This window comes from Duganella violaceipulchra (genome assembly GCF_019166075.1).
In the GTDB taxonomy this organism is placed as follows: Bacteria; Pseudomonadota; Gammaproteobacteria; order Burkholderiales; family Burkholderiaceae_D; genus Rugamonas; species Rugamonas violaceipulchra.
In genome coordinates, this window is the sequence record NZ_JAHTGR010000007.1 from 55658 (window position 1) to 112966 (window position 57309).

Sequence of the window (57309 nt, forward strand, 5' to 3'; positions counted from 1 at the left end):
CCGTGCGCCTAGGGTCTATTTTTTCTGCGGGGGCAAACCGAGGGTGTTTTTCGTGCTGTATGCAATGCCATGCTGTTCAAGATACTCACGCATCAGTCGACGCAGCACTTGGGAGGGCGTCAGATCTTGAGCCGCACATAACTCTTCAAATGCTTTTTTCTTGGCGGGATCAAGCAAAATAGTCATGCGGGCGGACTTGGTTTCCATGGTCTATGCGGAGATCGGCTAGTTGATTATAATTTTATTATAATTCAATTCCATGAAGACATGACTTGCGGGAGTCGCAACTAGGAGGCTTCCTCTTCCACTTGCTTCTTGCCAATTCGACTTTTGGTACTGTAGTCGACACCGAAGCTCTCCATATAGTCACGCATGAGCTGACGCAACACTTGTGACGGCGTCAAATCCTGGCTCGCGCACAGTTGTTCGAATGCCTGCTTCTTTATCGGGTCGACCAGCACGGTCATCCGCGCCGTTTTGCTTTCCATGATCATGTCCTAAGCCGCTGAGAATGGCGATATTATAATTGAATGAGCATCCCATTCCAAAGCCGCCGGCGCGGCGTCATGCCCGAAAACGGTGCGGGCGCCCGCCTCCGCCACGCCCGGGCGATCAATATGGCATGAAGGTGGCGCCGGCATCATAGCCGGCGATCGCATCAAATTCCGCATCACTCTTGTTGTGTGCGGTTTTCAGCCTGTCGACAAATTCGCCCAGCGCCAGGCCATGCTGCAGGTCAAGTTGCTCAGCCCGCTTTACCAGCGCCGAACGCTGTGCCATGAGGCCCACGTCTTTCGTCGCAAGGATGATGCGATTGATGCAACCGGATGGGTCGCCCCACCACAACTTCGGCCCAAACGCCTTCCACATGCGCGTCATCACGGGCATCAAATCATCCGTAGTCCCAAAGACATTCGACACCAGCACGCCGTCATCATCCAGCACCTCGCTGCAGCGCCGATAAAACTTTTCGGTGCTGAGTTCAGGCGCCAGGCCGTCCGCCACAAAACCATCATGCAAAATGACGTCGACCGTGTGCTGCATGCTGGACAGATAGTGCTCCGCATCGACATGAATGATTTGGAAGCGTTCATCGTCCTCAGGCAAAACGAATTGCCGCCTCAGCGCAATGACATCGCTGTCCAATTCCAGCACCGTGATGCGCGTTGCCGGCAAGTGGCGATAGCAAAACTTGGCCAACGAGCCACCGCCCAAGCCTATCATCAAGATATGACGTGGCGACTGCTTGGCCAGCAAAAAAGCCATCATGGCCCGCGTATAACTCAACAGCAACTCATCAGGCGCAACGATGCGCATGGCGCTTTGAATATAGCGCCCGTCGAAATGCAAGGTCCGCATGCCGCCATGATCGAACGCGAAGGGTTTGCCCTGGCTGCACGCCAGCACCTCCGCAAAACGATTCGAGTGCATCGCGTAGTCATCATTCAAGTTCAACATTTGATCCCAGCCAAGACTATAAATTCCTCAATGCCGAACAGGGAAGCGGCAGTGAGTGTGCACATAAAACAAGCATTCTACATGAATTCTATGATATGCACATTATCATACTATGGTAATGTATACCGACGAGCAGCCCCATCTTCCCAGCTTGCATGGGGGCATCAATACAGCATCAAAACGTCTGGACGAACATGAAGAAAATTGAAAATCACTCGACGATGGCTTCCACTGTGACGCAATGTCCCAGGCAGGCGGATACGGACCATGTTTGGCAGGTCCGGCCCCTTACCATCAAGGAATATAGCAAGCGCATGCTGAAGACCAGTTGTGAATATTTCTGCGCAGAGCGCAGGTGCGAAGTCATCAGTTCAATCAATTGATTGCGTCGATGGCGCCCACAACAAACCAGCCGAGCAAAATGTTATACCGAATAATGCGAAAACCCTGCCCATCGCCTTTTTTTGAGTTGCAGGTAAAAACCATACTCGCCAGGATTTCGCTGCGATATTTTCAGGTGATTCCCCCGCCGCATCTGATGCGGGGCCTGGAATTTTATATTTCCGCCACATTAATCGCCGAGAAACTTCCCCCCCGCAATAATTGCGTTGTTTTACTTCTGGAAAAACTCACAGATTTACTTGCCCTCGCCAGCGACGACCAGCCCATGCTTTACAAAAAGCGGAAATCTTTGGCGCTGATGTTCGACGGCATCTCAATCCAGAGTGAAATGAACCTGGACGACCCCGACGATCTGGTTTTGGCCTACACCCAATCCATGATGGGTTTTCTGTTATTTAAACCAAATCCGCAGAGCATCGGCATGATAGGACTGGGGGGCGGTTCCCTGGCTAAATTTTGCTATCGCCACCTCCCCCAATCCGTCATCTCGGTCGCGGAAATTGATCGGAAAGTGATCGATTTGCGCGACCAATTCTTCGTCCCCAGGGACGACGAGCGATTTAACGTGGCATGCGTGGATGGCGCGGAATTCGTGCGCGGCGCGCACGGCGAGTTTGATGTATTGCTGGTCGATGGATTTGACAACGACGGACAGCCGGCTCAATTATGCAGCCATCGATTCTACCAGGACTGCCACCAGGCTTTGGCGCCCGATGGCCTGATGGTAGTGAATCTTCTCGGCGGCGATTTGTGGCAGACAGAAATTTATGTAGACCGCATGCGCAGTAGTTTTGGCGATTCAGTCATTACGATCAACGCGCTTGATTCCCTGAATATGATCGCCTTCGCCGCCAAAGGCGACGCGATGAAACTAGACCGGGACATACTGCAAAAACGGATGCTGCAACTGACCACATTGCACCCGCTGATACTGCGGGCAACCGCGCAGCGCATCCTGGCTGAACAACGGGCTATCAATCTACGCCAATGAGACGCGATTGCCCCCAAGTTCTGTCGCGGGAAACCGATCTGTCCTCATCCAAAGCGAACAGAAGGCACGAGATGCCCATTGTTTACACCGATGGCGACATACGCCAGCTGATGTTCGCCGACGGGATAGTCCAGAGCGAAATGATGTTGTCCAAACCGGACTATCTGCTGCTGGAATACACTCGGGCGATGATGGCGTTTGTTCTCTTTCAACCGAATCCACGCGACATATTGATGCTGGGGCTGGGCGGCGGATCGCTGGCGAAGTTCTGCCGCCGCTGCTTCCCCGCTAGCCGCGTTACCGTCGTCGAGTTAAATGCCGACGTCATTGGCCTACGCGAACAGTTCGCGATTCCCGCCGACGATCCACATTTTCGTATCATTCATGGCGATGCCGTCGACCATGTTAGAACGCTAAGCGCCGCGGCAGATGTTATTTTGGTCGACGGCTATACCCGGGATGGCATGCCATCGGCACTGGGCTCGGCGGAATTCTATGCTGACTGTCGCCGCGCGTTGCGCGAGAACGGGGTGCTGGCCGCCAATCTGCACCGCAATGACGGCGCCTACTGGAACACCATACGGCACCTGGCGTCGGCGTTCGACCAGCAGACGTGCCGCCTCAAATCCGTTGCAGGAAGCAACCATATTTACTTCGCACTCAATTCGCCGACCGCCGCGCGGCGACTGCTCCAATGGCTGATCTCGCGCCGCGATGGTTTCGGCAGCCGCTTGAACCAGCTCCTGGTGCGCTCGATCGTCGCATCCCTTGGCTAGAACAAGGTGATGCTGCCGGATTCGACCTCCTCCAGCACGCCCTGGGCGCGTAGCGTGTCGTAGTGGCGGATGCGATTGCGGCCGGCCTTCTTGGCTTCGTACATGGCGCGGTCGGCGCGCTCCAGCACCGATTTCGGCAACACCGTGGTCGACACCATGCTGAAGCCGCCGCTCAGCGTCACCTGCCCCACCTGCGGATAGTTGTAGGCGCCAACCGCCGTGCGCAGCCGCTCGAACAACAGGCCGGCCGCCTCCCGGTCGCCCGCTTCGACGATGGCGATGAATTCCTCGCCGCCGTAGCGGAACAGCAGGTCGGTGCGGCGCAGCGTCTTGCCCAGCACGCGCGACACCAGCAGCAGGATCTCGTCGCCGATCACATGGCCGAAGCGGTCATTGATGCTCTTGAAATGGTCGATATCGAGCACGCCCAGCCAGTAGCAATCGCGCCGCGCCTGCGCCGGCGGCGCGGCCGACAATTCCTCCCACAGGCGCTCCAGGCTGATTTCCATCGCATAACGGTTGTGCAGGCCGGTCAGCCGGTCGCGCTGGCTGGAGTCGAGCAGGGCGTAGTAGTTGGAATAGACCCGCAGCACGCCGGTGATCACCGCTTCCTCCATCGGCGTCAGGACGTGGCCGCGCTCGAAGATCAGGTAACCGCTCTGCTGCTCGCCGCTGCGCAGCGGGTAGCAAAAGAGCAAACCTTCGCCGCGCCGGCGGTGGCAGGCCTGGCCCAGCAGGCGCACATTGTCGATCACCTCCCTGATGTGCTCGTCGATATTGGTCTCGTTGCGGATCGCGTCGATGCGCTCCGAGATGCGCTCGGCGCCGTCGCTGTCGCGCGAACCGGTGCGCGAATGGTGCAGGATATGGGTGATCTGGTACTGGCTGCTGATACGGTACAGCGAGGTTTCCAGCACGCCAACGATGGGCGCCAGCGTGCGCAGCAGGCTCTGCTCCACCAGTTGCGTGTCGCGGATGGCGGTAATGGCGCCCAGCTTTTTCAGCATGCTCGGTAGCGGCGAGGCCGCGCGCTCGGTTGACATTGCATCATCTCCAAAATCGCCCAGCCGGGGCTCAGTCCAATCGGCCATCTTGCCCGCCGTGCCGCCCGCTGTCGCCATGCGAAAGCATGGGGTGGGTGGCCGGCCGGTCGCCGGCCAGCTTGAATACCCCGACCTCGCGCAGCATGCCGGCCGCCTGTTCCTGCATGCTGGCCGCCGCAGCGGCCGCCTGTTCGACCAGTGCGGCGTTTTGCTGGGTGGCCTCGTCCATCGCGCAGACCGACTGGTTGACCTGCTCGATGCCCACGCTTTGCTCGCTGCTGGCACTGGCGATCTGGCCCATGATATCGGTCACCTGCCGCACCGAGGCGACGATCTTGTGCATGGTGGCGCCGGCCTCGTCGGCCAGCGCGCCGCCGCCATCGATGCGGGTAACCGCCTCGGCGATCAGGCTCTTGATTTCGCGCGCGGCGCCGGACGAGCGCTGCGCCAGGTTGCGCACTTCGGTCGCCACCACCGCGAAACCGCGTCCCTGGTCGCCGGCGCGGGCCGCCTCCACCGCCGCGTTCAGCGCCAGGATATTGGTCTGGAAAGCGATGCCGTCGATGACGCCGACGATGTCGGCCATCTGATGCGAGCTGTGCTTGATGGCCGTCATGGTGGCCACCACCCGCTCGACCGCCTGGCCGCCCTGCTGCGCCACGGCGGCGGCCGACCGCGCCAGCTGGTTGGCATGCTGTGCGTGGTCGGCGTTTTGCCGCACCGTGGCGGTCAGCTGCTCCATGACGGCGGCGGTCTGCTCCAGCGAGCTGGCCTGGGCCTCGGTGCGCGCCGACAGGTCCAGATTGCCGGCGGCGATTTCACGCGCGGCCACGGAGATGGTTTCGGTGCCGCTGCGCACCCGTCCCACCGTCGCCCGCAGGCTGTCGTTCATGCGCTCCAGCGCCAGCAGCAGCTGGCCCGGTTCGTCGTCGTGGCCGGTGGCGATATGGCTGGCCAGGTCGCCCGAGGCGACCACCTGCGCCACCCGCACCGCGTCGCGCAGCGGTCCGGTAATGCTGCGCACGATCAGCACGGCGGCGACGGTGCCAGCCACGATGGACAAGGCCAGGATCGCCAGCATCAGCAGTGTGGCCGAGGCGATCCGGGTGGCCGATTCGGCCTCGCTGGCGGCGGCGCGCTCGCTGCTGAGCCGCACCACGCGCGTGATCGCCGCCAGATGCTGGCCATAGGCCTGCTTCATGCGCTGCATGGCCGCCGTTGCGGCGGCATGGTCCTGCGCCTGCACGGCCGGCGCCAGTTGCGTGAAGGCGATGGTGTACAAGCGTTGCGCCGGGGCGTCGGCCTGCTTGAGCAGGGCCTCGGCCACCTCGCCGTCGAGCTGCTGCGCCTGCCAGTAGCCGCGGCGGCTGTCGTAGCCGCGCTTGAGCGCCTCGAGGCGGGCCAGCAGCGCGTCCCGCTCGGCGCCGTCGACCGCGGCCATCAGTTGAAAGCTGACCAGATACGATTCCAGGATGTACACGGGCGGCGGCAGCACGTCGGCGATCAAGTCCTTATCCTGCATGATGCGCTGGTACAGGGGACCGCTGACTTTGAGTTCGTCCAGGGTCTTGAACGACCACAGGCCGTAGACCGCCATGCCGGTCAGGAAAATGGCGACCAGGATCGCCAGACGGCGCGACAGTTTGAGCTTACGCAATAAATCCATTGTTCTCTTCTGGTGGGTGGTGGCAAGTGCGGAGCGCTTTGCTGCGCCGAGACATTACGGCGCCGCCCGCAAGCGGTCACCATGCTAAAGAGTGGGCCGCGTCAGAATTGCGCGACACCATCCTTTGGCATGGTGCGCGGCGACGCCGCCCCCGCTACGATGCGGGCGCACAACCTCATCGCCGCCATCATGACGCTCCTCGCCTTCCTTCTCCGCCTGCCGCTGCTTGCCTGCCTGCCCGCCCTGGCTGGCGCCACAGCGCCGCTGGAGCTGCAAATCGTGCAGCGCCCGCCCTACCTGGAGGTGCTGCCGGGTGGCGCCATGGACGGCATCGCCGTCCGGCCCGCGCTGGCGGCCTTCAGGAAGGCAGGGATCGAGGTGACGTTGAGGGAAGTGCCGGCACTGCGCCAGTTGCAGCGCCTGAAGTCCAACCAGGAACGGGTCTGCTCGGTCGGCTGGTACAAGACCCGCGAGCGCCTGCAGTTCGCCAAGTACAGCGCGGCGCTGTCGCAGGACACGCCGTGGGCAGCCTTCACCAACCTGCCGGCCGCGCCGGTCGGCGAGACCACCGTGCGCGCCATGCTGGCCAACGAACAGCTGACCGTGCTGCTCAAGGTCGGCTTCGTCTATGGCGACTATCTGGACCAGGAACTGAGCACCATGCGTGCGCAGGGCAAGCTAACCCATGCGGACATGCCGCAGGTATTCAGAATGATCGAGGTCGGGCGCGCCCAGCTGACCTTCGCGCCGATCGAGGAAATCCAGCACTATCTGAAGCACTACTCGACCAGCACCGGCGCGTCGCAAATCATCACCTTCGCCGAAATGCCCGCCGGCTACAAGCGCTACCTGATGTGCAGCAAACTGGTCGAGGACAGCCTGCTTGCCCGCTTCAATGCGGCGCTGGCGCGCCTGCCCGCTAAGGCGGAACGGACTCGCTGAGCAGGCCGGCCTGGCGCGCCAGGTTGGCCGCCTGCAGCCGGTTGGCGACGCCCAGCTTGGCGAAGATCTGGGCCAGGTGCCATTTCACGGTATTGATCGACAAGCCCAGGTTGAGCGCGACCTGACGGTTGCTCTGTCCTTGCGCCACCAGCTTGAGCAGGCCGCGCTCGGCCGCGGTCAGCGCCGCCGCCGGCGGCCGGCCGGTCTGCGGCGCGGCGGCGGCCAGCACGGCGGACAGGTGCGCCCTGGCGGCGGCGCTGAGCAGTTGCGGCGCCTGGCCCTGCAATTTCCTCAGCAGGTCCAGCAGCGCATCGCCCTCGTCCAGGAAAGTGCGAAACAGGCCGGACTGCGCGCCCTGTTCCAGCGCCCGCACCAGCTGCGCCAGCGCCGCGCCCGACTGGCCGCTGCGCTCCAGCGCCAGCGCCAGCAGCGTCCGCAGTTTGGCCGCGCGCCAATAGCGCCCCATCGCCAGCGCCTGGTCCAGCAAGCGCGGCAACAGCAGCAAGGCTTGCTCCTGCTGTCCGCTGGCGATCGCCAGCCGCGCCTGCGCAATGCCGGCGCCATCGACTTCCTGGCTGCTGAAGATCCAGGGCGAAGGCGCCACGGCGTCGGCATGCATCTGCGCGGCATAGCCGGCAATGGCCGGCCGCTGGTCCAGCACCACCACCAGCCGCGACAACTCGTTTTCCAGCGCGCTGCGCACCTGCGGCGGCGCATGCCGGCGGGCCTTCATGATTTCGCTCTCCAGCCAGCGCTTGGCGCTCGGCAGGCCGCCCTGCAAGGCCGTCAGGCGCGCCTGCGCCACCAGCAGCGAACTGCTGGTATCCCAGGGCAGGACGATGCCGGCCATGCCACGCGCCAATTTCACCTGGCCGGCAAGGTCGTCGATGCGATTGCGTTCATACAACAGCAACACCAGCAAGCCGCCGCCGAAGGTATACATCAAGGCCGGCGGGATGGTGGCGCCGTGCTGTTGGTGCAGCTGCTCGAGCATGCCCAGGTGTTCCAGCGCCGTATCGAGCCGTCCCTGCATGGCATCCAGATAGGCTTGCAGGAAAATCACCACCGACATGGTGGTCGCGCTGCCCGAGTCGCTGCAAATGCGACGGGCCTCGATCAGCATTTGCACCGCCTGCGACAGCGCGCCCTGCACCAGATAGGAATACGCCATGCTGGTGGCCAGCACGCCGCGCTCGTACGGATGGGCCTGCTGCTGCGCAGGCCAATAGCGCTCGGCCAGGCCGACGCTGCTGGCCACGTCGCCCGCCAGGAAGGCTTGCACCGGTTCGAAGGCGCGCAGGCCGTCGCCGTAGGCCGGATCGCTGCCCGGCGTGGCGGCTTGCTGGCGAAAATAGTCCATCCAGCGCTGCGCCTCGCCGCGCTGCGGCGAATACGTCAGCCCGACCAGCAGGCAGCGGCTGATGCGCGGCCGCTGGCGCAGCAAGGCCTCCGGCAACTGCGCGCAATAGCGCAGCAGGCTGGGGAACTGGCCGCGCGCGCGCAGCAATTCGGCCAGCGATTCCAGCACGTCGGCCGCGCGCTCCAGTTCGCCGGCCTTGATGTAACAATCGTAGGCCTCCAGGCTGCGCTCATGGCCGGCCAGCCAGACCGCCGCGCGCGTATAGATGCTTGCGGCGCCGCCGCGGGGCGGCTGGTGGTGGCGCACGATGTGGCCGGAAAACAAAGGGTGATAACGGAACCAGTGTGCGCCGATCGGCTGGATCGGCAAGCCGGACAAGCGGATGCGCGCGATCAGCCGGGCGCTGTCGTCGCTGCCGCGCACGGCGTCGGCCAGTTCCACGCAGAAAGACTGCAGCGGCGCGGTGGAAATCAGGAAAGCCTGCACGTCGTCGGGCTGGGCCCGCAGCACTTCCTCCGCCAGGTATTCGCTGAGGTCGTTCAAGCCATGCAGGTCGGGCAAGCCCTGGGCGATGCTGCCCTGTATCCGTTTCCAGGCCAGCACCAGCAGCTCGATCGCCGCCGGCCAGCCCTCGGTGACCTGGTGCAGCCAGCGCACTTCCTCGTCGGCCAGGAACAGGTCGGCCTGGCGCAGATAGGCCTCGGTCTCGGTCTCGTCGAAGCGCAGGTTCTCCAAGTTCATTTCCAGCAGAAGGTGCTTGGCCTTCAGGTTGGCGACGCTGACCTGATGCAGGCTGCGGCTGCCGAGATAGACTTGCAGGGGTGCCGGCAATACTTCGCCTATCACGGACAGCAACAGCCGGATCGCCGTTTCGTCCAGCCGTTCGACGTCATCCAGGAACAAATGGGTGATGTGGGTCGTCCGCAGCACGCTCTGCTCGTCGCCGTCCAGCAAGGCCGCGCGCAGGCTCAAGAGCAGGCGCGCGGGATCGCGGTCGGCGCTGTCGAACGTCAGCCAGGCGACCCGGGCGCCCTGCTCCGCCAGCCTCGAATGAAACAGCCGCAGCATCGAGGTCTTGCCATAGCCGGCCGGCGCGCGCAGCAGCAGGATGCGGTGCCGCCGCGCCGCCTCCAGCCCGGCCATGACCTCCGCGCGCGGCATCAGGCGACAGGCAGTCGCCGGCGGCATTAATTTCTGTTCAACAAAATCAAGCACCTGCGGCTCTCGTGCTCAAAGTGCGCGCAGCGCAAGCGTACTGGTCATGCATTCCCAACCCTCCCCGATCGTTAAGCAGCATGGCGCGGGCAATGCCGGCTGACTGAAGACTAACACCGTGACGGTCGGGAGTCACCATGCCAAAGGATGGCTATTAAATAATAAACAGTTCCAAAAAGAAATTATTCCAGCGGCGCTTATATGAAGTGGCCGGCGCCGGGCAATCGCCGTGTGTATTCCACAACTGTTGTATTTAAGCCATTTTTTTCGAAACCTGGGCGCGGAACTGCGTTTCAACAATGATTTCAATATAGTATCTTGCATCACTGAACAAAATTACAAGTTCCCAGTCCTCCGGGGCGCCAGAAATCTATCGTTGCAGCCATATCCGATGACAAAACTTTACAGCCACTACGAGAGTCTCAACGTCACCCGCGACGCCCCCCCGGAAGTCATCCGCGCGGCCTACCGTTCGCTATCCCAGAAGCATCACCCGGATAAAAATAGCGGGAACCAGCATGCCGAGCAAATGATGGCGCGCTTGAACGCCGCCTACAGCGTGTTGTCGGACGCGGATCAACGGGAACTGTACGATCTGCACATCCTGAGCGAGCAGCGTGCCCGTGAGATGCATTACGGCTTTCAAAGCACCGTCGATCTGGGCGATCCCACCGTTGTCTATACGCCGTTTGACATGGACGAGTCGGACCGGGCCCGCCGCCCGGCGGCGGCCCCGTCGGATCGCAAGCCGGGGAAAAGCCCGTCGGCCTGGTTTGCCTTCATCCGCAGGCACGCGCAAGGGCGCAGCGTACGCAATACCGGTCTGCTGCTCGGTTTCCTGTGCCTGGCCGTCGTCGTCATCTTATGGTTCGTCTGGAAAGAAAATCGATCGATGATGCGCCTTGAACAGGCCGCCATGTTTGCCCCCCCTCCTGAATCATCGGCTCCGGCCATGGATAACGGCGCCAAGACCAAGCCTGCCGGTGTTGGCGCCATGCAGGTGTCGGGTCCGTCCGGCCCGGGCGCGAACGCAGTCGAGACGTCGAAGCCAGCCGCAGCGCCGAAAGCGCCGCCGGCGCCTGGCCCCGCCGCTAGCAAGGCGTCCGAATATGAGCGCCTGACCGCCATGTTAAAGAGCATGGGTCTGGGCCTGCACAAGCTGGACCTGCCTAACCAGGCGTCCAACGCCAAGCAAGCGCCGGCGCCGTCGAAAGCAGCCGAACCGGTCAAGACGGCCGAGGCGCCCAAGGCAAGTTCCGCACCGCCACCGCCGCCGGTACTGGCGGCCAAACCCGCCGCAGCGCCTGAGGCAGTGCGGGAGGCCGAGCCTGCGCGCAGCGATGCCAGGGCGGTGGCCGACGCCAGCCGGACCAGCGCGCCGCCAGCGGCCAGCACCAATGCGGCCAGCGCCAGCCGCGCCGCGCCGCGCACCGCCGTCATCGTCGATGCACGAGCTTGCGTCCCGCCCAAATATCCGACCAATTCCTACCTGAGCGGCGAAAGCGGCTCCGTCCTACTGGCGCTGCTGGTGGGCAATGACGGCCGGGTGATCGAATCGAAGGTGCAGAAGTCCAGCGGCTTCCCCGACCTCGACAAGGCGGCGCGCAAGGCGCTCTCGCAGTGCAAGTTCAAACCGGCCGGCAGCGACGGCCAGGGCGAACCGGTCTGGGCCACGATGACCTATGTGTGGACGCTGGACTGACCGCCAGGCGCTGATGCCGCATCACGGCATCAGCCGCTCGTCCGTTTGCCGCGCGCGAGCCAGCGTATCCGGATAGCTACTGTCATAATGCTACAAATAACTATTGTTGGCATCTGGACGATACATGAAATTCGGCATTTTCGCGGTGACTTTCGCCCTCAGCGCCGGTGGCGCGGCGGCCTGCGACCAGGTGCGTATCGGCTATCTTGACCAGGAAAGGCCGCCATACTGGCTGGGAAGCGGAACCGCCGTGCCGGCCAAGCCCGGCGCGTCGGCGGAACTGGTGCAGCGCTTCGCCGCCAGCGCCGGCTGTCAGGCGGACTTGAAACGCTTGCCGGTGATGCGCATCAAGCCGGCCCTGATCGCCGGCGAAATAGAGTTCGCCCCGATGGACTCCAGCGCCGCGGACACCGCCGGCATCGTCTTCCCGCTCGACCAAAACCACCAGCCGGACATTGCGCGCGCGCTCACACTGAACATCGTCGTGTTCGTCCGCAGCGCCGACCGCATACCGCCGGCCACCGAGCCGGCCAGGTATTTCCAGAACCGCCCGCTGGGCATTACGCTGGGATCGAGCTACCAGGCGCGCATGCAGGGCCTGGGCCTGAAGGTCGACAGCGGCGCGGTCGATATCGCGCGCAATTTCGAGAAGCTCAAGCTCAAAAGAATCGACGGCTTCGCGGTCTCCGTCACCTCGCCGAACGACATGGACGCCTACATCGCCCAAAAATACCAGGGCGCCATCGTCCGGCTGTCGCAGCCGATTTTTTCCGACCACGTCTGGCTGGCCACCAGCAGCGGCTACTACGCCGCCCATGCCGCCCAGGTGGAGAAAATGTGGACCTGGCTGGGCTCCACCGGCGTGCGGGAATTTTCCGCCTTGCTCAAGGAGTATTCGGAACCGCCGCCGTCCAAATAAGTCCGTCACACATCAATCGGAGGGCGGGGCCCCACTCTCCGACAGTTATGCGGCAGGCTTACGCCACCGAGCGCGCTTTGCGGCGCGCCATCCAGCCGACCAGTCCCATGCCGCCGAGCAGCATGCCGTAAGTCGACGGCTCCGGCACGGCGGCGATCGTCACGTTGTCGATCGCGATGTCAAAGTTGGTGTAGCCGTACATATAGCCGGGCTGCAAGGTCGTGAACACCACCTCGTCGACACTGGCCAGCACGCTGGCGAAGGTGCGGCCGGCCGGCAGCGTCGGCCCGTGCGCGTCGGGGCCGCCGTAGCCGCCCCATCCGGCAGGCAGCGCCATCGCGTTCGTGTCACCGATAGTCACCGACAGATGCTGCCAGCCCTTGGTCGAGTCGATACTGCCGAGGTTGTAGAACACGCTGGTGTAGGGCAAGCCGGCAGGCGGGTTGTCGTAGTCGCGCAGCTCGACGATCACGTTGCGCGACACCTCGCGGTTGAAGAAGTAAATCTGCTGCGCCGAGATGTCCAGGCCCAAGGTCACGCCCGACAGCTTGGTGTAGTCGCCGAGGAAGGCCTGGTTGCTGCTGGTGCGCCAGTCCACGCCAAAGTTCTCCATCACGGTGCGCAGCGCAGGCGCGCCGTGGCCCATGCCGGTGTCGATGCCGGAACCGCCGTTGCCGTCGAGGGGCTGCATGCCCGACCAGCCTTCCAGTCCCTTGGAGAAGTCGACCGTCGCGGAATGCGGCACGGCCAGCGCGGAACCGCCGGCCAGCGACAGCAGCAAGGCCATCATTGCTTTATTCAAAGTCATGGTTTTTCCTTTACACACAGGTTAGAGGGATACCGCTAACACCACACCGCCCTTTCGACCACGCGCGGTAGCACGTTGCCAAGGTTGAAAACGCCTAAAAATTGGCGTTTTTGTAAGCCGGTGTGAGGCCGATTCTGTGATCGGCGAACCCGTCTGTCAAAGACAACACGACACTAAATTGTAAGGAAAATGTAACCAAGTTTCTCAATGGGCAAGCGCTATTCCTGCCGGAAACTTGTAACCGACAGTTAGCAGAAGGGCGAAAGAACGCCGCTCTCCTATGAGGAAATAATTTAAACATCAAGGAAATTTGACCGCCCGGAAAGGAACAAACGCCGTCGCCCGCGACCGTCAGGGGCGACGGAAAAATGTTTGTTTTTTGCTACAACGGCCAACGCCGTCAGACCGGACCGCGTAGCGCCACGGCATGGCGCTGGTGGCCGGCGATCTTGAAAACGCTCACCGCTTCGGCCAGGCTCAGCGCCTGCTGCTGCATCGCCTCGGCGGCGGCGGCGGCCTCTTCCACCAGCGCGGCGTTCTGCTGGGTCACGCTGTCCATCTGGGCGATGGCGATGTTGACCTGGTCGATGCCTTCGTTCTGCGTGCCGCTGGCGACGGCGATCTCGCTGATGATGGTGCTCACGCTGCGCACGCTGGCCACCACATCGTCCATGGTGCTGCCGGCCTGCCCGACCAGCCGGCTGCCGGTTTCGACCTTGGCGACCGAATCGCTGATGAGCTCCTTGATTTCCTTGGCCGCCGCCGCCGAACGCTGGGCCAGGTTGCGCACCTCCGACGCCACCACCGCGAAACCCCGCCCCTGCTCGCCGGCGCGCGCCGCCTCGACCGCCGCGTTGAGCGCCAGGATGTTGGTCTGGAACGCGATGCCATCGATCACGCCGATGATGTCGACGATCTTCTTCGACGACTCGTTGATCGAGCCCATGGTGTCGATCACCTGCGCCACCGCCTCGCCGCCGCGCACCGCCACCTGCGAGGCGTTGCCGGCCAAGGTGCTGGCCTGGTTGGCGTTCTCGCCGTTCTGCTTGACAGTGGCGGTCAGCTGCCCCATCGACGCGGCGGTCTCGCTCAGCGAGCTGGCCTGTTCCTCGGTGCGCGCCGACAGGTCGAGGTTGCCGCTGGCGATTTCCTGCGAGGCGTTGGCGATCGCCTCGGTGCCGGCCCGCACCTTGCTGACGATGCCGGCCAGGCTGTCCTGCATGTGCTTGAGTGCATCGAGCAAAGTGCCGATTTCATCCGTGCTGGAGACTTCGATCTCCGCGCTCAGATCGCCGCTGGCCACGGTCTGGGCGATGGCGATGGCGGCGTTCAGCGGCGTCGTGATGCTGCGCGCCAGCCAGGCCACGGCCAGCCCGCCGACCACCAGCGTAGTGGCCACCACGCCGAACAATATGATGGCCGAGCGGCGCTGGGCCGTCTCGCGCTCCTCCGCCATGCCGGCCAGCAGGCGGTGCGATTCACCCTCGATGAACAGCACGATGTCGTCGATCTTCTTGGTCGGCGCCCGGTCGATGCTGCGCACCGATGCATCGACGGCGCGCGCGCTGTCGGGCGAGTCGGGCTGGTACGGCGCCAGCGCCTGCAAGAACTTGCCGCTCATTTCCTGATGCGCGTGCAAGGTGTCGTCCACCAGCGCGGTAGCGACGCCGACCTTGGCCATCAATTCCTTGGCCTTGCCCAGCTCGGAGTCGGTCAGCGCGGCGGACTTCTTGAACGCAGCGGTGTACTTCTCCGCCTCGGCGCCGCGCATCAGGATGTTCTTGAAGGCCTGGACCTGGTTCTTGAATTCCACCTGCGCGCTGCGGGTGGTGTCGATGGCGTCGCTGAGGATGCTGGCGCGCTCCAGCGCGGCGGCGCTGCGGGCGTTGCCGGACGCGATGGCGCTCCAGCCGCCCACGCCCACCGCGACCAGCGCGACAAAGACGAAGCCACCCAGTAAGCCCAGCCGCACCGCAATCCTGAGATTCGCCAGATTCATAGGGAGCTCCTTCATTGTTGAGCTGTCCATGATGCTCCGACGCATGTGAAATGCCAAGTTGCACTAGTTGTATGCTAGCAACGCCTCACACCAGCTTCAGCTGGTTGATGAACCAGCGCCCGGCCGGCCCCGGCGGATGGTCGCGCATGTGGATGGCGTGCATCGAAAACCCCGGCCCCAGCGGCGCGTGCGCCTCCAGCGCGATGCACACCAGCTTGCCGGTGCGCAGGTCATCCTCGACCATGTGCAGCGGCATGTAACCCCAGCCCAGGCCGGCGCGCAGGAAGGCATGCTTGGCGCCGAGGTCGGCCAGCCGCCAGGTCTGCGCCGCCACCACACCGAAGTTGCGGCCGGCGGTCAGCGTCGAGCGGTCGGTCAACACCAGCTGCACGTGCTGCGCGGCCTCCACCTGTGGGATCTGGCCCGGCGCGGCCGCCAGCGGATGGCAGGGCGCCGCCACGCACACCGCCTTCACGCTGAGCAGGAATTCCGACGCGCAACCGGGAGGAATCTCCGGCAGCGAGCCGATGATCGCCAGCCGGCAACTGCCGGCGATCAAGGGCTGCACCACCGCCCCCAGCGCTTCCACGTACAGCCGCAGCGGCGTGCTGGGAAAAGCCGCCTTGAACGCCTGCACCGCCGCCGTCAGCGTGGCGATCGGGAACATCACGTCGACCGCCACCGCCAGTTCCGGCTCCAACCCCTCGGCCAGCGTGCGCGCCTTGGCCTTGAACGCATCCATGCCGCCGACCGCGGCGCGCGCCTGTTCCAGCAAGGCCCTGCCCGCCTCCGTCAGCTGCGGGTAACGGCCGGTGCGCTCGAACAGAGAAAAGCCCACCTGCTGCTCCAGGTTGGCCAGCGTGGTGCTGACCACCGACTGCGCCCGGCGCAGCTTGCGGCCGGCGGCCGAGAAACTTCCTTCGTCAGCGGCGGCGATAAAGGTGCGCAGCTGGTCCAACGACATGGCGTCAAGCATGTATCTACTCCTTGGATACTATCCATCCAATTATATAGGCTATTCAGATGGATAGCGCCGACCTAAGATGCTCTCCATGCACTGCAACCAACAAGGAGCAAGCAAATGAACCGCAACATCGCATTCCGCACCCAAGGCAACACCCGAGGCCCCATCACCCGCCTGGCCAGTCCCGGCGACGTGGGCCAGCTGATCAAGCCCTTCGTCTTCCTCGACCGCTTCCGCATGGAAGCGGGCCGCGGCGGCAAGATGGGCATGCATCCGCATTCCGGCATCGCCACCACCACCGTGATCCTGGAAGGCGCGATGGCCTACCGCGAAACCACCGGCAGCGAAGGCGTGCTGCACACCGGCGGCGTCGAGTGGATGAGCGCAGGCAACGGCGTCTGGCACGACGGCGGGCCCGCCGAAAACGTGCCGGTGCACGGCTTCCAGTTGTGGCTGGCGCTGCCGCCGGAAGATGAAAACGGCCCGGCGCACAGCCAGTACCTGGCGGCGGAGCATGTGGCCGGCAGCGGCCCGGCGCGGGTGATCCTCGGCCGCTACGGCGACGCCGTCAGCCGCATTCAGCCGCGTGCATCGCTGACCTACCTGCACGTGAAGCTGCGTGACGGCGAACGCTGGAGCTACCAGCCACCCGCCGGCCATGACGTGGCCTGGGTCGCGCTGGCGGACGGTGGGCTGCGGGTGGGCGAGGCCGTGATCGGCCGCGAGCTGGCGGTGTTCGAGGAAGGTGGCCTGGCCATCGACTTCGTCGCCGAAGGCGAGACGGAATTCGTGCTCGGCTCGGCGGTCAAGCATCCGCACGAACTGGTCACGGGCTATTACTCGGTACACACCAGCGAGGCCGCACTGGCGCAGGGCGAAACAGAAATCGAACGCATCGGCAGCCAACTGCGTTCGGCTAATTTGATGTAATCAAACTCATAGCAAAGGAACGATCATGAACAACACTAACACCTCCGTCATTCCAGCAGTCGGCCGCGTGCTGATGGCCACCATCTTCGTCATGAGCGGCATCGGCAAGCTGGCCGCCCCGGCCGCAACGATGGGCTATATCGCCTCATCCGGGCTGCCGCTGCCGATGCTGGCCTTGGTGGTGGCGATCGCCGTCGAACTGGGCGGCGGCCTGCTGCTGGCGCTCGGCATCCAGACCCGCCTGGTCGCGGCGGGACTGGCGGCGTTTTCCATCGTCACCGGGCTGGCCTTCCACCACGCGGTGGGCGACCAGAACCAGATGATCCACCTGCTGAAAAACATCGCGATGGCAGGCGGCCTGCTGCAAGTGGTGGCCTTTGGCGCCGGCGCCTACAGCTTCGACAACCGCCGCGCCGTCAGCGGCGGCCGTCAACCGGCGTAGCATGCACGTTGAGCACTCATCGAGCGCAGCGCCTGCCGCTAGCGCGCGCCGATAAACAGTTTTTGCAGATCGCCGTAAGGCATCGCTTTCTCCACCAACGGACCGGCGCTGCCGGTGGCCAGGAAGTCCCTGGCCATGTCGGCGGCTACCGCCCACAAGGCTTGCGAAATGCCGGAGCCGGCGCTCAGGCGGCGCACGCCCAGCTGGTGCAGCGCGTCGGCGGACGGCACGCCGGGCCAGTCCATCACATTGACCGGCAAGCCGGTGCCGGCCACCACCGCCTTGATCTCGTCCACCTTGCAGATGCCCGGCACGAACAGGCCGTCGGCGCCGGCCTCCTTGTAGAGCGCGGCGCGCTTCAGCACTTCGGCCACGCGTTCGCCTTCGGGCGCCAGGCCTTTCAGGTAGATGTCGGTGCGGGTGTTGATGAAGATGTCCTTGCCCGACTGCGCCGCCAGCTTTTTGATCGCGCTGATTTTCGCGGCCAGCAATTGCGGCGCGTCGTTGCCGTCTTCCAGGTTGATGCCGGCCACGCCGACATCGATCAAGCGCAGTACCGTTTGCGCGACCGCGTTGGCATCGTCCGAATAGCCGTTTTCCAAATCCACCGACAAGGGCACCGTCAACACGCGCGCGATGTTGGCGGCGACGTTGACCGCCACGTCGACCGGCATGTTGTTGCTATCGGCATAGCCGGCGGCCCAGGCCACGCCGGCGCTGGTGGTGGCGATGGCCGGCGCGCCCAGGCTTTCGAACAGTCTTGCGCTGCCGGCGTCCCAGGCGTTCGGCAGGTGCAGCAGTTTGCTTCCGTCGTGCAGTTTCTTGAAATCGCTCATGCTATCTCCGTGTTTAGAAAAGGCTGGCTTGCGCCGTGGTCAGGTTGGTAAAACTGTCGTGCATCGGCAGCAGGATCGAATCGGCGATCGGCTGCAGCTGCTTGGTCAGGTAATGCTCGTAGTCGATATTCGAGCGCATCACCTCGGTCGGTTCGGGTCCGCTGGTGGTCATCACATAGCTGATCCAGCCGCCGTTCTGGTAGCGCAGCGGGCGATGCTGCGCCTGATTGTACTCGTCGGCCAGACGCGCGGCGCGCACTTGCGGCGGCACGTTGACCTTGTATTCGTCCAGCCGCTGGCGCAGGCGCTTGCGGTACACCAGCAGCTCGTCGTAGTCGCCGGACATGGTCTTGCGCGCGTAGTCGCGCACGAATTCCTGGTAGGGCTCGTCCTTGAAGATGCGCTTGAACAGGCCTTGCTGGAACTGCTGCGCCAGCGGCGTCCAGTCGCTGCGCGCCACCTCCAGGCCGCGATAGATGACCTCCTCTTCGCCCTTGGCGTTGATGGTCAGGCCGGCGTAGCGCTTCTTGCTGCCCATTTCCGTGCCGCGGATGGTCGGCATGAAGAACTTTTGATAGTGCGTGTCGAACTCGATTTCGAGGTGGCATTCGAGGCCGTGCTTTTCCATCAGCATGGTGCGCCACCAGCTGTTGATCTTGCCGGCCAGGCCTTCACCGATGGCCAACGCCTCGCTGTTCGCGTACTCCTTTTTCAGCCAAATGAAGATGGAATCGGTGTCGCCGTAGATGACGTCGTAGCCTTCCGCCTCGACCAGTTCGCGGGTCTGTTTCATCATCTGGTGGCCGCGCAGCGTGACCGAGGAGACCAGGCGCGGATTGAAGAAACGGCATTCGGTCGCACCCAGCACGCCGCAGAAGGAATTCATCAGCAGCTTCAACGCCTGCGACAGCGGCTCGTTCCTGGCGCGCTTGGCGGCGTCGCGTTGCTTCCAGATTTGCGTGGTGATCTCGGGCAGGCAGTGGCGCGTGCGCGAGAACACGGTGCCGTTGACGCCCTCCACCACGGTCGACTGGTCGGCCGCGTTTTCGCCTTCGACCAGGCCGACCGGATCGACCAGGAAGGTGCGGATGATGGACGGATACAGGCTTTTGTAATCGAGCACCACGACCGAGTCGTACAGGCCGGGCTTGGAGTCCATGACGAAGCCGCCCGGCGAAGCACCGCCGGAGACGTCGCCGACGCTGGGCGCGACGTAACCTTCGCGATGCATGCGCGGCAGGTAGTGGTGGCCGAAGGCGGCGATCGATCCGCCCAGGTGGTCGGCCTGCAAGCCGGTCACCGTGGCGCGCTCGATCATGAAGGCCAGCAGGTTGGCCTTGTCGAAGATGCGCGTGACCAGCTCGCAGTCCTTCAGGTTGTAGTGGGCCAGCGCCGGCTTGTCGTCGTGGAAGCGGCGTTCGATCTCGGCCATCTTGTCGTAGACGTCGCCGATGTCCTTGCCCTCGCCCAGCATGGCTTGCGACACGTTCTCCAGGCTGAAGGACGGGAAGGTCCACGACGCCGCCTTCAGCGCGTCGATGCCGTCAAGGACGATGCGGCCGACCACCGGCGCGAACATATAACCCTGCTTGCCGGGATGCTCGCGCCACTCGATGGTCTTGCCTTCGCGGCCCAGCGCCAGCGGGATCTTGTGCTTGTCGGCGTTCTTTTGCAGCACGCGCAGGTCGAACTGCACCACGTTCCAGCCGACCAGCACATCGGGGTCGTGGCGCACGAACCAGGCGTTGAGCTTCTCGATCAGCTGGCGCGGCGTGGCGCAGTATTCCAGGTCGAAGTCGATCTGCTGCGTCGACTCTTGCGGCGCGCCCAGCATATAGACCTGGCGCTGGCCGCAGCCTTCCAGCGCGATCGAATACAAATCCTCGAAGGCGCTGGTTTCGATGTCGAGAGATACCATCTTCAGCTTGGGGCGGTAGTCCGGCGCGGGCTTGAGCTTGCAGTTGTGGATGACCGCAGCGCCCTCCGCGTGGCCGCCCTCGAACTGCACGGCGGCGGTGATGAAGCGCTCCATCAGAAAGCGCTCGGGCGGGCGGATATCGGCCTCCAGCATCTTGATGCCGTGCTCGCGCAAGGTGCGCTCCAGCGCGGTCAGCTGCTTGTAGCGGGAGGCGTAGATGCCGACGACCGGCTCCTGCTGGAAGGTTTTCAACGCCAGCTCGCGCAGCTCGATGCCGGACTTGACGTCGATCAGCGCCTCGATGGCCGAACGCTGCCTGGCCTCGGCGAAAGCCACCGAGGTTTGTGCGGTGAGGCGGATTTTTTTCGGGCCGTCGTCGGTCGCCAGCCAGAATTCGATCTCCGTCCCATTAGCCGCGTCTCGCCAGTGGCGAGTCAGGATAAAGCCATGTTGGGCGGTATGCGTCATGCCACAATTATACTGTATGCGCATACAGCCCGCATACTGGGGTCAAGTCTGACATTCGGACACGGCCTCTGCCGTAGCGGCCGCTACGGCAGAGGCCGTGTCCGAATGTCAGACTTGACCCCAGGGTTAGCCTGCCTTGTAGCGCGCCAGCTCCATCTTGCCGATCTGGCTGCGGTGCACTTCGTCCGGACCGTCGGCCAGCCGCAGCGAACGCGCGCCGGCGTAGGCCGAGGCGAGGAAAGGATCGGCCATGCCGCCGCCGCCCTGCACCTGAATCGCCCAGTCGATCACCTTGCACGCCATCGCCGGCGCCGCCACCTTGATCATGGCGATCTCCTTGGCCGCCACCTTGTTGCCCACCGTGTCCATCATGTGGGCGGCGTTGAGCACCAGCAGGCGCGCCTGGTCGATCATGATGCGCGATTCGGCGATGCGCTCCAGCGTCACGCCCTGCTCCGCCACCGGTTTGCCGAAAGCGACGCGGCTCAAGCTGCGCCGGCACATCTGCTCCAGCGCGCGCTCGGCCAGGCCGATCAAACGCATGCAGTGGTGGATGCGGCCAGGCCCGAGCCGCCCCTGGGCGATTTCGAAGCCGCGGCCCTCGCCCAGCAGCAGGTTGGAGGCCGGCACGCGCACGTTGTCGAACACGATTTCGGCGTGGCCGTGCGGCGCGTCGTCGAAGCCGAACACCGGCAGATGGCGCAGCACGTTCACGCCCGGCGTATCGCGCGGCACCAGTATCATCGACTGCTGCACGTGGCGGTTGGGATTATCCGGATCGCTCTTGCCCATGAAGATGAAGACCTTGCAGCGCGGGTCGTTGCCGCCGGAGGACCACCACTTGCGGCCATTGATCACGTACTCGTCGCCGGAACGCACGATGGAGCTGGCGATGTTGGTGGCGTCGGACGAGGCGACGTCCGGCTCGGTCATGCCGAAGCAGGAGCGGATGCGGCCATCGAGCAGGGGATCGAGCCACTCGCGCTGCTGCGCCTCGGTGCCGTAGCGGGTCAGCACTTCCATGTTGCCGGTGTCCGGCGCCGAGCAGTTGAACACTTCCGGCGCCCACACGGCGCGGCCCATGATCTCGCACAGCGGCGCGTATTCCAGGTTGCTCAAACCGGCGCCGTGCTGGGAATCGGGCAGGAACAGGTTCCACAAGCCGGCCGCGCGCGCCTTGAGCTTGAGTTCTTCCATCACCACGGTCGGCACCCAGGCGTCGCCGGCGGCGCGGTTGGCGTCGATCTCGGCGTGGAAGCGCGCTTCGTTCGGATAGATATGCTGGTCCATGAAGGCCGTCAGCCGGGCCTGGAGTTGCTTTACTTTCGGGCTGTAGTCGAAGTCCATGATGCTGTCCTTATCGGTAGGTGACGGCGCCGGGTTGCCCCAGCCATTCCAGATGCGAGTAGTTGTTCAGGTAACTGAGGGTGAACTGGCCGGGACGTTGCAGCAGCTTGGTGACGGCGCAATTGGCCAACGTCCAACTGAGCTCCATCACCTGATAGTCCTGCAAGCCAAGCAGGTGCTGCATCAGCGTGGCGATCACGCCGCCGGAGGTGAACACGATGGTGGTCTGCTTGCTGCTCTCGGTATCGAGCCGTTCCAGCGCGCCCACGCAGCGGCGGCGGAATTCCGGCCAGGTCTCGGAGTAGTCGTCGTCGTGCCAGCCGCTCATCCAGCGCTGCATGGCGGCGCGGAACAGATGCTCCAGCGCGCGCTGCGGCTCCTCGTGCTGCGCCAGCATCTGCTGGAAGGCGGCGGCGTCGTCGACCTCCGGGCAGTGGCGCCGCAGCACTTCGAGGTGGTCGAATTCGGCGAAGCCCGGATCGGTGATCCAGTCGGTATCGGCCAGTTGCGCTTTCGGCAGCTCGGCCAGGCAAGTGTCGGCGGTCTGGCGATGACGCGTCATGCCACCCACCACCACGCGCTGGAAGGACTGGCGGCCGTTGGCATACCACTGCCCCAGCAAGCGCGCCTGCTCGTAGCCGAGCGTCGACAGCTGGTCGTAATTGGCGTTGCCGAACGAAGCCTGCCCGTGGCGCACCAGATAAATTTGTCCCATTTTCTTCCAGCTCCAGATCAAAACAGGCACCAGCTTAACGTCCGGCCTATAATTCATCAAATGAATAGTTTTAATTGAGCCGAATAAATTTCATGCATATATCCAAGGTCGATCTCAACCTGTTCATCGTCTTCGAGGCGATCTACGCGGAAGGCAGCATCACCCGCGCCAGCCTGAAGATGAACCTGACCCAGCCCGCCATCAGCCACGCGCTGAACCGGCTGCGCCAGCTGTTCGACGATCCGCTGTTCGAGCGCCAGGGCCACGTGATGGTGCCGACGCCGCTGGCCCGCTCCATCATAGACCCGGTGCGGCAATCGCTGCGCGGATTTGAAGTGACGCTGAACGGCGCCGAGCGCTTCGACGCCGCGACCAGCGAGCGCACCTTCTCGCTGGCGCTGCGCGATGTGCTGGAAGCGAGCGTGCTGCCGCCGCTGATGGCGCGCGTGGCCGACGATGCGCCGACGGCGGGCCTGAACACCTTGCAGGTGGGCCGGCGCGAACTGGAAAGCGAACTGGCGGCCGGCAGCCTGGATGCCGCGATCGACATCCTGCTGCCGCTGTCGAACGACATCCGCCGCACGCTGCTGGCGACCGACCAGACGGTGGTGCTGGTGCGGCGCGATCATCCGCTGGTGAGCGGCGCGCTCGATCTGGACGGATATTTGAAACTGGAGCACATCCAGACCAGCTCACGCCGGCGCGGGCCGGGGCTGGAGGACTTTGAACTGAGCCGCATGGGATTGCAGCGGCGCGTGCGGCTGCGCTGCCAGCACTACTTCGCCGCCTGCCGCGTGGTCAGCCAGACCGACCTCGCGCTGACGATGCCAGAACGCCTGGCGCGGGTGGTCAACCAGCAGTTCGGCAACCAGATCCTGCCCTTCCCCTTGACCATGCCGTCGCTGGACATTTACCTGTACTGGCACACCAACATCGACACCGATCCAGCCAGCATATGGCTGCGCGGGCAAATCCAGCAGGCCATGCAGGCGGCGGGCTAGCAGCCGGCGCTGGCGCCGGAGGCCAGCGTGCGGATGGCTTTGGAGATATCGGCGGCGATGCGCGTGACGGCGCGGCGGTGGCCGGCCACCAGCGCATCATAGCCGCCGCCGACCGCCTCGTTGGCGACGCTGCGGCAGGTCAGCACCTTGACGCCGCCCACCAGGCGCACGCTCCACACCGCATCGATCAGCGCATACTGCCCGGGCGCCGATTCAAAGCGCTGCACGTTGGTGCTGATGCGGTAGACCGGCGCGCCGTCCGCCGTCGGCGTGCGGAACACGTCCACCGTTCCCAGCTCGCCGGTGATCGCCAGTGACAGCGCCTGGCCGAGCTCCGAGGCCGGCATCGCCGACCAGCGCTCATGCTCCAGCAAATCGATGCGCCCCGCCTCCGTGCTGACCACCAGTTGATAGCGCGCCACCTGCTGCGGCACCGTCACCGCCGGCAGCTCGATGTAGTAACCCGCAGGCTTGGCGGCCGGCGCCGGCACGCCGATGCCGTTACTCAGGCTGTAGAAGTGCTCGGGCGGCGCGGCGGCGCAGCCGGCCAGCAGCACCGCGGCCGCCATGGCCAGCGCGGTTGTATAGCGCATCATTTGGGTTCTCCCTTGGTGTCCTGCTTGTTGGTCTTCCCGCGCAGCAGCGACTCGGGATGGCGCTCCAGGTAATCAGACAGCGCGTTCAGCGATTGCAGCGTTTGCGTCAGCTGCTGCAAGGCTTCGCGCAGGTCGGACTGCACCGGCGAGTCCTTTTGCAGCAGCTGGTTGGCTTCGCCGAAGGTCTTGCGGGCCGCGCCCAGCGTGTCCTTCATCTCCGGCACCACCTGCGCGTCGATCTGCTTGAGCAGCACGTTGGCGCTCTTGAGCGTATCGCGCAGGTTGTTGCCGATCTCGCCGAACGGCACCTGATCGAGCTTGCGCGCGATGCTGGCGATCTGCGTTTGCAGCTCGTCCAGGCTGTTGGGCACCGTCGGCACCTCCAGCGGATACTGCGCCACATCCAGATTCACCTTAGTCGCGTTCGGGAAGAAGTCCAGCGCCACATACAGCTGGCCGGTCAGCAGGTTCCCGGTGCGCAGCTGGCCGCGCAGGCCACGCGCCACCATGCGCTCCAACACCACCGGACCGGCGTTGCGATCCTGGTCGCTGGAGACGGACTGCTGGAAGCTGCGGCCCAGGCGCGCCGGGTACATGTCCACCGTCACCGGCATGCGGAAGCTCTTCTTCACCGGATCGAACTCTACGCCGACCGAGCGCACCTCGCCCAGCACGATGCCGCGGAAGTCCACCGGCGCGCTCGGCGACAGGCCGCGCAGCGACTGGTCGAAGTACAGCACCGTGGTGATCGGCACGCCATCCGGCTCGCGCAAGGCGTTGGCCTGGTCGGAGGCCAGCGGGAAATCGGTGCCGGGAGCCGCCTGCTGGTCCGGCTTCTGGCCGCTCATGCTTTCGAAGGCGATGCCGCCCACCAGCAACGCCGCCAGCGACTGCGTGTTGACCTTGAAGCCGTTCGAATCGAGCCGTACATCGACGCCGCTGGCATGCCACCAGCGCGTGTTCTTGCCGACGTACTGGTCGTAAGGCGCGCTGACGAACACCGTCATTTTCACGCCGCGCCCCTTCTCGTCCAGGTCGAAGCCGATCACCTGCCCCACCTGGATGCGGCGGTAGAAGATCGGCGAACCGACGTCGATGGAGCCGAGGCTCTCGCCATGCAAGGAGAATTTGCTGCCCTTGTCGTCGCCGGCCACCTGCGGCGGTTTTTCCAGTCCGGTGAACTCCTCCTTGACCTCCTCCGACTTGCCGGCGTCGACGCCGATATAGGCGCCCGACAGCAAGGTGCTCAGACCGGAAACGCCGCTCGCGCCCACACGCGGCCGCACCACCCAGAACCGGGTATCGGCGGCCGTGAAGCGCTTGGCTTCCTTGCTCATGTCGATCAGCACCAGCACCTTGGACAAATCCCGCGACAGCGTAATCGAGCGCACCAGGCCGATATCCACGTCCTTGTATTTGACCTTGGTCTTGCCTGGCTCCAGGCCGTCCGCGCTGCGGAAGCTCACCGTCACCGTCGGCCCCTGGTCCAGCACCGACTTGGCCACCAGCGCCAGGCCGATCAAGGCGGCCAGCAAGGGGATCAGCCACACCAGCGAAGGCAGCCAGCGATTGGCCTTCTCCACTCTTGGCTCGGGCAGCGGCGGCGCGCCGCTTTCGTTTTCAGGCATGGTTCTCTCCATTTGAATCTATTGGGTCCCAGATCAGCCGCGGGTCGAACTGCATCGACGCGATCATCGTCAGCACCACCACCGCGCAAAACGCCAGCGCGCCGGGACCGGCGGTGATCACGGCCAGCGACTGGAAGCGCACCAGCGCCACCGTCAGGGTAATCACAAAAATATCGAGCATCGACCAGCGGCCGACAAACTCCACGATCCGGTACAACACCGTGCGCTGCAAGGGCCGCCAGCGCGAACGGCGCTGCGCCGTCAGCGCCAGCAGCGACAGCGCCGCCAGCTTCAGCACCGGCACCACGATGCTGGCGATGAAGATGATCGCCGCCAGCGCCGGCGAGCCGCTGGTCCAGAAGTAGACCACGCCGCTGATGATGGTGTCGTCTTCCTTGCCGAACAGCGAGTGCGTGTACATCACCGGCAGCAGGTTGGCGGGGATGTAGAGAATGGTGGCCGCCAGCAGGAAGGCCCAGGTGCGGCCCACGCTGTCGGGACGGCGCCGGTGCAGCACGGCGCCGCAACGCGCGCAATGCTGGTGCGCGGCCGGCTGGTGCTGCGCCACCAGGCCGCAGCTGTGGCAAGCGGCCAGCCGCGTGTGCGGCGTGTAGCGGAACTCCGCCTGCGCCGGACGGCGCGGCCCCGGCAAGTGCTCGCCGATATTCCACAGCATCTGCGGATCGAACGACGTAACGATCGCCAGCATCAACGTCAGCGCGCCAAAGGCGAACAGGCCCGGTTGCACCACCACATGCGCCAGGCTGGTCATCTTGACGATGGTGATCAGGATGCCGATCATCAGCACCTCCGTCATGCCCCAGCGCCGCGCCGCGCCAACCGCGCGCAGCAGATGGTCGAAGCCGCGCGGCCGCACGCGGTTGTGCAGCGCCAGCGTCACATACAGCAGCGCGCCCAGTTCGACCGCCGGCAACAGCGTCGTGAACAGGAACACGAGCACCGCCACCATTTGCATATGCTCCGTCCACAGCACGCGTATCGCGCCAAACAAGGTGGCGCTGGACGAGTAGCCGCCCACTTCCAGTTCGACGATGGGGCAAAATTGGGCGATCAGGAAGGTGAAGATGGCGCCCAAGGTGATGGCCGCCATGCGGTTGACGTCCGAGTGGCTGCCGCGATAGAGGATGGAACGGCAGCGCACGCAGCGCGCTTTCTCGCGCGGCAGCACCGGGCGCCGCTTGTGCAGTAAGCCACAATCGTGACAGCTGATCAAATCATATCGGTGCACTGGCTGGCCGTTTGTTCAATAATGGCCCTATGATACGACAATCGATACCATTAATCCGCTAAAATCGCGCCCCCAATGCATCGGTAACGAAGGTAACCATGTTCCGCAACCAGTCCAAGATCCTGATCGCAGCAACGCTGGTCGTTGCAGGCTACGCGCATGCGCAGACAGGGAAGGAACTGGTGTTCGGCACCTCCCACGAAGAGACCTCGCCGCTGTTCCTGTACGCCAGCGCCTACCTTCAGCAGCTGTGCACCACCAGCGGGCAACGCTGTGCGCTGCAAAGCCTGCCCGGCCGACGCGCCGAGGCGATGCTCGCCGCCGGCAGTATCGCCGGCGAGGTAGGCCGGGTCAAAGGCTACATTCAGAAGCACCCGGACTATGTGCGGCTCGACGAACCGTTCATCGTCTCGCGCACGCGCATCTTCACCCGCACCGACAAGGACATCACCAGCTGGGAATCGCTGGCGAAGAACGTCAAGACCGTCAGCTACAAACGCGGCATCTATCTGTACCAGCAGCGGCTGGAGGCGCTGCAGCCGGCGATCCAGCCGCACGACGTGCAGAGCGAAGCGGCTTGCTTGCAAATGGTGCTGGCGGTGCGCGACGACGCCTGCGTGTTCGACGAAGGCGGCATCAGCGCCGAGGCGAGGCCGCTGCTGGCGCAGGGGCATAGCAGCGCCTCGGTGGAGGACCTGCCGCTGTACATCTACCTGGGGAAGGACAACGCGGCGCTGGCGCCGGCATTGTCCGACGCCGCCAGGCGCATGGCTGCGCGCGGCCTGCCGGCGCAGCTGCACCACAAGTTCTACGAGACCAAATAGGCTTACTTGATGCTGGTGTTGAGTTCCTGGAAGTGGGCCGTCTTGCCCAGCGACTGCCAGGTGGCCAGCAGATTGGCCGGCGGCGCAATCAGCTTGCGCGCCGCCAGATCGAGCCAGCCGCCGGTGCTGGTCACGCGCGCGGCCAGCTTGCCGTCGGCGCGGATGATGTCGGTGCTGAGCGACCAGCGGCTGCCGTCTTCGGACAGGCCTGCCACGCCCAGCGTGACGGTGATCTCTTCCAGCAGCATGACCTCCTTGAAGTAGGCGATTTCGTCCTTCATCACCACCGGGCCGATTTTCAGGCGCATGAATTCGCTCATCGGGAAGCCGTTCTCGGACAGGAACAGCATGCGCACATCGCCGGCCTTGTCCAGGAAGGTTGTATTGCGCATATGGCTGTTGAAGTCCATATCGCCCCAGCCGGCCATCATCTTTTTCTCAAACATCTTACTCTCCAAGGAAATCCAATAGCGTGCATGCTACCACCTTGGTCGCCTTGCGCAGGTCTTCCAGCAGCAGCCGCTCATCCGCCTTCTTGGCGTTGGACTCGGGCACGGAGCGCGGGCCGGCGCCGTACAGCACCGCCGGGATGCCCTGCTCGCCGTACAGGCGGGCGTCCGCATACAGCGGCGTGCCTTGCGCGGGGATCGTCTCGCCGATGAAGGTTTGCGCGTTCTGCTGCAGGCTGGCCACCAGCTTCTCGGTGCCCGGCTGCTCGCGCAGCGCGTGCGACAACAGCAGGCGCTTGATCTCGACGCGGATGCCGGGCTGGCCTTCCACCGCTTTCTCGATCAGCGCGCGCACCTGCGCTTCCACCACCACCGGATCTTCTTCCGGAATCATGCGGCGGTCCATCTTCAGCACGACTTTTCCCGGCACCACGTTGGTGTTGGTGCCGCCGTCGATGCGGCCCACCAGCATGGTCGGCGAGTCGATGCCGGGGATTTTCGATTTGACCTTCTTCAGTTCCGGCAGCTGGTCGTAGATCGCGTTCAGGATGCGGGTTGCCGCTTGCAGCGCATCGTGGCCGGTCTCCGGCATCGCGCCGTGGCCGGACTTGCCGTGCACCGTGATCTCCAGTTGCAGGCAGGCGTTGTGCGCGGTGACGATGTTGTAGCTGAAGCCCGCCGCGATGACGAAGTCCGGCTTGGTCAGCTTCTGCTCCAGCAGCCAGCCGGGTCCCAGCAGGCCGCCGAATTCCTCGTCATACGTGAAATGCAGTTCCAGGCCGCCCTTGAGCGGCACGCCCAGCGCCTCCAGCGCGCGCGTGGCGAAGATGTAGGTGGCGAAGTCGCACTTGGAGACCGCTGCGGCGCGGCCGTAGATGTAGCCGTTTTCCACCACGCCGCCATACGGCGGATAGGTCCAGTTGTCCCCCGGCGGCACCACGTCGCCATGGGCGTTGAGCGCCACGGTCGGACCGCCGGCCTGGTACGGGCGGCGCACGATCAGGTTGGTGATGGTCTCCATGCCGTAGTCCTGCACCACCTGCGCCGGCACCGCGTGCTTCTCGACGGTCCAGCCGTAGGCCTTGACCAGGTCGGCCACCATGTCCGCATGCGGCGCGTTGTTGCCGGGTGGGGTATCGGTCGGCACGCGCAGCAGCTGCTGCAATACCCCCACCTCTTCATCGAAGTGCGCGTCGATCCATAGTGCCAGTTGTTCCTTGTTCGTCGTCATCGCAGTTCTCTCACTTGGCGCCGGACTCGAACCAGGTCGCGATCTGCGCCCGTTCGGCATCGGTCATATTGGTCAGGTTCGCAAGCGGCATGGCTTTCAGCTGGACCGATTGCTTGTAGATTTTTTCCGCGTTCTGGTGGACCTGTTCGGCGCTGTCGAGCATCACGCCGGCGGGTGCCGTCGCAAACCCAGCTTGCGACGGATGGGCCGAGTGGCAAGCCACGCAGCGCTGCTCGATGACGGTCTTCACCTTGGCGAATTGCGCCGCCGGATCGGCCGCCGCAGGCACCGCCACGGGACGCGGCGGCGCGATCGCCACCGCCACGCCGACCAGCAGCGCCACGCCAACGGCCGGATAGCGCCACTCCACGCGCCCCTTGTGGCGCAGGTTGAAGAAGTGGCGGATGCAGACGCCGGCCGCCATGATGAAGGCCAGCACCAGCCAGGCGTGGTCGTTCCGGTAGGTCATCGCGTAGTGGTTGCTGATCATGATGAACAGCACCGGCAACGTGAAGTAGTTATTGTGGACGCTGCGTTGCTTAGCCTTCTGGCCGTGGACCGGATCGGGCAGGCGGCCGGCCGACATGGCCTCCACCATCTTGCGCTGGCCGGGGATAATCAGCATCAGCACATTGCCGACCATGATGGTGCCGATCAGCGCACCGACGTGGATGTAGGCGGCGCGGCCGCTCAGCACATGCGTGAGGCCATACGCGGCGCCGACGATCAGCGCGAACACCACCACGCCGAACCACAGGTCGCGCTGTCCCAGCGGCGAGCGGCACAGCAGGTCGTACACGGTCCAGCCGACGACCAGTGTGCCGACGCCGATGCCGATCGCCTGCCAGCTGCCGATATCGGCCACCGACTTATCGATCATCATCGCCTGGGCGTTGAAGTAATAGGCGATGGTCAGCAGCGCGATGCCGGACAGCCAGGTGGAATAAGCTTCCCATTTAAACCAGTGCAGCTCCTTCGGCAGTTCGGCCGGCGCCACCAGGTATTTTTGCGGGTTGTAGAAACCGCCGCCATGCACCGCCCACAATTCGCCGGACACGCCCTTCTTCGCCAGCTCCGAGCCGGGAGCCGGCGGGCGGATCGAATTATCCAGCCAGACGAAGTAGAACGAAGCGCCGATCCAGGCGATGCCGGTGATGACGTGCAGCCAGCGCACGATCAGGTTGAGCCACTCAAGGCCGTACGGGATCAGATAGGCGTATAAATCCATGGGAGCTTTCCGGGTAAAGAGTGTGGCTAATTTACAGAAGATAAACGGAATTGACGCCGACCACATGAACATTAGAGTATATTAAACATATCCGATTCCGTATAACAGAAATACTCACATGGCCGCCCTGCCGCAACACCTGGATCTGCACCTGATCCGCATCCTCTACCTGCTGCTGGTTGAGAAGAACGTCTCACGCGTCGCCCTCAAGCTGAATCAGCCGCAGCCCTCGATCTCCGCCTCGCTGCGCAAGCTGCGCGAGCTGACCGGCGATCCATTGCTGGTGCGCGGCGCGCGCGGCATGGTGCCGACCCAGCACGGCGAAAGCCTGCTGATCCCGGCCAAGCGCATCCTCGACGAGACCGAGAACCTGTTCCTGAAAAAGTCGCCCTTCGTGCCACAGGAAGAAGCGCGCACCTTCCACATCGCCGCGCCGGACTACCTGGACAGCCAGTTCCTGCCCAACCTGGTGGCGCTGCTGCGGCGCGGATCGCCCAACAGCCGCGTGAAGATCCACGGCCTGGGCCCCGGCGTGGACTACGTGCGCCTGCTGTCGGACGGCGACATGGACCTGGTCATCGCCAACTGGGACGAGCCGCCCGAGCACCTGCACATGTCCAAGCTGTTCGAGGACCCGATCATCGCCGTGATGCGCTCCGACTGCCCGTATGCCCTGCGCACCGGCAGCGACGACATGACCATCAACGACTACCTGTCCCTGCCCCACGTGGCGCCGACACAGATCCTGCCCGGCTACCACGGCGTCATCGACGACTTCCTGGAGCGCCAGGGCCTGCAGCGCAACGTCGCGGTGGAATCGGCCTACTTCGGCCTGATCCCCTACATGCTGACGCAGACAGACCTGGTGCTGACCACCGGCCGCCAGTTCGTGCGCTACTACGAACGCAACATGCCGCTGAAGACCTTCACGGTGCCGGTCAAGTTCCCGCCGATGCGCTTCTACCAGCTGTGGCATGAGCGCGTGCACCAGGCGCCGGAGCACAAGTGGCTGCGCGAGCAGGTCGCCACGGCGGCCAAGGCGCTCGGCAAATAATAACCCTTAGCGGATAGCGCATATAACTGCACGGCTCAGTTGCGATTACACTAGGCTATGACGACACTTTCCGACTTAAACAGCTGCGATGCCGCCACCTTCACCGACCGCCTGCGCGGCATCTACGAGCACTCGCCGTGGATACCGGAACGGGCGGCGCTGCAGCGGCCCTTCGCCAACGCCACCGCGCTCAAGCTGGCCTTGCAGGAGGTGGTCAGCGCCGCGTCGCTGGACGAGCAACTGGGCCTGACCCGCGCCCACCCCGAACTGGCGGGCAAGGCCGCCGTTTCCGGCCAGCTGACGGCCGAATCCACCAGCGAGCAAGCCAAGTCCGGCCTGCACCTGTGCAGCGCCGAGGAATTCGCCACGCTGCACCAGCTGAACGCGGACTACAACGACAAATTCGGCTTCCCCTTCATCCTGGCCGTCAAAGGCCCGGACGGACAAGGGTTGACGCGCCGCGCCATCATCGCCACCTTCACGCGCCGCCTGAAGAACCAGCGCGCCGACGAAATCGCCGAGTGTCTGCGCCAGATTAAGCGCATCGCCGAACTGCGGTTGAACGACCTGCTGGGCATGACGCTGGACTTCGGCCCGACCATCATGCAGTGGTGTGAAACCATAGCCGCATGGAGCGACACCGACAACAGCGCCAGCGCGGACTTCGACCTGACCTGCGCCTACATGACGCCGGCGCACCGCAAGACCGCCGCGCAGCTGCTGGACTGGATGCGCGATGCCGGCATGGACGCGCACATCGACGCCGTCGGCAACGTGGTCGGCGTCTACCGCTCGGATGCGCCGGACGCGAAAACACTGATGACCGGCTCGCACTACGACACCGTGCGCAACAGCGGCAAGTACGACGGCCGTCTCGGCATCCTGCTGCCGATCGCCATCGTGCGCCACCTGCGCCGGCGCGGCGAGAAGCTGCCCTTCCATTTCGAGATCGTCGGTTTCGCCGAAGAGGAAGGAGTGCGCTTCAAGAGCACTTTCCTGGGCAGTAACGCGGTGACCGGCCACTTCGACCTGTCGCTGCTGGACCAGGCCGACGCCGACGGCGTCACCATGCGCGAAGCGCTGCTGGCGGCCGGCCACGACGTGGCGCGCATTCCCGCCATCGCGCGCGATCCGGCGCAGCTGCTCGGCTTCGTGGAAGTCCATATCGAACAAGGCCCGGTGCTGCTGGAACGCGACCTGGTGCTGGGCGTGGTGACGGCCATCGCCGGCAGCTCGCGCTACCTGGTCGAGCTGACCGGCCTGGCCAGCCACGCCGGCACCACGCCGATGACGATGCGCAGGGACGCGGCAGCGGCGGCGGCGGAAATCGTGCTGCTGGTCGAGCAGCGCTGCGCGCAGGGCGCGTCACTGGTGGGCACGGTCGGCCAGTTGCAGGTACCCGGCGGTTCGGTCAACGTGATCCCCGGCGCATGCAAACTGTCGCTGGATATCCGCGCCGCCGACGACGCGGTGCGGCTGGCCGCCGTGAAGGATGTGTTGGACGGCATCGCGGCGATCTGCGCGCGGCGCCAGGTGGAAGTGAGCATGCAGCAAATCGTCGACGCCTCGGCGGCGCCCTGCGCGCCACGATTGATGCAGCAGTTCGGCGCCGCCATCGAACGCGCCGGCCTGCCGCGCTTCGATCTGCTGTCCGGAGCCGGCCACGACGCGATGGCAATGGCCCGGATCACCGACGTGGCCATGCTGTTCACCCGCTGCGGCAACGGCGGCATCAGCCACAATCCGCTGGAGACCATGACGGCCGACGATGCCGAACTGGCGAGCGTGGTGCTGCTCGACTTCCTGCGCAGCTTCCGCCCCGCCTAGCGCCACGCCGGGCTAGCGCCCCTCGACCTGCCGGCTCAGTTCAGGCGTCCACTCGATGCGGTGGAGCTCGATCAGGCGGCGGTATTCGCCGCTGGCGATCAGGGCGCGCAGGCCCCGGTCGAACTGGTCGCGCAACGCGGTCAACTGGCGCCCCCTGGCGAAGGCGATGTAACTGGGTACGCTGTCGATCGCCTGCGGCAGCTTGACGATATGGCTGGCCAGGTCGACGCCGACCAGCTTATCAAGTGTGTAGCTGGCGGTGTACACATTGCTGGGTATCAGATCGACACGGCCCAGTGTCAGCTTGCGGAAGTTCTGCTCCAGCGTGGGCACCTCGCGGATCGCCAGTTGCGGACGCGCCGCCTCGAAGCGAGCACCGTAGTTCACGCTCAGCACAGTGCCCACCCGCAGTCCGGCCAGCGCGGCGAAGTCGCCGTCGAAGCGGGCGCTGTGGTCGTCCCTGGCGTAGAAGTAAATAATCTGCGGAATCAGTGATTCGCGGCTGAAATCGAGGAATTGTTCGCGCTCCGGCGATTGGAAGATCGTGAAGATGCAATCACGCTCGCCCTGCCGGATCAACGCCAGCGCCCTGCCCCATGGCAGGATTTCGACGCTGACGGTATGGCCCAGGCTCGCCATCACAGCCGCGACGATGTCGACCGCCAGACCGTGCACCGGACCGCCGACGTCCTGCTGGATCAACGGGGGATAGTTGAGCGATACGCAGCGATAGGCTCCGGCGTGGGCAGCGCCGTAGGCGAAGAGCAGCACTGCTGCCAAACGAGACTTACCAAGCACGAAGCCTCCCGATTAGACGGTGAATCACGGCTTTTCCGCCGTCCGCAGATCCTTCACCTGGGACTCGCCAACCGTGCCGGCCTGCCCGCCCCAGGTCACACGCAGGAAGTTGCTCAAGCCGGCGATTTCCTTGTCGCTCAACTTTCTCGCAAAACCCGGCATGGCCGGCATGCTCTCCTTCCTGCCAAAGCGCTGCGCCTCGATGCCGTCCAGCGTGACGACGATCAGATTGCGCGGATCGGCGCTGCGCACGGTGGTATTGCCCTTCATCGCCACCGCGACATGCGGCTTGCCGACGCCATCGACGCCATGACAGCCTGCGCAGACGGCGATGTAGGTGCGGCGGCCGGCATCGATCGCCGCATCGCTGGTGGGCGCCGCGGGCTTCAGCGGCTGCGGCGACAAGGGTTTGTCGCCCAGCAGATAGGTGGTCATCGCCCACATGTCGCCCGGCGTCAGATGCTGGGTGCTCAGGTGGACCACGGCGAACATCTCACCGTAGGCCGAGCCTTGCGGCGCAACGCCGGTGCCGAGGAACGATGACAGGTCGGCCGCCGTCCATCCGGATGCCGACAGCCCGGCCGGCGAGATATCCGGCGCGGCGATGCGCGCCAACGCGCTGCCGCCCAACGGCATTGCGCCATCCATCTGTCCCAGCGAGCCACGCGGCGTATGGCATTCCGCGCAGTGCCCCATCGTGTTGACCAGGTAGCGCCCGCGCAGATACGCGGACGACTGGCCGGACGAAGCGTCGGGCAGCGTGTCCTTCAAGAACAGCATATTCCAGAAGCGCATACCGAAGCGCATGTTGTAGGGGAACTTGAGATCGGCGGCCTTGCTGGGCACCGCCGCCGGCTTGATCTGCATGAGATAGGCGAAAATGGCGTCGCTGTCGGCACGGCTCATCGAACGGTAGGAGGTGTAGGGCATGGCCGGATACAGATGCCTATCCGGCGCCACGCCGTCGCGCAAGGCTGCGTAGAACTCCTCTGCGCTCCATTTGCCGATGCCGTGCTCCTTGTCCGGCGTGATGTTGGTGCCGTAAAAAGTGCCGAAGTCGGATTTCAATTCCACGCCGCCGGCAAACGGCGCACCGGTGGCCGACGTGTGGCACGCGGCGCAATCGGCGGCCTTGACCAGATAGCGTCCGCGCGCGACGGCGTCGCTGCCGGCGGCGGCCTGGGCGCCGCCGGACAATACGGCCAGCAACGCCAGAGTAGCGCGTAGAGAGAGAAGGCGGTTCATCATTTGCCCTCCTTCACCAGCCCTGGTGTATTCAGCACGACATCCTTGACCGCCTCGAAATAGCGCACGTAGCCGGTGCAGCGGCAGATGTGGGCATTCAGGCTTTCGGTGATGGTCTCGTCGATCTGGTCCCGGCCGACCGGTGTGCGTTTCAAGCGCTCCAGCAGCACCGTGGCCGCGTTCACGAAACCCGGCGTACAGTAGCCGCACTGGAAGCTGAAATGTTCGAGGAATTTTTGCTGCACCGGCGACAGCGCCACCACCTCGCCCTTGTCGTTCAACTTGGCGTGGCCCTCCACCGTGCGCACTTTTTTACCGTCGAAGAAATGCGCGCCGGTGATGCAGGAGCGGACCTCCTCGCTGGTGCCGTCGGATTTATCCAGGATCACCACGCAGGCGTGGCAAACGCCCTGCCCGCAGCCCAGGCGCGAGCCAGTCAGGTCCAGATACTCGTGCAGGAAGTCGATCATCATCAGGCCTTCCGGCGCCGGCAGCGGGCCGACCGTCTTGCCGTTGACGGTGAGCGTAATTGGTTTGGTCGCGATGCTCATGCCAGCACCTCCTGGATATGTTCCGGCGTGACCGGCAAGTCGGTGAAGCGGTGGCCGATCGCGTGCGCGATGCCGTTGACGATGGCGCCAACCACGGGAATCATCACTACCTCGGCAATGCCCTTGGGCGTATCGGTCTCCGTCAACGGCGGCAGGATATCTGCCGTCTGCTTCCACACCGCGACGTCGCGCGCGCGCGGCAGCTGGTAGCGGTTGAAATTCCAGCTGCCGTTGCCCGGGCCATCCTCGTACAGCGGCAGGTACTCGTAGAGCGCATGGCCTATGCCCATCGCCAGCCCGCCCTGCAACTGGCTCGATACCAGCTGCGGCGACAGCATGCTGCCGCACTCCATGATGGAATGATGGCTGAGCAGCTCGACCTTGCCGCTGGCCTCATGCACCGACAATTCGACCAGCGTGCCAATCGCGCTGTAATACGTGACAGTGGCGTTATTGCGCTGCACCGGTGGGATGAACACGCGCTTGCGGTTCAGCACATGGTAGCCGCCGGTGGAGCTCATGCTGGCTTTCTTGCCCTTGTCCGCGCCGTCACCGTAGCGCAGCGACAGGCCGTCTATCGGCAGGCGCACGCCGGCGCCGTTGACGTCGAACTCCGCTTCGGTCCACTGCCAGCGGTTGAACACGTGCACCGTGGCGCCGGTCACCAGTCCCAGCTCGTGCGCCTTGCTCGCCAGCTGCTCGTACGACAGGGCCTGCAAGCCGCCGGCGGACAGCTTGCCGTCGACCCAGCGCGCATCCTCCACCCGTATCACCAGCGACGCCGCCTGGCCGCCCGCATAGCCCTCGCTCCAGATGGCCATCGCGGCCGGCCAGAGGCCGTGCATGAAGACCACCCGCGCCGCTTCGCGCGTGCTGTGCGTGAAGTAGTAGGCCGAGTTGGTGGCGCTGGCGGGAGAACAGTAGGTCGACGACCAGCGCGGATTGGCCGACAGCTTGTCCTGGTCGGCCTGGCTCATGATGTAGGGATCGCCGCTGCTGACCACCGGCAGGTCATCCCATTCGGTGACGGCGGTATGTACCAGGCCGGCCGGCTTGCCCAGCCATTTGGCGCAAGCCACCGCCTGCGACGTCGACATGCCGGTGCCGATCTCGGTGCCGCTGTGCGACAGCTCGATCGCGCCATCGGCGTTGATCTGCACCTTGGCGAAGGAGCTCTCGGCGCCGGTACCGAAGTCCTTCTGCACGCAGGCGAATCCCACGCCGTAGCGATGGCCGGGATGCGCCGCCTCGAACGCGCGCTTGGCGCCGGCCCGGCCGGTCCACAGCGGATGTACCTTGGCCTTTTGCAGCACCTCATCGACCCGCACCGCGCCGGCCGGAATCGCGCCCTGCGTGTTTTTCATCCCCGACCGCAGCGCGTTTTTCAGTCTGAAATCGATCGCGTCGAGCCCCAGCTTTTCCGCGAATTCATCGATCATCATTTCGGTTGCGGCCATGCTCTGCAAGGTGCCGTAGCCGCGTGCCGATCCTGCGTCAACAGCGCGCGAGGCGATGGCCACGGCGGCGAAATCGTTCTTCGGAAAATAGTAGATCGACTGCGCGGCCGTCGCCGACACCATCGCCACCGATGGCGAGAAGTTACAGCGCCCGCCGCCGTTGGCCTCGAAATATCCCTGGAACGATTGCAGCATCGCGCTCTTGCGGTCGACCGCGATGCGGTACTTCATCTTGAACGCATGGCGCTTGATCGACGACTGGAACTGCTCGTAGCGGTCATTGGCCAGCCGCACCGGAACGCCGTTCGCGTAGAGCGCCGTCATCAGGCCGTAGAACGGGAAATTGTAGTGGTCCTTGGAGCCGTAGCCCACCGTGTAGCACGGATGCAGGAACAGCTTCTTGAGCGGGAACTTGCTCTTCTTGAGCATCTCTATCGTGCTGTCGATGACCTCTTGCGGCGACTGCGTCGGCACCACCATGTGCAGCGTTTGCGCGGCGGCGTCGTACCAGCAGTTGGCGTTGTCCGGCTCCATCGCGGCGGTGTCCACCGACTGCGTGTTGTAGTCGCGTTCCAGCACCAGCCAGTCGGCCGGCGGGCGATCCAGTTCCTCCTTGATCTGGCTGGCGTAGTACATGCCCTGCTCGCCCAGCTTGCCGTGCTCTATGCCATCCGGCCAGACCGGCTGCTGCTTGCGCATCGCGCTGGGGAACACTGGCGCGTTTTTCAGGCTGGAGAAAACGTCCATGTCGGCCGAGGTGGCGCCGCCGACCCGCACAAAGCGGAAGGTGCCCCACGGGTCGCGCTCCATCGGCGGCGCGGCGGCGCCGTAGCGCACCACGCCTTCCTTGAACTGCAGCGCATCCTTGGCCGCGCGGAAGCGGGCGAAGTCGTTGAAGATCAGGACCGCCACCGCATGTCCCAGATAGGCCGCCTGCTTCCCGGCCGGCAGCAGCATGTCGGCGCCATAAAAACCGGGGAAGGCGACGCCGTCGCGCACCAGGTCTTCCGCCGTCACGATGCGGTCCGGTTTCAGGTCCGCACCCAGCAGCGACAGGTCGATGCCGTCAAACAGCGCGTCGGTGCGGGTGGTGCGCAGCATCAGGGCGTGGGCTTGCTGTTGCGGCCAGTGCGGCATGTCGCGCGAACGGATGTCGCGGGCGAAGACTTTGGCGCCGGTCACCTTGGACAGGCCGTCGATACGGAATTTGGCCAGTCCGGCCTTGCCGTCCCAGGCGACCGGCGTGAGGATTTTTTCCTCGAACAGGGCGGCGAGCGCCTTGCCGCCCAAGGGCGCGATGTAGACAGAAACACCAGCAACCACGCTGGCCTTCAAGAAACTGCGGCGTGTAATGTCCCCATTCATCTTGTAACCTCTCAGAGAGTCAGGTCAAGCGTTTCTTCTTTTTCGAGTAATCTAGTTGACCAGAGAGCAGGGGACGAGTCAACATCTTTCAAACGGGGCGCCGCTACAGTTAATCGCCGCGCAACAGGGCCAGTTCGCGCTGTACAGCCTTGATCACCGGCGCCCAGTCGCCGGCGGCGGATTGTCGGAACAGGCGCATCGCCCGATACCACGGTGTATCGCTACGCTCCGTCAGCCAGCGCCAGTCGCAGCGATAGTCGGGCAGCAGCAGCCAGCACGGCTTGCCCAATGCTCCCGCCAGATGAGCTACCGCCGTATCCACGCTGATCACCAGATCGAGGTTGGCGATGACGGCGGCGGTGTCGGCGAAGTCGCGCAGCTGCGGGCCGGCCGCGTACAGCGACATGCCGCCGGGCGGGTTAAGCGCCTCTTCCTCGCCGCTGCCTTTTTGCAGGCTGACGAAGCGCACGGCTCCGGCGGCGGCCAACGGCGCCAACGTCCTTAGCGACGGCAGCGAACGGTCGGCATCGTTCTCGAAATCGGGATTGCCCTTCCATGCCAGGCCAACCCGCAAGCCTTGCTGCGGCAGGCGGCCGGCCCAGAATCGCACCAGTTCTGGCTCCGCAGTGAGGTAAGGAGTCGCGGCCGGCATGGTGGGCAGGCTGACGCCAAGCGTGGCGGCGAGGCGCATCGGATGCGTCCAGTAGTCCCATGACTCATCCGGGAGCGGATCGCCCAAGGCATACAGCCGGTCGACGCCCTGCAGCGTGGCGAACAGCCGCTTCAACGGCGCGTGGCATATCACGCCGACGCGCGACGCTCCCCGCGCCTTCAGCTCCACGGCGTAGCGGCAGAAATGGATCATGTCACCCTGCCCCGCCTCGTGCACAATCACCACCGACTTGCCATGCAAAGGCTCACCATCCCAGCGGGGACAGGCGAAGGTCTGAGCCAAGGAATCGAACTGCCAGCGCGCTTCCAGCAAAGGCAAGCCTTCCTCAAAGCGCCCTTGCCGCAGCAGTATGTAGGCCAGGTTGAAGCGCGTCCGCGCGTGCACCGGGTCCAGCGCCAGCGCACGGCGGTAGCATTGCTCGGCCTCCTCCTCGCGCTTTACGCACGCCAGCAGCACGCCCAGCTGGCTCCAGCCGGACAGAGATTCCGGCGCCAGTTCCAGCGCCATGCGCGCCGCTGCTTCCGATTCGTCGAAGCGCTTCGCCTTCAGCAGCAGCACGCCCAGATTCTGGTAGAGCTGCGCATGGTCGGGCATCAACGCGATCGCCTGCAAATAATGAAACTCCGCCTCCGCCAGCGCGCCCTGCTGCTCCTTCAGATAACCGAGATTGGCGCGCGCGGCGCCGTGCATGGGCTCCAGCACCAGGGCCAGCAAAAAGCAGTCCTCCGCTGCGGCGAAGTCGCCGGCGGCCATGCGGTGATTTCCATCGAGGTAGGCTCGCTGTGGATCTGAGTGCATCGAACTATAGGCCTGCGATGATTGTCAGCAGCTCCGGCTCAGGCAGTGGCTTGCTGAATATATAACCTTGATAATACTGACAGCCTTCAGCGATGACAAAGTTGAGCTGCTCCTGCGTCTCCACGCCCTCGGCCAGCACCGACATGTTCAGCGCCTTGCCCAACAAGACGATGATGCGCACGATCGCGGCGCCGCTGTCTTCCTTGACTGCGCTCCAAATGAAGGAGCGGTCGATCTTCAGCTGGTCCAGCGGCAGCCGGTGCAGATAGGACAGCGACGAATAGCCAGTGCCGAAATCGTCCAGCGCGAAGCTGACGCCGGCGGCGCGCAACTGCTGCATCTTCCCTACCGTGCCCTCGACATCCTTCAACAGCAGGCTTTCCGTCAGCTCCAGCCGCAGCCGGTCGGCGCGGGCGCCGGTCTGCGCCAGCACTTCCAGCACGTGTTCGACGAAGTCCGGCCGGTGGAATTGTGCAGCGCTGACGTTGACCGCAATTTCCAGTCCGGCCGTGCGCGTGTCGCCGGACCACTGCGCCAGTCGGCTGCCTGCCTCACGCATCACCCAGCGTCCCAGCGGCAGGATCAGGTTCGACTCCTCCGCCACCGGGATGAATTCGGCGGGCGGCACCAGGCCACGCTGCGGATGCTTCCAGCGCACCAGCGCTTCGACGCCGGCCATGGTTCCGTCCACGCTCATCAGCGGCTGGTAGTGCAGCACGAATTCGTCATTGCCCAGGGCGCGCCGCATGTCGGCTTCCAGCGCGGCCCGAGCGCTGACGCGTGCCTGCATCGTCGGATCGAAAAACGATACGGTGTTGCGCCCCGCCGCCTTGGCCTGGTACATGGCCAGGTCGGCGCGCTTGAGCACCTCGTCCACACTGCCGCATGCGCCGCTGAAAACCGTGATGCCGATACTGGGCGTGCTGTATTGCTCCATTCCTTCGATATCGAACGGTTCGGCGAACGCGCGGACGATCTTGAGCGCGATGTCCTGCGCCACTCTGGCGACGTCGTTCTCGGTGCTCCCCAGATCCTCCAGCAGCACGATGAACTCATCGCCGCCGAAACGGGCCACCGTATCGCATTCGCGCACTTCGGCGCGCAGGCGGGCTGCGACCAGCTGCAACAGCATGTCGCCCTTGTCGTGGCCACGCGTGTCGTTGATGGTCTTGAAGTTATCCAGGTCGATGAACAGCATGGCGCCCAAATGGCCCAGCGACAGTGCATGACCGGCGCGGTCCAGCAGCAGCTGGCGGTTCGGCAGGCCGGTGAGCTTGTCGTAGAAGGCCATGTTGTGGATCTGCGCCTCGATGGCCTTGCGCTCGCTGATGTCACGGAAATAGATCGTCACGCCCTGTTGCGACGGATACGCGCGGATCTCGGTCCACAGGTCGAGCGGCGCGTAATGCTCCTCGAACTCCACCAGGCTGTTGGTTTCCACCGCCATGTGATAGGCGCGGTAGTAAGGGCCATCGACCGCTTCGGGGAATACCGTCCATACGTTCTTGCCCACCACCTCGTGGCGCTGTACTTTCAGCAGCCGTTCCGCATTGCCGTTCATGTAGCGGATATTCCAACTGCGGTCCAGCATCAGGACCGCATCGGAGATGCTTTCCAGCGTGGCCGTCAGGCAGTCTGTCTCCTGCGCCGTCGCGAGGGATAGTGGTGGTTCTTGCATGGTTAAAGCCGGGAGAGCCCTGATCCGTTCGTGTGGTCCGAGTGGCCCACTACGAGTCAGTATGCCCCCCGGCCGGGCGGCGGTCAAACGATACGGGCGCGCTCCAGCATGGCATGCAACAGAACGTTGCAGCCAGCTTCCAGGTGTTCGGACTTGGCGTCCTCGATTTCGTTATGGCTGATGCCATCCTTGCAAGGGACGAAGATCATGCCGGCGGGCGCCAGCCGGGCGGCGTAGATCGCGTCGTGGCCGGCGCCGGAGACCACGTCCATCGTCGAGTATCCCAGTTTGGCGGTGGCGTTGCGCACCGCGTCCACGCACTCCGGATGGAACGGGCATGGCGGATAGTAGGACACACGTTCGATCGAAATCTTCAAACCGGTTTCGCTGCGGGTTTTGTCGATAAAGGCCAGCATCTCTTCGTGCATGGTGTTGAGCAGTTCATCGTTCACGTTGCGCAGGTCGATGCTGAACTTGACCTCGCCGGGTATGACGTTGCGGCTGTTCGGGAACACCTGCACCATCCCTACCGTGCCGCGTCCATACGGCGGGTAGCGGTTGGCGATGGCCACCACTTCCTGCATGATCCTGGTCGACACTTGCAGCGCATCCTTGCGCAGCCCCATTGGCGTTGGGCCGGCGTGGGCTTCCATGCCCGTCACCACGCAGTCATACCAAGACAGGCCCATCACCGCCGGCACCACGCCGATCACCTTGTCGGCGTCTTCCAGCACCGGGCCTTGTTCGATATGGGTTTCGAAGTAGGCGCCGATGGGATGGTCGCCCGGCACCTGCTCGCCCTTGTAGCCGATGCGCGCCAGTTCCTCGCCGACGGTCTTGCCTTCGGTGTCCTTGGCGGCGTAGGCCGTCTCCAGGCTGAAGGCGCCGCAGAACACGCCGGAGCCCATCATCACCGGCACGAAGCGCGAGCCTTCCTCATTGGTCCAGAAAGCGACTTCGATCGGCGCCTCGGTCTTGATCTTCAAATCGTTCAGCGTGCGCACCACTTCCAGCCCGGCCAGCACGCCGTAATTGCCGTCGAACTTGCCGCCGGTAGGCTGGGTGTCGATATGGCTGCCGGTCATCACCGGCGGCAGCGCGTTGTTGGTGCCGTCGCGGCGCATGAAGACATTGCCGATCTGGTCAACCGTGACCGACATGCCGGCCTGCTTGCCCCAGCCGACCACCAGGTCGCGGCCTTGTTTGTCCAGGTCCGTCAGGGCCAGGCGCTTGACGCCGCCCTTGGCAGTGGCGCCTATCTGTGCCAGTTCCATCAGCGCCGCCCACAGACGGTCGCCATTGATGCGCATTTCGCTCATTGCTCTACTCCTCTTGAATTAGCGCGCCGACGTCGGCTTGAACGACGGACGGTCGATATGACGGCCCGCGCCCTCCACCGCCATCAGCACGCCGCGATGGAACACGACGTTACCGGCGGCCAGCGTGGTGCTCGGGATGCCGCGCACGGTGCGGCCTTCGAATACATTGAACCCGCCCTTGGCAAACTGCGTCAGCGACGAAATGGTACGGCTGCCTTCCGGGTCCCAGACCACGATGTCGGCGTCGGCGCCGACGGCGATCACGCCCTTGCGCGGATACATGTTGAAAATCTGCGCGGCGTTGGTCGATGTCACCTTGACGAATTCCGACGGCGTCAGCAAACCGCTGTTGACGCCCGCATCCCACACCACAGACATGCGGTCTTCCACACCACCGCAGCCGTTGGGAATCTTGGTGAAGTCGTCCTTGCCGGCGGCCTTCTGCTCGGCGCAGAAGGTGCAGTGGTCGGTCGCAGTGGTGTGCAAGTTGCCGCCTTGCAGACCATGCCACAACGCGGCCTGGTGGTGCTTGCTGCGGAACGGTGGGCTCATCACATGGCCGGCCGCGAAGTCCAGGTCCTCGCTCTGGTACACGCTGTCGTCGATGACCAGGTGACCGGCCAGCGCCTCGCCGTACACGCGCTGGCCGTTGGCGCGGGCGCGGGTGATGGCGTCCAGCGATTCGGCGCAGGAGACGTGCACGATGTACACCGGCGTGTTGAGCACATTGGCGATGGCGATGGCGCGGTTGGCCGCTTCCGCTTCCACTGCCGGTGGACGCGACAGCGGATGCGCGCTCGGCCCGGTCATGCCCTTCTTCAGCAGGTCCTGCTGCAGCTGATAAACCAGCTCGCCGTTCTCGGCGTGCACGGTCGGAATCGCGCCCAGCTCCAGCGAACGGCGGAAGCTTTTCACCAGCGTCTCGTCATCAGCCATGATGGCGTTCTTGTACGCCATGAAGTGCTTGAAGCTGTTGACGCCATGCTCGCGCACCAGGATGCCCATGTCGCGGTGCACTGTCTCGTCCCACCAGGTGATCGCCACGTGGAAGGTATAGTCGCCGGCGGCCTTCTGCGCCCAGCCGCGCCACTGGTGATAGGCCTCGATCAGGTTCTGCTTCGGCGCCGGGATCACGAAGTCCATGATGGTGGTGGTGCCGCCGGCCAGGCCGGCCGCCGTGCCGGTGTAGAAATCGTCCTGTGTGACGGTGCCCATGAAGGGCAGGTTCATATGGGTGTGGGTATCTATCCCGCCCGGCATGACGTACTGGCCGCTGGCGTCGATCACCTTGGCCGACGCCGGCGCATCCAGGTTGTCGCCGACGGCGACGATCTTGTCGCCGTAGCAGAGCACATCGGCACGAAAAGCCCGGTCGGCGTTGACGACAGTGCCGCCGCGGATGATAGTTGTCATAGACATCTCCTGAATCTCTTTAGGGGTGAGCGGCCCGGATCGCGGGAACCGCTTTGCCCTTCATCATAACGCCATACACCAGCGCGGAAATAGCGATTCCCACAAACCAGGCATAGGTATAGATCGTTTTAAACACGGGCGCCACATCGGGGAAGGACGCGGGGAAAGCGGCATTGAGGAAGCCGGGAATATTCGGCAACACGCCGACCACAAACGCCACCAGCGCGGCCGTGTTCCAGCCATTGCCATAGGAGTACTGGCCGTCTTCACGATACAGCTCGGAGACATTGAGTTCGGTCTTGCGCACCAAGTAGTAGTCGACGATCAGGATGCCGGCGATAGGCCCCAGCAGCGCCGAGTAACCGATCAACCAGGTGAAGATGTAGCCCTGCGTGGATTCGAGTATCTTCCAGGGCATCATCACGATCGCGATGCCGGCCGTGATGTAGCCGCCCACTTTGTAAGAGATCTGCTTCGGCGCCAGCGATGAAAAATCGTAGGCCGGACCAACCAGATTCGCCGCCAGGTTGACCGATACCGTATCGATCAACAGGATCAACAGCGCGATCAGCACGGCGGCGCCGGTCATGCGGCTGGCCAGGTCGACCGGGTCCCAGATCGCCTTGCCGTACAAGACCACCGTGGCCGAGGTGACGATCACCGCCATCATCGCCAGCAGGCCCATAGGCACCGGCAGGCCGACCGACTGGCCCAGCACCTGGTCGCGCTGCGATTTGGCGAAGCGGGTGAAGTCGGGAATGTTCAATGCCAGCGTGGCCCAGAAGCCGACCATCGCCGTCAGCGAAGGCCAGAACGCGGACCAGAACTGGCCGGCCTTCTTGCCGCCTGCGACAAACTGCGAAGGCGCCGACAGCAGCTCGCCGAAGCCGCCGGCCTTGTTGTAGACCCAGCCAAGCAGCACAAAGCAGATCAGGATCTTCAGTGGCGCGGTGTACGTCTCCAGCTTGCGGATCGCATCCATGCCGTGCACGATGTACCAGAACTGGATGCCCCAGAAAGCCAGGAAGCACAGTAACTGTCCGCCATTGATGCCGAGGCCCGCGATCTTGTCGCCACCGAAGTCACCGCCCAACATCACGCCGAGCAGCGTGTAGATCATCTGGCCGCCGAACCAGGTCTGGATGCCGTACCAGCCGCAGGCGACGATGGCGCGCATCAGCGCCGGCAAGCGCGCGCCGGCGGTGCCGAACGACGAACGGGCCAGCACCGCATACGGAATGCCGTACTTGGTGCCGGCATGGCCGATCAACAGCATCGGCAGCAGAACAATAGCGTTCGCAAGGAACACCGTCAGCACGGCCTGGTAGCCGGACATGCCGCCTTCAATCAAACTGGCGGACAGTGTGTAGGCCGGTATGCACATCACCATGCCGACCCACAATGCGGCGAAGTGATACCAGCGCCAGGTGCGTTGCGCCGCCGTGGTCGGGGCCAGGTCTTCGTTCCAGAGTTGCGTGCTGCCAGAGAGTTCTTTGCTCACGGGGCTTTCTCCAAAGGTTGATGTTCCTTCTATCGCTGCAAGTTCCGTACCTATACCGCGCATTTATACCATTTATACCGTTTCCGTCACCTTGATGTTCTCCGCGCGCGGGTTGCGCGGGTCCTGCGTCCAGTTCATGTACGGCTTGCCTGTGTTTTGCGGCACCATCGTGATGCAGCCCTGCACCGGGCAGGTGATTTCGCACAGGTTGCAGCCCACGCATTCTTCCTTGATCACTTCATACGTGCGCACGCCGCTGGCCGCATCGATCAGCTGCGCGATCGACTGGTGCGACGTGTCTTCACATGCCACGTAGCAGCGGCCGCACTTGATGCAGTCGTCCTGGTTGATCTGCGCGATCACCTGGTAGTTCATGTCCAGGTATTTCCAGTCGGTCGTATTCGGCACGGCCTTGCCGACGAATTCACTGATGCTCTTGTAGCCCTTCTCGTCCATCCAGCGCGACAGGCCGTCCTTCATCTCTTCGACGATGCGGAAGCCATGCAGCATGGCGGCGGTGCAGACCTGCACGCAGCCCGAACCCAGCGCCATGAACTCGGCCGCATCGCGCCAGTTGCCGATGCCGCCGATGCCGGAGATCGGCAGGCCCCTGGTCTGTGGATCGCGTGCGATCTCGGCAACCATGTTCAGCGCGATCGGTTTGACGGCCGAACCGCAGTAGCCGCCGTGGGTGCTGGCGCCGCCGACGATCGGGAAGGCCACCATCTGGTCCAGGTCCAGGTGCGTGATCGAGTTGATGGTGTTGATCAGCGAAACCGCATCGGCGCCGCCGGCCTTGGCGGCGCGCGCCGGTGCGCGCACGTCGGTGATGTTGGGCGTCAGCTTGACGATGACCGGCAGCTTGGAGTGCGTCTTGCACCAGCGCGTCACCATCTCCACGTATTCGGGCACCTGGCCAACCGCCGCGCCCATGCCGCGTTCCGGCATGCCGTGCGGGCAGCCGAAGTTAAGCTCGATGCCGTCGGCGCCGGTGGCTTCCACCAGTGGCAGGATATCGGCCCACAGCTTCTCTTCGCACGGCAGCATCAGCGAGACGATGATGGCGCGGTCCGGCCAGTCCTTCTTCACCTGCGTGATTTCGGTCAGGTTGATTTCCAGCGAACGGTCGGTAATCAGCTCGATGTTGTTGAAGCCGAGGACTTCGCGGTTCTTGCCGTAGTGCGCCGAGTAGCGCGACGAGACGTTGACTGCGGCCGGATCTTCACCCAGCGTTTTCCACACCACGCCGCCCCACCCCGCCTCGAATGCGCGCACCACGTTGTAGGCCTTGTCGGTTGGCGGCGCGGAGGCCAGCCAGAACGGATTGATGGACTTGATGCCGCAGAATTCTATGCTCAGGTCAGCCATTATGCAGCCTCCTTCATACCGTTAATGTCTTGGTGAATGGCGTGTGCCGCCAGTTTTCCGTGCTGTACCGCCTGCACGGTCAGGTCCTGTCCGGGCGCCACACAATCGCCGCCGGCGTAGATACGCGGCAGGACTGTGCGGAACTGATCATCGACGTGGATTTTGTCACCGTCGCGTTTCAGCGTTTTCGCCAGTGGATCACTGATGCTCTTTTCGTCCATGCTCTGGCCGATGGCTTTGAAGATCGCGTCGGCCGCGATCTCGAAAGTCTCACCGGTGCCAGCCAGACGGCCGTTGGTGATTGCGGTTTTCTCGAAGCGCATGCCGCGCACGCGGCCCGCTTCGTCCAGCAGCACTTGCTGCGGCTGGGCCCAGGTGCGCATGCGAACCTGGTTTTCTTTCGCAATGTGTTGTTCGTGTTCGGTGGCGCTCATCGCGTCGAAGCCGCGACGGTACACCAGCGTGACCTCTTCCGCGCCGAGGCGCTGGATCTGCACCGCCATGTCGATCGCGGTATTGCCGGCGCCGATGACGATTGCGCGCGCAGGCAGCGGCAGCTTGCTCAGGTCATCGGCCTGGCGCAGCACGGCGATATAGTCGACGGCAGCCAGCAGGCCCGGAGCATTCTCGCCGGTCAGGCCGAGCTGCTTGCTGGCGCCCAGGCCCAGGCCGAGGAACACGGCGTCGTACTGCGTGTGCAGGTCCTTCAGCTGCACGTTGCCGCCCAGCGTCTGGCCATGCTTGATTTCGATGCCACCGATTTGCAGCAGGAAGTCGACTTCCTTCTGCGCGAAGTTATCGGTCAACTTGTACTTGGCGATGCCGTATTCATTCAGGCCGCCGGATTTTTCTTTCGCTTCGTAGATCACCACGTCGTTGCCCAGCATCGCCAGGCGGTGCGCGCACGACAGGCCTGCGGGACCTGCGCCGACCACGGCGATCTTCTTGCCGGTCGATGCGGCGCGCGCGAACGGGTGCTCGGTAAGCGTCATGTTGTCGATGGCGTAGCGCTGCAGCAGGCCGATCTTCACCGGCTGGCCTTCGGCATCGTGATTGCGCACGCAGGCGTCCTCGCACAGGATCTCGGTCGGACAGACGCGCGCGCAGCTGCCGCCCAGGATGTTCTGCTTGAGGATGCCGACCGCCGCACCGTTGACGTTTTCATCGTGGATATTGCGGATGAAACTGGCGACATCGATATCGGACGGGCATATGCGTGTGCACGGCGCATCGTAGCAATACAGGCAGCGCGAACTTTCGATCGCGGCCTGGCGCGCGTTCAGCGCGGGTGCCAGGTCAGTGAAGTGTTCCGCCAGTGTGGCATTGGCTTCCTTCGGCTGGGGCATGTATTTGAGAGATTCGATCATCATACGATTTCCTGGCTGAGATGTTTGTTATTTACTTCATCTGTGGGAATGCAAATTCTGCGCCAGCGCTGGCGGTGTTCGGCCAGCGCTGCATCACTGCCTTGTGGCGCGTATAGAAACGCACGCCCTCCGGACCGTATGCGTGATGGTCGCCGAACAGGCTACGCTTCCATCCGCCGAAACTATTGAAGGCCATCGGCACCGGCAGCGGCACGTTCACACCCACCATGCCGACCTGGATCTGGCGCACAAACTCGCGCGCCACGCCGCCATCACGCGTGTAGATCGCCACGCCGTTGCCGTACTCGTTACGGTTGATCAGCTCCACCGCGCTGCCCACATCCGGCGAACGCAGCATGCACAGCACGGGGCCGAAAATCTCTTCCTTGTAGATCGTCATATCCGGCGTGACGTGGTCGAACAAAGTACCGCCGATGAAGAAGCCGTTCTCGCGTCCAGCGACGACGTGATTGCGTCCATCGACCACCAGTGTCGCGCCCTGCTCCACGCCTTCGCCGATCAAGCGCTCTATGCGCTGCTTGGCCGCGCTTGAAACGACGGGTCCCATTTCGGCATCCGCCGCCATGCCGTCGCGCACTTTCAGTGCAGCGGTGCGCTTTGCCAGTGCGTCGACGATCTTGTCGCCCGCATCGCCAACCGCCACCACCACGGAGATCGCCATGCAGCGCTCACCGGCGGAACCGTAGGCGGCGCCCATCAGCGCATCGACGGTCATTTCCATGTCCGCATCCGGCATGACGACCATGTGGTTCTTCGCGCCGCCCAATGCCTGCACACGCTTGCCCGCAGCGCAGCCACGCGAGTAGATGTATTCCGCGATCGGCGTCGAGCCGACAAAACTCACCGCCTGCACCACCGGATGATCGAGCAAGGCATCGACCGTCACCTTATCGCCCTGGATGACGTTGAACACGCCGTCCGGCAAACCAGCTTCCTTCAGCAGCCGCGCATGCAGCAGCGACGGCGACGGATCGCGCTCGGAAGGCTTGAGGATAAAGGTGTTCCCGCATGCGATAGCGACCGGGAACATCCACATCGGCACCATCACCGGGAAGTTGAATGGCGTGATGCCGGCCACCACGCCCAGCGCCTGGCGCATCGACCAGGCGTCGATGCCGCGCGAGATCTGGTCGGTGAATTCGCCTTTCAACAGCTGCGGAATACCGACCGCGAATTCCACCATCTCGATACCGCGCGCCACTTCGCCTTGCGCATCGGCGAAGGTCTTGCCGTGTTCACGCGTCAGCATCGCCGCGAATTCGTCGGTGTGCTGCTGGCACAGTTGCAGATATTTGAACAGAACACGGGCGCGCGTCAGCGGCGGCGTGGCGGCCCACGCCGGGAAAGCTGCTTCCGCGGCGCGCACGGCGGCGTCGACTTCTTCCGTCGTACCCAGGGCGACCCTGGCCACCGGTTCGCCCAGCGCGGGATTGAATACGTCCGCATAGCGGCCGCTTTGCGTATCGACTTTTACGCCGTTGATGTAATGGGTGATGGTGTCCAGGTTGCTCATGATCTTCTTTCAAATTTCGGCATCAGCCCAGCAGGCTGTCCGGGTCAACATAGGTATAGCCAAGGCCGTGCGCCACCGCTTCGTAGGTGACGTGGCCGAGACAGACATTCAAACCGTTCTTCAAGTGCGGATTGGCTTTCAGCGCTTTCTGCCAGCCCTTGTCGGCCAGCGCTAGCGCGTGGCCGATGGTCGCGTTATTCAGTGCGAAGGTCGACGTGCGGGCGACGGCGCCCGGCATGTTGGCCACGCAGTAGTGGATCACGCCGTCGATCACGTAGGTCGGCTTTTCATGCGTGGTGGCGTACGAGGTTTCAAAACAGCCACCCTGGTCGATGGCGACGTCCACCACCACCGCGCCCGGCTTCATGCGCGAGATCATGTCCTTGGTCACCAGCTTGGGCGCCGCCGCGCCGGGCACCAGCACGCCGCCGATCACCAGGTCCGCATCCAGCACCGCTTCCTCGATCGAGTGCGCGTTCGAATACATGGTCGAGATGCGGTTGCCGTAGATCAGATCGAGCTGGCGCAGGCGGTCGATGTTCTTGTCCAAAATCGTCACGCGCGCGCCGATGCCGACCGCCATCTGCAAGGCATTGGTGCCGACCACGCCGGCGCCGATGATGGCGATATGGCCCGGCGCCACGCCCGGCACGCCGCCCAGCAGCAGGCCCATGCCGCCCTTGGATTTCTCCAGGTGCGCGGCGCCGGCCTGGATCGACATGCGCCCCGCCACTTCGCTCATCGGCGCCAGCAGCGGCAAGCCGCCGTTGGCGCCGGTGATGGTTTCGTAGGCGATGCAGACCGCGCCCGACTCCACCAGCGCCTTGGTTTGTTCCGGGTCCGGCGCCAGGTGCAGATAGGTGTACAGGATCTGCCCTTTGCGCAGCATCGCGCATTCTTCCGGCTGCGGTTCCTTTACTTTGACGATCATCTCGGCGCGCGCGAAGATCTCGGATGCCGCGTCGATGATGGTGGCGCCGGCACCTTCATACATCGCATCGGACAGGCCGATGGCGACGCCCGCGTTTTTCTGCACAAGTACTTGATGGCCACGCAATACGAGTTCCTTCACGCTGGCCGGGGTAAGGCCAACGCGGGACTCCTGGTTCTTGATCTCTTTTGGGACGCCTACCAGCATGGTGTTCTCCTCGTTAGTTTAGGTTTTTAAGTACCGTCGTCAGCTTTCCAAAAAGTTCGTCGATGTGTTTTTTCTCCAGTACCAGCGGTGGTGACAAAGCGATGATGTCGCCGGTGGTGCGTATCAAGACGCCGTCGGCAAAGGCCTGCTTGAAGGCCGCGAAGGCGCGCGCACCCGGCTTGCCGGCGATAGGCGCCAGCTCGATGCCGGCGATCAGGCCGATGGTGCGAATGTCGATCACGTGCGGCAGGCCTTTGAGCGAGTGCACCGCGTCGGCCCAGTATTCGGCCATGCCGGCGGCGTGTTCGAGGATCTTCTGTTCCTTGAACACTTCCAGCGTCGCCAGCGAGGCGGCGCAGGCGACCGGATGACCCGAGTAGGTATAGCCGTGGAACAGCTCAATGCCGGCCGGCGCTTCCATGAAGGCGTCGTGGATGAATTTTTTGCTGAACACCGCGCCCATCGGAATCACGCCGTTGGTCAGGCCTTTGGCGGTGGTCATCATGTCCGGCTCGACGTCGAAGTAGTCGGCCGCGAACGGCGTCGTCAAACGGCCGAAGCCCGTGATGACTTCATCGAAGATCAGCAGGATTCCGTGCTTGGTGCACAGCTCGCGCAGGCGCTTCAGGTAGCCCTTCGGCGGTATCAGCACGCCGGTGGAACCGGCCACCGGTTCGACGATGACGGCGGCAATGGTCGACGCGTCATGCAGCGCGACGATGCGTTCCAGTTCGTCGGCCAGCTCGGTGCCGTATTCCGGCTCGCCGCGCGTGTAGGCGTTCTTCTCCAGGTTGTGCGTATGCGGCAGGTGGTCGACGCCGGGCAGCATCACGCCGTATGGCTTGCGGTTGCCGGCGATGCCGCCCACCGAGATGCCGCCGAAACCGACGCCGTGGTAGCCGCGCTCGCGACCGATCAGGCGCGTGCGGCTCGCTTCACCGCGCGCCTTGTGATACGCCAGCGCGATCTTCAGCGCCGTGTCCACCGCTTCGGAACCGGAGTTGGTGTAGAACACGTGGCCGAATTTATGGTTGGTGTACTCCATCAGCTTTTCGGCCAGGTCGAAGGCGGCCGGGTGGCCCATCTGGAAGGTCGGCGCGAAATCGAGCTGGCCCACCATCTCGCGCACGGCGGCGACGATCTTCGGCTGCGCGTGGCCGCACGGCACGCACCACAGGCCGGCGGTGCCGTCCAGGATGCTGTTGCCGTCGACGTCCTTGTAGTACATGCCGTTGGCCGACACCAGCAGGCGCGGATGGGCCTTGAAATCTCGGTTGTTCGTAAAGGGCATCCAGAAGGACGCCATCGATTCAGGTCTGGATTCGTTCATGCTCATCTCCTGGAATAGCAGTTTGCTCGCAAACGTATGGATTTTTTTTGACGAACCGTAAAAAAATTTACCAGTTGGCAAAATGATGATGCAATAATAGACAGCGCAACAACTATGGCACAGATACACAAATATCAAAACTGCCCAACCGTACTGGCAACAAAAACACTACAGTTTTGCTTTGCGCTTTAAGTGGAGTCAAGGATGGAACTAGCGAATCCTGCGATCGATCAAACCGACTGCCCGCCCGGAGCAATGGGCTGGCCCGTGCTCGCCATAGAGCGCAGCAAGAAGGGCAGCCTGGTCGACCAGATCGTCTCGGCCATCAGCGCGATGGTGGGCCGTCGGGAGTTGCGCATCGGAACGAAAATGCCGTCGGTGCGGCAATTTGCGAAGTGTAATGGCATCAGTACCTTTACAGTTGTCGAATCCTATGACCGTCTGGTGACCTTGGGGCTGTTGTCATCGCGCCGCGGTTCCGGTTATTTTGTGGCCCGCCAGGACGTTCCCGCGACCTTGCTGCCGTCGACCTTGCAGGCCACGCCAACCGCCATCGACGCCCTCACCCCCGACCTGTATTCCGGCACCTCGGACGCGCTGGCCGTGGGCGCCGGCTGGCTGCCGCCCGAATGGTACGGCGAGGACACCATCCTCGACGCCGTGCGCCATGCGATGCGCATTCCCGCTAACCGGCTGCGCGGCTACGGCCATCCGCTCGGTTTCCCGTCGCTGCGCCAGCAGCTGTCGTCGACGCTGAGCGATGAGCTGTTCCCGGTCGAACCGGAACAGGTGCTGCTGACCCATGGCGCCACCCACGCCTTCGACCTGATCCTGCGCACGCTGACCAAGCCGGGCGACACCGTGTTCGTCGAAGATCCCGGCTACAGCAACCTGCTGTCGCTGATACGCCACCACGGCTGCGTGCCGGTCGGCATACCACGCGGCGAGCATGGCCTCGATTTCGACACGCTGGCGCGGCAGGCCGCGCAAACCCAGCCCAAGCTCATGTTCGTCAACACGGTGCTGCAAAACCCGCTGGGCACCTCGCTCAGCGTGGCGCAGGCGCACCGCTTGCTGGGCCTCGCCGAGCAGTTCGATTTCTGGCTGGTGGAGGACGACATCTACCGCGAGCTGGCGCCGCGCGGCGAAGCCTCGCTGGCGGCGATGGACGGCCTGCGGCGCGTGATCCGCGTCGGCAGCTTCTCCAAGACCTTGTCGCCGGTGCTGCGCGTGGGCTCGATCTGCGCCTCGGCCTCGCTGATCCCCGAGCTGCTGCGGGTGAAGATGCTGGCCGGCCTGACCACCTCCGAGATCAACGAGCGCGCCGTCTATCACGCCATCACCGCGCGGCCCTACAAGCGCATGGTGGACAAGCTGGCCACCCAGCTGGAGGCCGGCCGCGAACGCGCCATCGACAGTCTGCGCAGCGTCGGCATGGAGCCGCTGGCCAGGCCGCGCGGCGGCATGTTCGTCAGCGCCGGCTGGAGCGAGGCGCCTACCGCCGACTGGAACGGCAAGATCATCGCCGACCTCGCGCTCAAGTCCGGCATCCTGCTGTCGCCGTGCGATTTCTTCATGCTGCGCGCACCGGAATCGATCTGGTTCCGCTTCAACGTGGCCTACACCGACCACCCTCAACTCCTGACCTTCCTGAGACTCACATGCCGACAGCAAAACTGAATGCCGAGCCAGCGCCGAAGATCAAACGGCGCGTTCTCAATCGCGACAAACTGGAAGCCGACATCGCCGCCGAGGCGGTGCGGGTGTTCGCCGAATGCGGCTACGAAGGCACCTCGATCGCCACGGTGGCGGAGAACGCCGGCCTGTCGAAGCAGAACCTGATGTACTACTTCCCCACCAAGCAGGCGCTGTACCAACGCGTACTGGACGAGGTATTGGACGAGTGGCTGGAGCGAATGGAAAACCTGGCCTCCGGCGACCAGGACCCGCGCGACGTGCTGCGCACCTACGTGCAGGCCAAGCTGAAATTCTCGCGCGAGCAGCCGTGGGCGTCGCGCGTGTATGCGATGGAGGTGATCAGCGGCGCGCAGATGTACGGCGCGCAGATCCAGAACCGCGTGGTGCCGCTGGTGCGCAAGGACATCGAGGTGTTCGAGAAGTGGATCAGCGAGGGGAAGATTGCGCCGATCAATGCGACGCACCTGCTGTTCGCCATCTGGGCGATGACGCAATCCTATGCGGACTTTTCGGCGCAGATGGCGCTGGTGTTGAACCGCAAGCAGCTCACCAGGAAGGACTTCGACGATGCCGAGAAGGTCATCGTCGATATGGTGCTGTCGGCGATCAGCGTGCCGCGGCCAGCTTGCGACGGCGCGCCATAAAGCCCACCAGGCCCAGGCCCGCCAGCAGCATGGCGTAGGTTTCCGGTTCCGGCACGGGGGTGGTGTAGCCCTTCACGTCGACCGCCTTGAAGAAGTGGTTGGCGTTGATCTGCACCGACGAGCTCCACGAATCGACGATCACATTGCCGTTGATGACACCGCTGCCGCCGTTGACGCTGGCCAGTGGCGCCAGGATGTTGGCGGTCAGGCCGGTGTGGATGCCCAGGCCGGTCGCCTGGTAGAAGTTGAACAGCACGTTGTAGTTCTCGAAGCCCTGGTAGCCGCCGTTGAAGCTGCCCTTGTCGCCGCTGACATTCACGATCAGCGTGGAGCCCACGTTCAGGTTGCTGAAGTTGAAGTAGGTGACTTTCGACAGCGTCTTGGCGTCGATGTCGATCACTTCCACACTCTTCTTGCTGCCGGCGATGTTCAGGCCGCCCCACTGCTCGGTGGCGGTGCCGGTGGTGGACAGCTTGGACAGCGAGCTCGAAGTCGACGTCAGCTGGCCGGCCAGCGCGGTCATGTTGACCGGCGCGGTGCCGGTCTTGATTTTCGAGTACACATCGACACTCTGGGTCAGGCTGGCTTTGCCGCCGACAAAGGTGTCGCCGTTCTTGATCGAGCCGCTGGTGAACTTCAGGTCGCGGCCGGCGATCAGCGAGTAGCTGCCGTAGGCGTCGACGTTGTTGGCGTTGACCGAGTAATTTTCCAGCTGAACATCGCGACCGGCCATGATGGCGCCCTCGACGTCGGCGCTGGGCGCCTTGAAATCGGTGAAGGAAAATACGTTGGCGCCATGCAGCCCCAGATCCAGCACGGCAGCCTGCGCGCCACCCAGCGTAGCCATTGCAAGAACGACAGCAGAAACAGCGGTTTTCGTGACAGCGACCATGAATAGTTCCTTGATGGCAAATTAAATTACTTCAAGTATATCACGTTCCGTTGCCACGAAGCACTTTCATCCTTGCTGTTTGCGGCGGCGCAGCATCACCCCCATCAGGCCCAGGCCGGCCAGCAGCATGGCGTAGGTTTCCGGTTCCGGCACCGGCGCGGCCGGCACCGAGCCGCTAAAACTCTGCAGGTGGATCTCGCCGAACTGGTTCAGCGTCCTGGCGAACACGCCGCCTTCGACATTGGCGCCGCCGACGTTGCTGAACGTGCCGTCCGCCACCAGCACCTGGCCGCCAAAGGTGCGGCCGACGGTGACGCTGGTGTCATGGCCGGCGAAGTTCCAGATCAGCTTGCTACCCAGGGTTTGCGCCTGGTTGAAATTGGCGTACAAGCTCAGGTTGCTGTCGTCGGTGTTGAAGATCACCGTGCTGGCGCCGCCCAGGTTGAAGGAAATATCGGTCACCTTGTTCGAGAAGATCTTGCTGTCCTCATGGGTCAGGTCGAACACCAGCACGCCATTGACGGCGGTGCCGCTCAGCAACACATTGCTATC

The 57309-nt window shown here is 63.9% G+C and carries 47 protein-coding genes and 2 pseudogenes (1 of these 49 running past the window's edge); 13 read left to right on the plus strand and 36 right to left on the minus strand.

What is annotated here, in order from left to right:
• Positions 1-15: 15 nt before the first annotated feature.
• From KVP70_RS14535 to KVP70_RS14545, 3 genes are all read right to left on the minus strand, one after another.
• Positions 16-207 (minus strand): ribbon-helix-helix protein, encoded by a 192-nt coding sequence (locus KVP70_RS14535; protein WP_217942945.1) that lies wholly within the window; start codon positions 205-207, stop codon positions 16-18.
• Between the two features lie 80 nt (positions 208-287).
• Positions 288-488 carry a ribbon-helix-helix protein gene (locus KVP70_RS14540; protein ID WP_217942946.1) on the minus strand — a complete coding sequence of 67 codons (201 nt, stop codon included), beginning with the start codon at positions 486-488 and terminating at the stop codon, positions 288-290.
• A gap of 124 nt (positions 489-612) precedes the next feature.
• Positions 613-1458, minus strand: coding sequence for a fused MFS/spermidine synthase (locus tag KVP70_RS14545; RefSeq protein ID WP_217942947.1), 846 nt, complete (start codon positions 1456-1458; stop codon positions 613-615).
• Between the two features lie 355 nt (positions 1459-1813).
• On the opposite strand from KVP70_RS14545, the gene KVP70_RS35210 reads away from it, so the two are divergent.
• Both KVP70_RS35210 and KVP70_RS14555 read left to right on the plus strand, forming a co-directional pair.
• Complete coding sequence (locus tag KVP70_RS35210) at positions 1814-2851, plus strand: fused MFS/spermidine synthase (RefSeq protein ID WP_217942948.1); 1038 nt, start codon at positions 1814-1816, stop codon at positions 2849-2851.
• 71 nt (positions 2852-2922) lie between these two features.
• Complete coding sequence (locus KVP70_RS14555) at positions 2923-3627, plus strand: fused MFS/spermidine synthase (protein WP_217942949.1); 705 nt, start codon at positions 2923-2925, stop codon at positions 3625-3627.
• On the opposite strand, the gene KVP70_RS14560 is transcribed toward KVP70_RS14555, so the two are convergent.
• Positions 3624-4670 carry a GGDEF domain-containing protein gene (locus KVP70_RS14560; protein ID WP_217942950.1) on the minus strand — a complete coding sequence of 349 codons (1047 nt, stop codon included), beginning with the start codon at positions 4668-4670 and terminating at the stop codon, positions 3624-3626. The two genes, KVP70_RS14555 and KVP70_RS14560, sit on opposite strands and share 4 nt — an antisense overlap.
• A gap of 31 nt (positions 4671-4701) precedes the next feature.
• The gene (locus KVP70_RS14565; protein ID WP_217942951.1) at positions 4702-6336 is read right to left on the minus strand and encodes a methyl-accepting chemotaxis protein; all 1635 of its coding nucleotides are present in this window, start codon (positions 6334-6336) and stop codon (positions 4702-4704) included.
• An 81-nt stretch (positions 6337-6417) separates the two neighbouring features.
• Between KVP70_RS14565 and KVP70_RS14570 the strand changes: the two genes are divergently transcribed.
• Positions 6418-7278: a transporter substrate-binding domain-containing protein gene (locus KVP70_RS14570; RefSeq protein ID WP_217942952.1), complete on the plus strand. Its 861-nt coding sequence runs from the start codon at positions 6418-6420 to the stop codon at positions 7276-7278.
• Here the strand turns inward: KVP70_RS14570 and KVP70_RS14575 are convergent.
• Complete coding sequence (locus KVP70_RS14575) at positions 7256-9826, minus strand: winged helix-turn-helix domain-containing protein (RefSeq protein ID WP_217942953.1); 2571 nt, start codon at positions 9824-9826, stop codon at positions 7256-7258. The genes KVP70_RS14570 and KVP70_RS14575 overlap by 23 nt on opposite strands.
• 418 nt (positions 9827-10244) lie before the next feature.
• Between KVP70_RS14575 and KVP70_RS14580 the strand changes: the two genes are divergently transcribed.
• Positions 10245-11555, plus strand: coding sequence for a TonB family protein (locus tag KVP70_RS14580; protein WP_217942954.1), 1311 nt, complete (start codon positions 10245-10247; stop codon positions 11553-11555).
• Between the two features lie 124 nt (positions 11556-11679).
• Positions 11680-12474: a transporter substrate-binding domain-containing protein gene (locus KVP70_RS14585; RefSeq protein WP_217942955.1), complete on the plus strand. Its 795-nt coding sequence runs from the start codon at positions 11680-11682 to the stop codon at positions 12472-12474.
• Between the two features lie 58 nt (positions 12475-12532).
• Here KVP70_RS14585 and KVP70_RS14590 read toward each other — a convergent pair whose 3' ends face one another.
• The 3 genes from KVP70_RS14590 to KVP70_RS14600 form a co-directional block, all read right to left on the minus strand.
• Positions 12533-13282, minus strand: coding sequence for a PEP-CTERM sorting domain-containing protein (locus KVP70_RS14590; protein WP_217942956.1), 750 nt, complete (start codon positions 13280-13282; stop codon positions 12533-12535).
• 400 nt (positions 13283-13682) lie between these two features.
• Positions 13683-15281, minus strand: a complete 1599-nt coding sequence (locus KVP70_RS14595; protein ID WP_217942957.1) for a methyl-accepting chemotaxis protein — start codon at positions 15279-15281, stop codon at positions 13683-13685.
• A gap of 85 nt (positions 15282-15366) precedes the next feature.
• A complete protein-coding gene (locus tag KVP70_RS14600) occupies positions 15367-16257 on the minus strand; it encodes a LysR family transcriptional regulator (RefSeq protein WP_217942958.1) in 891 nt (296 codons plus the stop codon).
• 105 nt (positions 16258-16362) lie between these two features.
• On the opposite strand from KVP70_RS14600, the gene KVP70_RS14605 reads away from it, so the two are divergent.
• Positions 16363-17175, plus strand: a complete 813-nt coding sequence (locus KVP70_RS14605; protein WP_217942959.1) for a pirin family protein — start codon at positions 16363-16365, stop codon at positions 17173-17175.
• Between the two features lie 25 nt (positions 17176-17200).
• A complete protein-coding gene (locus KVP70_RS14610; RefSeq protein ID WP_217942960.1) occupies positions 17201-17617 on the plus strand; it encodes a DoxX family protein in 417 nt (138 codons plus the stop codon).
• A gap of 38 nt (positions 17618-17655) precedes the next feature.
• On the opposite strand, the gene KVP70_RS14615 is transcribed toward KVP70_RS14610, so the two are convergent.
• From KVP70_RS14615 to KVP70_RS14630, 4 genes are all read right to left on the minus strand, one after another.
• Entirely contained in the window at positions 17656-18453 is a 798-nt protein-coding gene (locus tag KVP70_RS14615; protein WP_217942961.1) for an isocitrate lyase/PEP mutase family protein, read from the minus strand.
• Between the two features lie 13 nt (positions 18454-18466).
• The gene (locus KVP70_RS14620) at positions 18467-20839 is read right to left on the minus strand and encodes a DNA polymerase II (protein ID WP_217942962.1); all 2373 of its coding nucleotides are present in this window, start codon (positions 20837-20839) and stop codon (positions 18467-18469) included.
• A gap of 126 nt (positions 20840-20965) precedes the next feature.
• Positions 20966-22186 (minus strand): acyl-CoA dehydrogenase family protein, encoded by a 1221-nt coding sequence (locus KVP70_RS14625; RefSeq protein WP_217942963.1) that lies wholly within the window; start codon positions 22184-22186, stop codon positions 20966-20968.
• Positions 22187-22196: 10 nt separating this feature from the next.
• Entirely contained in the window at positions 22197-22901 is a 705-nt protein-coding gene (locus tag KVP70_RS14630; protein WP_217942964.1) for a histidine phosphatase family protein, read from the minus strand.
• Positions 22902-22993: 92 nt separating this feature from the next.
• On the opposite strand from KVP70_RS14630, the gene KVP70_RS14635 reads away from it, so the two are divergent.
• The gene (locus KVP70_RS14635) at positions 22994-23902 is read left to right on the plus strand and encodes a LysR family transcriptional regulator (protein ID WP_217942965.1); all 909 of its coding nucleotides are present in this window, start codon (positions 22994-22996) and stop codon (positions 23900-23902) included.
• Here the strand turns inward: KVP70_RS14635 and KVP70_RS14640 are convergent.
• From KVP70_RS14640 to KVP70_RS14650, 3 genes are read right to left on the minus strand one after another with little or no spacing between them, the layout of a single operon-like run.
• A complete protein-coding gene (locus KVP70_RS14640) occupies positions 23899-24498 on the minus strand; it encodes a PqiC family protein (protein WP_217942966.1) in 600 nt (199 codons plus the stop codon). The two genes, KVP70_RS14635 and KVP70_RS14640, sit on opposite strands and share 4 nt — an antisense overlap.
• Positions 24495-26126 carry a PqiB family protein gene (locus tag KVP70_RS14645; RefSeq protein WP_217942967.1) on the minus strand — a complete coding sequence of 544 codons (1632 nt, stop codon included), beginning with the start codon at positions 26124-26126 and terminating at the stop codon, positions 24495-24497. Before KVP70_RS14645 ends, KVP70_RS14640 begins: the two co-directional genes overlap by 4 nt.
• A complete protein-coding gene (locus tag KVP70_RS14650) occupies positions 26119-27375 on the minus strand; it encodes a paraquat-inducible protein A (protein ID WP_217942968.1) in 1257 nt (418 codons plus the stop codon). Before KVP70_RS14650 ends, KVP70_RS14645 begins: the two co-directional genes overlap by 8 nt.
• 98 nt (positions 27376-27473) lie before the next feature.
• Here KVP70_RS14650 and KVP70_RS14655 point away from each other — a divergent pair, with 98 nt between their 5' ends.
• Positions 27474-28199, plus strand: a complete 726-nt coding sequence (locus KVP70_RS14655) for a substrate-binding periplasmic protein (protein ID WP_217942969.1) — start codon at positions 27474-27476, stop codon at positions 28197-28199.
• 2 nt (positions 28200-28201) lie between these two features.
• Here KVP70_RS14655 and KVP70_RS14660 read toward each other — a convergent pair whose 3' ends face one another.
• From KVP70_RS14660 to KVP70_RS14670, 3 genes are read right to left on the minus strand one after another with little or no spacing between them, the layout of a single operon-like run.
• The gene (locus KVP70_RS14660) at positions 28202-28645 is read right to left on the minus strand and encodes a thioesterase family protein (protein WP_217942970.1); all 444 of its coding nucleotides are present in this window, start codon (positions 28643-28645) and stop codon (positions 28202-28204) included.
• A 1-nt stretch (position 28646) separates the two neighbouring features.
• Positions 28647-29879, minus strand: a complete 1233-nt coding sequence (locus KVP70_RS14665; protein WP_217942971.1) for a M20/M25/M40 family metallo-hydrolase — start codon at positions 29877-29879, stop codon at positions 28647-28649.
• 10 nt (positions 29880-29889) lie between these two features.
• On the minus strand, positions 29890-31107 hold the full coding sequence (locus tag KVP70_RS14670; protein ID WP_217942972.1) for a urate hydroxylase PuuD: 1218 nt from the start codon (positions 31105-31107) through the stop codon (positions 29890-29892).
• Positions 31108-31225: 118 nt separating this feature from the next.
• Here KVP70_RS14670 and KVP70_RS14675 point away from each other — a divergent pair, with 118 nt between their 5' ends.
• Together KVP70_RS14675 and KVP70_RS14680 are read left to right on the plus strand one after the other, a co-directional pair.
• Positions 31226-32161 (plus strand): LysR substrate-binding domain-containing protein, encoded by a 936-nt coding sequence (locus KVP70_RS14675; RefSeq protein WP_217942973.1) that lies wholly within the window; start codon positions 31226-31228, stop codon positions 32159-32161.
• Positions 32162-32218: 57 nt separating this feature from the next.
• Positions 32219-33988 (plus strand): allantoate amidohydrolase, encoded by a 1770-nt coding sequence (locus KVP70_RS14680; protein WP_217942974.1) that lies wholly within the window; start codon positions 32219-32221, stop codon positions 33986-33988.
• 12 nt (positions 33989-34000) lie between these two features.
• Here the strand turns inward: KVP70_RS14680 and KVP70_RS14685 are convergent, their stop codons facing one another.
• The 14 genes from KVP70_RS14685 to aptA all read right to left on the minus strand — a co-directional run bounded on the left by KVP70_RS14685 (position 34001) and on the right by aptA (position 53523).
• The gene (locus tag KVP70_RS14685; protein WP_262311783.1) at positions 34001-34759 is read right to left on the minus strand and encodes a substrate-binding periplasmic protein; all 759 of its coding nucleotides are present in this window, start codon (positions 34757-34759) and stop codon (positions 34001-34003) included.
• 51 nt (positions 34760-34810) lie between these two features.
• The gene (locus tag KVP70_RS14690; protein WP_217942976.1) at positions 34811-36034 is read right to left on the minus strand and encodes a c-type cytochrome; all 1224 of its coding nucleotides are present in this window, start codon (positions 36032-36034) and stop codon (positions 34811-34813) included.
• Entirely contained in the window at positions 36031-36582 is a 552-nt protein-coding gene (locus tag KVP70_RS14695) for a (2Fe-2S)-binding protein (RefSeq protein WP_217942977.1), read from the minus strand. Before KVP70_RS14695 ends, KVP70_RS14690 begins: the two co-directional genes overlap by 4 nt.
• Positions 36579-39404 (minus strand): xanthine dehydrogenase family protein molybdopterin-binding subunit, encoded by a 2826-nt coding sequence (locus tag KVP70_RS14700; RefSeq protein ID WP_217942978.1) that lies wholly within the window; start codon positions 39402-39404, stop codon positions 36579-36581. Before KVP70_RS14700 ends, KVP70_RS14695 begins: the two co-directional genes overlap by 4 nt.
• A gap of 109 nt (positions 39405-39513) precedes the next feature.
• Positions 39514-40830 carry a tetratricopeptide repeat protein gene (locus KVP70_RS14705; RefSeq protein WP_229224832.1) on the minus strand — a complete coding sequence of 439 codons (1317 nt, stop codon included), beginning with the start codon at positions 40828-40830 and terminating at the stop codon, positions 39514-39516.
• Between the two features lie 49 nt (positions 40831-40879).
• Positions 40880-42553, minus strand: coding sequence for a putative bifunctional diguanylate cyclase/phosphodiesterase (locus KVP70_RS14710; RefSeq protein ID WP_217942980.1), 1674 nt, complete (start codon positions 42551-42553; stop codon positions 40880-40882).
• Between the two features lie 83 nt (positions 42554-42636).
• Positions 42637-43872, minus strand: coding sequence for a Zn-dependent hydrolase (locus KVP70_RS14715; RefSeq protein WP_217942981.1), 1236 nt, complete (start codon positions 43870-43872; stop codon positions 42637-42639).
• 18 nt (positions 43873-43890) lie between these two features.
• The gene (gene hydA, locus KVP70_RS14720; protein ID WP_217942982.1) at positions 43891-45285 is read right to left on the minus strand and encodes a dihydropyrimidinase; all 1395 of its coding nucleotides are present in this window, start codon (positions 45283-45285) and stop codon (positions 43891-43893) included.
• Between the two features lie 19 nt (positions 45286-45304).
• Positions 45305-46786 (minus strand): NCS1 family nucleobase:cation symporter-1, encoded by a 1482-nt coding sequence (locus tag KVP70_RS14725; protein ID WP_217942983.1) that lies wholly within the window; start codon positions 46784-46786, stop codon positions 45305-45307.
• Positions 46787-46858: 72 nt separating this feature from the next.
• A complete protein-coding gene (gene preA, locus KVP70_RS14730) occupies positions 46859-48154 on the minus strand; it encodes an NAD-dependent dihydropyrimidine dehydrogenase subunit PreA (RefSeq protein WP_217942984.1) in 1296 nt (431 codons plus the stop codon).
• On the minus strand, positions 48154-49524 hold the full coding sequence (locus KVP70_RS14735) for an NAD(P)-dependent oxidoreductase (protein ID WP_217942985.1): 1371 nt from the start codon (positions 49522-49524) through the stop codon (positions 48154-48156). Before KVP70_RS14735 ends, preA begins: the two co-directional genes overlap by 1 nt.
• Positions 49525-49552: 28 nt before the next feature.
• Positions 49553-51055, minus strand: coding sequence for a CoA-acylating methylmalonate-semialdehyde dehydrogenase (locus KVP70_RS14740; RefSeq protein WP_229224833.1), 1503 nt, complete (start codon positions 51053-51055; stop codon positions 49553-49555).
• 22 nt (positions 51056-51077) lie between these two features.
• The gene (ald, locus tag KVP70_RS14745; RefSeq protein WP_217942986.1) at positions 51078-52193 is read right to left on the minus strand and encodes an alanine dehydrogenase; all 1116 of its coding nucleotides are present in this window, start codon (positions 52191-52193) and stop codon (positions 51078-51080) included.
• A gap of 13 nt (positions 52194-52206) precedes the next feature.
• Positions 52207-53523: an omega-aminotransferase AptA gene (gene aptA, locus KVP70_RS14750; protein ID WP_217942987.1), complete on the minus strand. Its 1317-nt coding sequence runs from the start codon at positions 53521-53523 to the stop codon at positions 52207-52209.
• A gap of 204 nt (positions 53524-53727) precedes the next feature.
• Between aptA and KVP70_RS14755 the strand changes: the two genes are divergently transcribed.
• Both KVP70_RS14755 and KVP70_RS14760 read left to right on the plus strand, forming a co-directional pair.
• Complete coding sequence (locus KVP70_RS14755; protein WP_217942988.1) at positions 53728-55203, plus strand: aminotransferase-like domain-containing protein; 1476 nt, start codon at positions 53728-53730, stop codon at positions 55201-55203.
• Positions 55185-55865, plus strand: coding sequence for a TetR/AcrR family transcriptional regulator (locus KVP70_RS14760; RefSeq protein ID WP_217942989.1), 681 nt, complete (start codon positions 55185-55187; stop codon positions 55863-55865). The genes KVP70_RS14755 and KVP70_RS14760 overlap by 19 nt, the downstream gene beginning before the upstream one ends.
• Here KVP70_RS14760 and KVP70_RS35655 read toward each other — a convergent pair.
• From KVP70_RS35655 to KVP70_RS14770, 3 genes and pseudogenes are all read right to left on the minus strand, one after another.
• Positions 55828-55920: pseudogene (locus KVP70_RS35655) on the minus strand (PEPxxWA-CTERM sorting domain-containing protein); the annotation flags it as partial. The gene KVP70_RS14760 and the pseudogene KVP70_RS35655 overlap by 38 nt on opposite strands.
• Before the next feature lie 48 nt (positions 55921-55968).
• A pseudogene (locus KVP70_RS14765) lies at positions 55969-56757 on the minus strand (choice-of-anchor A family protein); the annotation flags it as partial.
• A 66-nt stretch (positions 56758-56823) separates the two neighbouring features.
• Positions 56824-57309, minus strand: the end of a protein-coding gene (locus KVP70_RS14770) for an FxDxF family PEP-CTERM protein (RefSeq protein WP_229224835.1). It continues 600 nt past the right edge of the window; only the last 486 of its 1086 coding nucleotides appear in the window; the start codon falls outside the window, past its right edge; the stop codon is at positions 56824-56826.

Bases quoted from the DNA above. Each gene is read 5' to 3' on its own strand.
- KVP70_RS14535 (WP_217942945.1), bottom strand. From the start codon at position 207: ATGGAAACCAAGTCCGCCCGCATGACTATTTTGCTTGATCCCGCCAAG.
- KVP70_RS14540 (WP_217942946.1), bottom strand. From the start codon at position 488: ATGGAAAGCAAAACGGCGCGGATGACCGTGCTGGTCGACCCGATAAAG.
- KVP70_RS14545 (WP_217942947.1), bottom strand. From the start codon at position 1,458: ATGTTGAACTTGAATGATGACTACGCGATGCACTCGAATCGTTTTGCG.
- KVP70_RS14555 (WP_217942949.1), top strand. From the start codon at position 2,923: ATGCCCATTGTTTACACCGATGGCGACATACGCCAGCTGATGTTCGCC.
- KVP70_RS14560 (WP_217942950.1), bottom strand. From the start codon at position 4,670: ATGTCAACCGAGCGCGCGGCCTCGCCGCTACCGAGCATGCTGAAAAAG.
- KVP70_RS14565 (WP_217942951.1), bottom strand. From the start codon at position 6,336: ATGGATTTATTGCGTAAGCTCAAACTGTCGCGCCGTCTGGCGATCCTG.
- KVP70_RS14570 (WP_217942952.1), top strand. From the start codon at position 6,418: ATGCTAAAGAGTGGGCCGCGTCAGAATTGCGCGACACCATCCTTTGGC.
- KVP70_RS14575 (WP_217942953.1), bottom strand. From the start codon at position 9,826: ATGCCGCCGGCGACTGCCTGTCGCCTGATGCCGCGCGCGGAGGTCATG.
- KVP70_RS14580 (WP_217942954.1), top strand. From the start codon at position 10,245: ATGACAAAACTTTACAGCCACTACGAGAGTCTCAACGTCACCCGCGAC.
- KVP70_RS14585 (WP_217942955.1), top strand. From the start codon at position 11,680: ATGAAATTCGGCATTTTCGCGGTGACTTTCGCCCTCAGCGCCGGTGGC.
- KVP70_RS14590 (WP_217942956.1), bottom strand. From the start codon at position 13,282: ATGACTTTGAATAAAGCAATGATGGCCTTGCTGCTGTCGCTGGCCGGC.
- KVP70_RS14595 (WP_217942957.1), bottom strand. From the start codon at position 15,281: ATGAATCTGGCGAATCTCAGGATTGCGGTGCGGCTGGGCTTACTGGGT.
- KVP70_RS14600 (WP_217942958.1), bottom strand. From the start codon at position 16,257: ATGCTTGACGCCATGTCGTTGGACCAGCTGCGCACCTTTATCGCCGCC.
- KVP70_RS14605 (WP_217942959.1), top strand. From the start codon at position 16,363: ATGAACCGCAACATCGCATTCCGCACCCAAGGCAACACCCGAGGCCCC.
- KVP70_RS14610 (WP_217942960.1), top strand. From the start codon at position 17,201: ATGAACAACACTAACACCTCCGTCATTCCAGCAGTCGGCCGCGTGCTG.
- KVP70_RS14615 (WP_217942961.1), bottom strand. From the start codon at position 18,453: ATGAGCGATTTCAAGAAACTGCACGACGGAAGCAAACTGCTGCACCTG.
- KVP70_RS14620 (WP_217942962.1), bottom strand. From the start codon at position 20,839: ATGACGCATACCGCCCAACATGGCTTTATCCTGACTCGCCACTGGCGA.
- KVP70_RS14625 (WP_217942963.1), bottom strand. From the start codon at position 22,186: ATGGACTTCGACTACAGCCCGAAAGTAAAGCAACTCCAGGCCCGGCTG.
- KVP70_RS14630 (WP_217942964.1), bottom strand. From the start codon at position 22,901: ATGGGACAAATTTATCTGGTGCGCCACGGGCAGGCTTCGTTCGGCAAC.
- KVP70_RS14635 (WP_217942965.1), top strand. From the start codon at position 22,994: ATGCATATATCCAAGGTCGATCTCAACCTGTTCATCGTCTTCGAGGCG.
- KVP70_RS14640 (WP_217942966.1), bottom strand. From the start codon at position 24,498: ATGATGCGCTATACAACCGCGCTGGCCATGGCGGCCGCGGTGCTGCTG.
- KVP70_RS14645 (WP_217942967.1), bottom strand. From the start codon at position 26,126: ATGCCTGAAAACGAAAGCGGCGCGCCGCCGCTGCCCGAGCCAAGAGTG.
- KVP70_RS14655 (WP_217942969.1), top strand. From the start codon at position 27,474: ATGTTCCGCAACCAGTCCAAGATCCTGATCGCAGCAACGCTGGTCGTT.
- KVP70_RS14660 (WP_217942970.1), bottom strand. From the start codon at position 28,645: ATGTTTGAGAAAAAGATGATGGCCGGCTGGGGCGATATGGACTTCAAC.
- KVP70_RS14665 (WP_217942971.1), bottom strand. From the start codon at position 29,879: ATGACGACGAACAAGGAACAACTGGCACTATGGATCGACGCGCACTTC.
- KVP70_RS14670 (WP_217942972.1), bottom strand. From the start codon at position 31,107: ATGGATTTATACGCCTATCTGATCCCGTACGGCCTTGAGTGGCTCAAC.
- KVP70_RS14675 (WP_217942973.1), top strand. From the start codon at position 31,226: ATGGCCGCCCTGCCGCAACACCTGGATCTGCACCTGATCCGCATCCTC.
- KVP70_RS14680 (WP_217942974.1), top strand. From the start codon at position 32,219: ATGACGACACTTTCCGACTTAAACAGCTGCGATGCCGCCACCTTCACC.
- KVP70_RS14690 (WP_217942976.1), bottom strand. From the start codon at position 36,034: ATGATGAACCGCCTTCTCTCTCTACGCGCTACTCTGGCGTTGCTGGCC.
- KVP70_RS14695 (WP_217942977.1), bottom strand. From the start codon at position 36,582: ATGAGCATCGCGACCAAACCAATTACGCTCACCGTCAACGGCAAGACG.
- KVP70_RS14700 (WP_217942978.1), bottom strand. From the start codon at position 39,404: ATGAATGGGGACATTACACGCCGCAGTTTCTTGAAGGCCAGCGTGGTT.
- KVP70_RS14705 (WP_229224832.1), bottom strand. From the start codon at position 40,830: ATGGCCGCCGGCGACTTCGCCGCAGCGGAGGACTGCTTTTTGCTGGCC.
- KVP70_RS14710 (WP_217942980.1), bottom strand. From the start codon at position 42,553: ATGCAAGAACCACCACTATCCCTCGCGACGGCGCAGGAGACAGACTGC.
- KVP70_RS14715 (WP_217942981.1), bottom strand. From the start codon at position 43,872: ATGAGCGAAATGCGCATCAATGGCGACCGTCTGTGGGCGGCGCTGATG.
- hydA (WP_217942982.1), bottom strand. From the start codon at position 45,285: ATGACAACTATCATCCGCGGCGGCACTGTCGTCAACGCCGACCGGGCT.
- preA (WP_217942984.1), bottom strand. From the start codon at position 48,154: ATGGCTGACCTGAGCATAGAATTCTGCGGCATCAAGTCCATCAATCCG.
- KVP70_RS14735 (WP_217942985.1), bottom strand. From the start codon at position 49,524: ATGATGATCGAATCTCTCAAATACATGCCCCAGCCGAAGGAAGCCAAT.
- KVP70_RS14740 (WP_229224833.1), bottom strand. From the start codon at position 51,055: ATGAGCAACCTGGACACCATCACCCATTACATCAACGGCGTAAAAGTC.
- ald (WP_217942986.1), bottom strand. From the start codon at position 52,193: ATGCTGGTAGGCGTCCCAAAAGAGATCAAGAACCAGGAGTCCCGCGTT.
- aptA (WP_217942987.1), bottom strand. From the start codon at position 53,523: ATGAACGAATCCAGACCTGAATCGATGGCGTCCTTCTGGATGCCCTTT.
- KVP70_RS14755 (WP_217942988.1), top strand. From the start codon at position 53,728: ATGGAACTAGCGAATCCTGCGATCGATCAAACCGACTGCCCGCCCGGA.
- KVP70_RS14760 (WP_217942989.1), top strand. From the start codon at position 55,185: ATGCCGACAGCAAAACTGAATGCCGAGCCAGCGCCGAAGATCAAACGG.